A 57,671-nucleotide genomic window follows, 5' to 3' on the forward strand; every position below is an offset into this window, starting at 1 on the left:
CGTCGATCACCTCACGGTGGTCCTGCCAGCGGCCACCCCGCTTCGGCGTCCGGTCCGGGAGCAACGGCTCGATCCGCGCCCACTGCGCATCAGTCAACGGCACACCCGGACCAACGACCTACTGATCCAAACGAAACTGCCTAGTCGACGCCGCCTACGAACGACGCTCGGTCGCCGTCTCCAGCAACCTCCACTCCTCCGGATTCGACGAGATCATGCCCAAGACCCTGGCCACCGCCACCGTCGACCGGCTCATGCATCACGCTCACATCGTCGTCACCCAGGGTGACAGCTACCGGCTCACCCAGGCCACCAGCGGACAGGGAGTGAAGCCCTTCAGCTGACCCGACCGACCCGAGGGCGGGGAATTATCTGGCCGCCACCGGGGACAGCTCGACGGCCGCCAGCGGGGCGAACTCCTGGCCGCCTACGGGGAGAACGAAATGGCCGTTGACACCCGTCTGCGCAGGGCCGAAGCACCGTCTTGCTCCCACACCCGCCGCCAACGCCGCACACTCTCGGCACACACCCCCACCGCCCTCGCGATCTCCGCATTCAAGACGCCGCCCTCGAACAACTCGACTGCCCGAACACGACGCGCCTCCGCCAACTGAGGCCGCGACAGAGGAGGAAGGGAGGAGCCGGCAACCGAAGGGGAAGGTTGATATGCCACCCCGACAGCCTCCCACCCACACAGCCACCACACCCACCGAACTTACGAAAAGATCAGTAGTCATTCGCGTAGGCCTCGCGGCGTTGTGCGCTCGCAGGCGAATGCCCCGCTGTCCCAGGCTTCGGAGAGCAGGACCATGTGGTCGATGTCCACGCCGGAGGCTCCGGTCAAGGTGACGGCGTCGTGGTGGGAGAACCAGCGCGCGCTCTCAAGTCGGCAGTTCGGGCCGACGGCTGGTGCTTCAACAGCTTCTTGACCTCGGTGCGGGTGTGGCAACCTCCAGCGGGACCGTCACCGGCACAGTTGCGGACAAGACAACGAGAGCGGCGGCCAAACCGCGCAGCACGGCTTTGACCATGCACAAGGGATAGCGACACAGAACTGGGCGCTATCCACGCTTTGCTTGGTGCGCCGCCCCGTGTGGGTGCAATGGTCACACCGGTTGATGGCGCTGCCTGTGGGGCGCCTGGGTGGTCAGCTGCCGATGGTACCGAGGCGGCGCGCTTCGTCACCTACCTGTGGGGTGGCGACCAGAGCTTCCGGGGGAAGACCATCGCGTAGAACGGCAGTGTTCGGTCCAGCGCTTAGGTTGCGGCCGAAAGTAATCACCGCATCGTCGCCTCGGTTGTGGGCGCGGATGAACGTAGCGGAGAGCGGTATTCCTCGGTACGCCACGATCCAGCCATCGGGGACGGACGGATCGGCTACCTGACCGTCTTCTGCCAGGCACCAGGCGTGCTCGAAGGCTCCGATGATCGGCTCAGCGGCAAGCGCGTACCCCTCGCAGTAGGTCCATCCCTGACGATTGGCCCACGAGTGCGCGGCAGCGAAGCATTCACCGCCCCGTTGTGGGTGCACACCAGTGGTCCAGGGGGAGGGAGCGTAGTCCCGGCCGTATGTGAGGACCAGGTCGGCGAAGGTCGGGTGGGCGTAGGAAGGATCGAGCACCAAAGTGCGCAAACGCTCCAGCTCGGAGCGAAGGCGGTCGGGCGCAGCGGCCGGTTCGAGCGAGGCCGTCATGCGGCGCCCCGATTGGCCGAGTTGAGGGGGGCGGCCACAGCCGCGCAGAGGCCGACGAGGGGCGCGGTGGAGCGTTGTATCCACCTGGCCGCAGTGGCTTCGGTGTTTCGGAGGTCGGTCCGCATCGCTATCAGCCGCATCCGTCCGCCTTTCTGGTGTCCACGTCAATTTTTCGGCACGATGATCGTCCGGCATCGGCCGTTCGCTCAGGGCGGCAAGTATTAGCAGGGATCCGTCGTCATACGGTTCGGCGCCAGGTTCGGCCTTGGCCTGTGTGATCTCCTGCGTCCTCTTCTCCCCTGCGCTGTCGAGCCGTGGCGATGAAGTGATGCCCTTGCCTGGTACCGGCTGACGGTAGTTGGTTGGCGATCTGGATCACGCTGATACCGGCTAAGTGAAGGGTAACCGGGTTTAAGTCCTAGTTGTACTGCCCAGCCAGGTTGGTCGATTTTGTGCGACGACACAGTCTGAATCTGTGAGATGACGAAGGCCCCCGGTTGTGGAGTGGAGCTGTCGAGGAACCGCTCCGCCAACAGGAGGCCTTCGTGTCTCACGCTAACGCTGCTCTGACGCCCCGTGCCCGTCTTCGCTTGGCGCGTCTGATTGTGGATGAGGGATGGCCGGTCGCCCGTGCGGCTGAGCGCTACGACGTGTCCTGGCCCACTGCCAAGCGATGGGCCGGCCGTTACGCCGAATCCGGGCCGGCCGCGATGGCCGACCGGTCCTCACGGCCCCACCGCAGCCCGGCCCGAACCACAAGGGGCCGATGGCCGCAACGAGCCGGCCGATCACGCACTCGGACGCTCCCGCGGCGGGCTGAGCACCAAGATCCACCTAGCTGCAGACGGCCACGCCCGCCCCCTGGCTGTGGCCGTCACGGCGGACCAGGCCGGTAACGCACCTGCCTTCGAAACGGTCATGGCCCGCATCCGGGTGCCCAGGGACGGCCCTGGCTGGCCCCTGACCCGTCCCACCATGGTCCTGGCCGACCGGGCCTACTCATCCCGCGCGATCCGCCGTCACCTACGCCGCCGGCAGATCCGGGTAGTCATCCCGCAGCCGTCGGACCAGATCGGCCACCGACTGCGAAGAGGCCGCCGAGGCGGACACCCGCCCGGCTTCGACGCGGACGCCTACAAGCAGCGCAACACCGTCGAGCGATGCATCAATCGCCTTCAACGGTGGCACGGCCTGGGCACACGAACCGACAAACTCGCGATCGCCTACCAGGCCGCACTCCACCTCGCCGCCATCCTAATCTGGGCACGACGCTGACCAAAGAGACAGAACCTAGTCGCCTCGGCTCCGGACCAGGGCCTCGGCAAGGGCTTCGAGGTCCTCACATGATCCATTGCACAAGGGCGAAGGTATCGGCCCGGCTTCCCTCCACACGTTGATCAATCTGCCCCAGCAGTCACCCCAATGGCGCCGCGGTTCGCTCTGACGCGTCCTAGGTGTTTTCCCTAGCTATTTCTCAATAGTATTCGTGACAGCCTTGAGACGACGCATGGCCCCTCACGGTCAGGGCCCCAGCATTTAGGAGTCTCCGCAAAGTGGGATTGAGAATTGCTGTGCATGGTTCGACTGGGATTCAGGGCGGTTCCCTGGTGAGTCGAATGATCGACGAGGGGCACCAGGTCTTGGCCCTCACCAGGGACCCCACCCGGTCTGTCGTGCCCAAGGGAGCTGCACCCGTGTTTGTCGACTTGTCAGACATGCAGTCACTGATTTCAGCATACTCAAGTGCCGACATGGTTGCTGTTCACCTGCCACGCTTGTACGACCCGAGACAAGCGATCGCCCAAGCCGAGCGGGTTCTCGAGGCGCTGCAACGGAGCCGCGTGACCAAAGCTGTCTTCAACTCAAGCATCCCCGTACCTCCTACCCCCTCCGACTGCGGCTACATACAGGCACGCTACATCCTGGCGCGGTCCCTCGCGCAAGTGGTCGAGCAGGCATCGATTGTGGGGCCGGCAGGTCCTTACATGGAAAATCTGACCCAAGCGAGCCGAGTGAGGCACCTACTCTCACAAGGAGAACTGGCTTATCCCCTGCCGCCATACCTCCCACTGTGTTGGGTGTCGGCTCAGGACGTCACCGATGTAATGGCTGACTGCCTTCTCGCCGAGCGGCCGCATCAGGTCACATGGGTGAAGGGCCCTGATCTCCTGACAGGAAACGAAATCGCAGCCATGCTTTCGCCTGCTGTGCAGGAAGAGGTGACCTGGCGTACGCAGACGCCTGCAGAGTATGAAGCAATGACCGCGGAAGATTTCGGAGCCGAAGTAGCGGCTGGATCGAGAGAACAGTACGAGCGCATGGCTCGTAGTGAAGTTCCATCACTGATGCCGGGTCACACCTGTATCGGTGTGACCACATTCCACTCCTGGGCTTCTGAACAGCCGTGGCGCTCCTTCGCAGAGGGTTGAAGAATCTCGTCCTGCACAGGAAACTCCATGCAGGCGACGCTCGGATGCTCGACGCCTCTGACGAAGCTGTGCGAGGTGGGCGGGTGTCTCAGACGCCGGCGCGGGCGATCATTTTGTTCTCCGTCTCATAATCGAAGAGGGCAAATGGGTAGCCCGCCAGCACCGGGAGTTCCCTTTGCCATTCGTCTCGATCGATCGATTGGACGAGCCAGTCGACTACGGACCGCACCGCGCGCTCATAAGTCGTGACTGCTCGATAGCCCAGCGCTTCTGCGCGCTGCGTGTCCAGAGCGAGTCGCCCGGGGATGAACCACGGCGAGCGGCAACCTTCCGCAGGTTCTTCATCGGGCACATCCACCTGAGAGACCTGAATGCCCATGGCCGCGGCCACCGCCGCGGCAATTTGCTTTTCGGTGAGAGGCTCCGGGTCAGCACAGTTGTAGATCATGCTCGACCTAAACGCTGCAGCCTGCATCACGAGAGCTGCGATGTTTTCCACAGAGGTGGTGTGGAAGACCGAGGAACCCTTACGGTGATGGGCGAATATCCGTCGACCGTCAAGGAGTCGTTTGACATAGAACCACTCCCGGGCGTGATCACTGTATGGACCGGACACGGCTCCGAGCCTCAGGACGGAGATCGGACAGCGGGAATGGTCCAGCAGATTCTGCTCATATGCCACTTTGCCCTCCGCATAGCCCTCGCCGCCTGCGGAGACGGTTGGCTGGTCTTCGGAGATCAGATCAGGAAAGTCAGGGAATTCCTCAGGCTTTACAGAGCCGTTGAACTGTCGACCCTGAGAATCCACATAGACAGCCGCTGTAGAAATCGCAATGATCGAGCCAATATCGCTGCTGGCTGCGAGGAGATATTCTGCGTCCTCGCGGGAGTACCCGACGACATCGACGACAACGTCAGCACCGCCTCCCACGGCCTTGGCGACTCCTTGCGGATCATGACGGTCGATGATTATCTCCTTCACTCCCCCACCGGTGAATTCGGAACGATTTCCGCGGTGGGCGAGCGCGACATTCCACCCCTCGACCATAAGTCGACGCTTCACGGCCAAACCGATTTGACCAGTGCCGCCAAGGATCACCGCTGTCCGACTCATCAACACTCCCTTGCTCAGCGTCTTAAGCCTTTGAGATTAGCTCCGGTCGCCTTCCTGTTCAACACCCGCAGCGAAGCGTGATCGTCTCCTTCGAGCGTTCACGGGACGGGCGGCTGGGGGCGCTGGATCAGGTCGCGCAATTCTCTTCGACTGGTAAGACCAAGGCGCGTGTAGATGTTGCCCAGGTGATACTCCACCGTCTTGGTGCTGATGAAGAGTTCCGAGGCGATTTCGCGGTTTGTCAGCCCTCGACTGACGCTTTGAGCGATATCGAGTTCCCGGTCGCTCAGGTTGTACAGATTGTACCTGCGCCTGCGTTTGGGTGCACCCGTCTCAATGGCGTCCAGAGCCGCTTCACACCGTTCCAAAAACGGAATCGCCTGCAAGTCGGACAGACGCTCATGAGCTTGGCGCAGCCACCGTACTCCGTCTCTGACCTGCTGGCACGCGATCAGTTTCACACCATAGGCCTGATCAAGCATAGCCCGGTACAACGGCACGTCATCGGCCGATGCCGGCAGGGAGACACCTTGCTCAAAGAGCTCCATAGACCTCGAATCATCGCCCTTTTGCTCAGCGAACCACGCGGACAGTCGCGCCGTGACAGTGCCTAGATGAGGGGTCAGGTCAGTCAACCGACGAAGCTCGTGGAGACCCTCCTCGGCTCGCTCCAAGGCATTAGTACCCAGTAGGCCCTCGACATACAGTGGCAGCCACCAGGGTTGAAAAAGAAGACGGCCGCCTTCTGCAGGCAATTGGAGAAGGGGCTGGAGCGCAGAAACCATCGCTGCGTAGTCCGCACGTGCCTGAGCAACAACTGCCCGGCCGATGGCCGGGTACAGCCTGTAGGCTTGGGCGGCTTCCTCCGCCCAAGCTTCCGCCGTGTCGAGCAGGCGTTCAGCCCGCTCGTACTGACCACGTCCTGCATAGACCCACGACGCCTGCGAATAGACGATGGGATAGGCCCAAACCCTCTCCTCAGTGGTGGCTGAGGCCACTGCACGTTCGGCATTGGCAGTTGCCTCATCCCATGAACCGAGCAAGTAGAGGTCGGCGGCCAGGGTGCTGTACCCGAACTCGTCGGTAACGCGACGGCCGCTGGAAGCAGCCAGTCGCAAGGCGACCTTCGTGTCGAGGGCTCCGGCACTCAGCTGCCCTGCGAAGGAGCGCAGGCCACCACGGTTAAGGAGGAAGTATGCCTGAGGTGCGGACATATGCTCCGCGTCCGGCAGCGGGGCCAAACGGTTCAATTCTTCCACGGCTGCATGAGGACCGTTCAGAAGCCCATGGGCAAAGGCTAGGTTCACCATTGCCCGGCTGGTAAGTCGTTGATTGACGGGCTCCATCTCGAGCGCTCGGTTGGCTGCTGCAATGGTTCGGCGGCCATGGCCTTGGAATAGGTGAACGAAGCTCAACCACGTCGCTGCCATCGTCGTGATCCATGACTCATCGAAATTGTTTTGCGCCGCCTCGAGAGCCAGATTGAGATGGTCTTCCGCCTCGGCGAAGGTCCCGCGGGAGGTGGCATGGGCACCGAGCACGAGACTTCGAAGAGAAGATTGCGCGCACGCACGAGCCTGCCGCATGAGTTCGTCTGCCCGAGATACTTGGTCATCCCACAGCAGTTGCGCCAGAGCAGTGAGAAAATAACGTTCACTTTCTTCCCTGGCTGACGACACTTCTGCAGCCCATAGCAAGAGGGTACTCGCGCGCCCGACCTCACCACTTGTCAGATGCTCGCCTGCCGCCATTTCGAGTTGTGCCGCCAGCCGGTCATCCGGATCCGTTGCGGCCGCGACTCGATGCGACCACGCGGCTGACCGAGGAAGGCATGCGGCAGCAGTCGTGTGCAGACGCCGCAGTCTCTCCGGTGGTGTCGCGGCAAGAACGGCATCCGAAAGGAGTTGATGACTGACGCTTACCGGGATCCCGTGCTCATTCGGCCACCAATTCAAAAGACCTTCCGTCAGGGCCGGTTCGAGCGCTTCGTGAGCGTTCACGACTTCAGCGGTCCGCGCTACGGTCGACAACGGGAAGCGGCCTCCGAGAATCGCGGAGGCCTGGACGAGGATACGGCTTCTCTCGGGCAACTGCGAGAGTTGCTGGCGCACTCTTGAGGCCAAGGTGGGAGGAACGGGAACCGATCCCTTGATCTGTGCTGATTCTTGGTCCGCGAGTTCTGCGAGAACGGCTCGGAGGTAAAGAGGGTTGCCTCCCGTATGACGCCTCAATTTGCCGACGTCCGTCCTGGGAATGTCGTGGCCCAGATTACGCTTGGCCAGTTGCGCGACTTCCTGCTCTTTAAGGCCTTCGAGAGCCACATGCAGGCCGCGGTCATGACCGTCGATCAGCCGACGCACAGGCTCTGGCAGGCCTTGCATGGCAGAGGTCCGAGCCGTCATCACCGGGAGGACCCTGTCGGCCTCCAGCCGGCGGATCACGAAGCCCAGGACCTGGAGGGATGCCGTGTCGGCCCACTGGATGTCATCGACGAACACGACGACCAGCCCCAGTGACTGCAGTGCGTCGAGAAGTTCGAGGAGTTGCGCTCCCACTCGGAAAGGCGCTGTACCGGGGGCGATGTCGCAGGTGGTCCGCAAGGATTCGCTACGTTGGTCCGCTGGGACATCGGCAATGAGCTGGGCGATGACCCCGAAACTCAGGTCGGATTCGGCCGGGTCGCATCGGGCCCGGAGGATGGTGGCTGCCGACAGCGCTGGCTCTTCGAGCCAGCGTCGCACCAAAGCCGTCTTCCCGATACCAGACGGCCCCTCGACCAGAATGAGGGATGACTGACCGGCACGGACCGTTTCGGCAAGTTGGGTCATGCTTCGCAATTGCGCATCGCGTCCGACGAAGTCGGAGGTCGCTGCCGGAGACAAGCTGCTCCCCTTGGGTTCGCTCATGTTGGTCCAACCTACGAAGCCCCGCCTCAGGCTGTACGTGAGCCTGACATCCTGGAACGCCGGCCGAGGATGCAAGTGATGCTATGTCATACGACCACTCGTAGCATCGATGTCGTCGATATCGAAGACATTTCGTGACGTCCCTCAACTGGCGGTTCGGCGAAGAGATCGACAGGACACCGACGGCAGCCGCGGAAGCGCATGATTACCGTGCGACCCGGCCTCCCAGCCTGTGGGACAGCGCGACGGACCTGTACTGTCGTCCCATCGCAGCCAGGAGGCCGTCCTCGACCGTGCCTACCGGCCGCAGCGCGTCGACTACTGCAGAAGTCCCGCGGGCGGGCATCCATGACGCTCCCTTCCCTGCACGGCCGCCCTCACCGTCATGAACTGAGTAGTCGTAGCGTTGATGGAGTAGCGTTCCATTCAGCAACAGAATCACCGGTTCTGATGTCCCTGACCTACGCGCGCTCGTCCGTGCAGTGCGCTCGGACAGAGCTGTGAAGCCTTTTCGCCGCCGATGAGAGGGCCGACACTCAAACCTGTCGTGCCCCAGCATGCCACCGCGTTCGGCGATGCCTGGTGCCCGCGTGTATGCCTGGAGGACCGGCAGGCTGACGGGAGACCGCGGGCTCCAGGCCTGCTGAACCGGACCGACGCCCAAGAGGCCGGGCGCCAGAACCGCCTACGTGACCTTGTTCGAGGGCGTCCCCGCGCGGCCTGGCAGAGGAACAGTGATCTCACGTGTATTGCCGTGCTCCGAGACCGTGCCGCAAGCGCCTCCGCGCCCGTAGCCCAGTCGGCCACCCGCCGATCCGGTACTTGCCCAACCCTCGACACCTCTCTCTGAGGTGCGTCCGCCTCTGCGGCCGGACCAGTCCCATGCCTGAGCACAGCCCTTACCAGTGAAACGGTACTAGGGAGACTCCCTGATATTTCCAACGTCAGGTCGCGAAAGGCTTCTACTAGCTGCTCGCCCCACCCTGCTCCGGTTCTGGCCCCTGCTCCGCTCCCGTCCTCATGATCGCACCGTCGACATCCCATTCCAGGGGAAACTCGCACTTGAAATTCTCAATAGCGAGTTGATCTGGTGGATCCATCGAGATGCGGGATTGCGAGATTCAGTACCAGAATTAGTGCGGAATACCCCTCAGAATCGCTCATCGATTAGCGCAAGGAGTAGAATGTCCGAGAAGATCACGGTCCTGGTGCATGGAGCATCGGGCACGCAGGGTGCTTCTGTGGTACGCCGTCTGCTTGCTGACGGGCACAGTGTCGTTGCCACGATGCGCAATCCCGACGGAGCGTCGCTGCCTGACGGAGTGAAGGCCGTCTCTTCTGATCTGAACGACGTCGACTCGCTGGTGCGTGCCTATAGCGATGTGGGTGCTGTGGTCGTGCAGCTGCCGCTTGAGTTTTCGCCCGAACGTGCCGTGCCGCAGGCTGAATCGGTACTGCAGGCGCTCAAGCGTGCCGGCGTCAAGCGGGCGGTGTTCAACGGCAACGGGCCTCTGGCGCCTGCGCCGGTCGGTGTCCCGTATGTGGACGCCCGGGTTACCCTCGCGCAGTCATTGGGAGACCATGTCCCCCATGCGGCCGTCGTGAACCCGGCAGGCCCCTATATGGAGAACCTCGCCGGCGCCTGGCAGGTGGCGGGTATTCAACGTGACCGCGTCATCAGGTATCCCATTCCGCCGCAGGCACCTGTGCCGTGGGTTGCTCTCGACGACGTGGCGGCAGTCATTGCCGAGTCCCTCGTCGCCGAGGAGGCCGGCGCCGTTTCCGTGACGGGCCCCGAGCCGCTTACAGGGTTGCAGGTTGCGGAACACATCTCCGCGGCAGTGGGGTTCGACGTTCGGTGGGAACCGATCACTCCCCAGGAGCATGCCCGCCTGACTACCCCCTACCTCGGAGAGGAAGCAGCCCTCGGCGTAGCCAGTCTTTACGAAGCCCGGCGAAACGCCCCTCCGGTACAGCCGAGTGGCGAGATCCGTTCCGGCACCACCAGACTGTCGCAGTGGGTCACCGGTCAGAACTGGCAATCCCGGGTCGCATGAGGTAAAGGCCCACAGCAGGCCCTGACCCGACAGGCCCCGGAACTGACTCTGCGCACCACCCCGTCGCTTGTCGAGCGCTTTGCCCCTCGCCTCGTGGGAGGGGACGCACGGCACGGTTGCTCGGCTGAGAGGGGGGTGAAACATCGTGCACGATGTATCACCCCCCTCTCAGTCATCTCGTGTCTTCATCCAGACCGACGACCGGGACCATCGCCGGCGTCGAGACGTCGGTCCCCAGTGTCACCGACGGCTGGCCGTGGCCGGGAGACCACGGCCAGGGACGACAGGCCCTCGAACGCCCGCAGAGTCGCCGGTCCAGCACAGCCACACTGATGGGTGCCGGTTGCGGGCCGGATCAGGCGGTCATCATCCCGCCTTGTCCACGGCGGTGTTCCGGCGACGGAGTAAGGCCATTGCCGCGTTCATCAGCTCCACCGCGCCCAGGACGGCGTGGGCGTCAGCCAGCACCACACGCTCATAGCCCCGAGGCTGGACAGGCGCACGGTCATGCCACCGCGCTGGGGGCCGCACCGTGTTCAGGTCGCTGCCGTCGCCGTCCCCATCTCCGGCGCACGGCATTCAGTGAGAGTGCCTGCCGCAGAAGCTCAGGCTTCGGGCCGGATGACCTGCTGACGGAGCTCGCAGGTTCACTGGCCTGGAGCCAGGACGAGGCCCGTCACTGGACGTCCGGAGCGGGCTGGCCGGTTCTGTCTCGGCCGATCGGGTCGGAGCGACCGGGAACGGGAGCATCCTGGCGGAGCAGTCCCCTTTCTTTCAACTCCTTCCACAACGGAGGAGGTAGTGGACTGGCCAGATGCGCGGCGGCTTCGGCCACCTCTCGGGAGGTGCGGCAGCCGATGGTGACATTGACGACAGCCGGGTGGGCGAGCGGGAATTGCAGGGCGGCGGCGGGCAGGGTGGTGCCATGGCGTTCGCACACATCGGCGATCAGGGTGGCACGGCGGACCACTCCCGGTCGCGCGGGCTGATAGTTGTAGGGGAGGTCGGCGCTGGGCCTTGGGGTCGCGAGAAGGCCGGAGTTGAAGACGCCTGCTGCGATCACCGAGACTCCGCGCTGTTCGCACAACGGCAACAGGTCGTCGAGTGCTCCTTGTTCCAGCAAGGTATAGCGGCCCGCGAGCATGACTGCGTCCATGTCAGTGTTGCGGACGAAGTCGGTCAGCATAGCTGTCTGGTTCATCCCGGCCCCTATGGCCTTGACGACCCCCTGGGCCCTGAGCTCTGCGAGCGCCGGGTAGCCCTGGTCCAGCGCCTGGCGCCAGTGCTCGTCGGGGTCGTGCAGGAAGATTAGGTCCAGCCTGTCGAGGCCGGTGCGATGCAAGCTGTCCTCGACGCTGCGCAGTATGCCGTCCCGGCTGAAGTCCCACACTCGTGTGTGGTCGGCCGGCACGACGAACCCCGCAGGATCCTGCCCCTTGAGGTGTGCGGTGGGCACGAGGATCCGGCCGACCTTGGTCGAAACCGCGTACTGTGAGCGAGGCCGATGGCGCAGGGCCTCTCCCAGTCTTCGTTCGGAAAGCCCCAGTCCGTAGTGCGGTGCGGTATCGAAGTAGCGCACTCCAACATTCCAGGCCAAGTCGACAGCTGCACGTGCTGTCGCCTCATCGACGGCACTGTAGAGATTTCCGATCGGAGCGGCTCCGAAGCCGAGGCGGGACGGCAGCACGCTGGTGGCCATGCTGTCCGAACCGGAGGCCTTCGTGCCTGACGGCGTGGAGGGGTCGTTCATCCGGCGCTCCACTCGGTGCCCAGCGGGTAGGTGAACTCATCGAATGTGGCGGGATGCAGAGTGGCCGAGAACCCTGGCCTTGTGGGGGTGACATAGCGGCCGTTGTCGATGACGACGGGGTCGACGAAGTGTTCGTGTAGGTGATCTACGTACTCGATCACGCGGTTGTCCAGGGCGGCCGAAACTGCGACGAAGTCGAACATCGACAGGTGTTGCACCAGTTCGCACAGACCGACTCCGTCGGCGTGCGGGCACACCGGAACGTCGAACTTGGCCGCCAGCAGCAGGTTCGCCACGTTCTCGTTGACACCGCCGACCCGTGCGGCGTCGATCTGCAGGAAGTCGATGGCACCGGCCTGCAGGAGCTGCTTGACGACGATGCGGTTCTGGACGTGTTCGCCTGTAGCCACCTTCACGGGGGCCACGGCCTGGCGGATCGCGGCGTGGCCCAGTACATCGTCGGGTGACGTGGGTTCTTCGATCCACCACGGATCGTAGGGTGCCAGTTTGCGGATCCATTCGATCGCGGTTCCGACGTCCCAGCGCTGGTTCGCATCAATGGCCATGCGCATGCGAGGGCCGATCGTCTCCCGCGCTACGCGGCAGCGGCGCACGTCGTCGGACAGGTCGGCTCCGACCTTGAGTTTGATTTGTGTGAACCCATCGGCGACAGCTTGCTTGCACAGACGGATCAGCTTCTCGTCTCTGTAGCCCAGCCAGCCGGGGGAGGTGGTGTAGGCGGGATAGCCGTGTGTCAGCAGATGGGCCTGCCGTTCCGCCTTTCCGGGCTCAGCCCTCCTGAGAATGTCGAGCGCCTCGTCTGGCGTCAGCGCGTCAGTGAGGTAACGGAAGTCCACGAGCTCGACGATTTGATGGGGCGTCAGGTCGGCCAGGAGCTTCCACAACGGTTTGTTCTCACGCTTGGCCTTCAGATCCCACAGTGCGTTGACGACCGCGGATATGGCCATGTGTACAGCCCCCTTCTCCGGGCCCAGCCAGCGCAGCTGTGAGTCGTGCACCAGGTGCTTCCACAGCCCACCCATGTCCGCCAGCGTACGGTCGAGGTCCATACCCACGATGTGCTCTGCAACCGCGGCGATGGCGGCGACCTGCACATCATTACCCCGGCCGATGGTGAACGCGAAGCCGTGGCCCGCATGGCCGTCACCCGCACTGGTAGTGATCGCCACGTATGCGGCCGAGTAGTCGGGGTCGGTATTCATGGCATCGGAACCGTCAAGCTCCCGGGGAGTCGGGAAGCGGATGTCATAGGTACTTACATGGGCGATGTGAGGCATCTTCGGCCGTTTTCTGATGAGGGTTGCTTCGCAGCAGCACGCGCGTGTGCGGCAGCGTGACCGCGGAGGAAGATGGTGACCGCGCCAGTGTGCTGGAACGCACGGTGCGTTCGGCACTGAAGTGGTCTGGCGCCCTACCCTTCGTCGCTTCGGCCGGCAGAGGGTCTTGCCACCCACACGGGGCTGGACCACGCGGTCGGGCGACGTCCGCGGTACGAGCAGTGCTGGCGTACCCGCACGTAGTAGTAGCGGTCTCCTTCGGCGTCGGGCCGCTCGTCCCTCCACGATGTTTCGAAGTCCATGCCGTCCGGCTCCCACGACGCGATCAGCCTTGTCGAGCCCGCGTCCCCCGGCCGGCCGCAGAACACCTCGATTGAGCCAAGCATGTCGGTACCGGAGACGCGGATGAGGCATGTGACCGGCGTCGCGGTGCGCAAGGCGCCCCCCATTGGCACAGCATCGACCTGGAAGTCAAGGAGGATGCGCGCGCCAGTGGTGGCGTAGGTGTGGCGGTCGTGCAGGGCGTCGAATACGTCGTCACGCTCGAGGGCTGGGGAGTACACGGCGGCCAGGCCGAGTTCACCACGTCCCGGCTGGGCCCGGTGGTTGTCCGAGGAACCGACCACGCCGAGGGCGTGTCCTCGTTCCCAGGCGTCACGTGCGTAATGAGGGCCGTTGCGCGAGGTGTTGGTGGAGAAGTCGGAGTTCTCGTACGACAGGTCGAAGCCGGGATCGTAGAACTCGGACTGGCCGTGTCCGGAGTAGATCTCCACAGCGCGACGGAACTCGGGGTCGTGGTGGCTCCAGTCCACGGCAGGAGAAGTGCTGCCGGGGATGCTTCCGGCAGTCTTGGGCGAGAAGGCGACCCCGGTGTGGTGCGGTATGGTCAGGGCTCGCCGGCCGCGCAAGGCTCGCCACAGGTCGAGGACCGTGCCGGTGTGGGCCCCGACGATCACCGCGTCCGCTGGGTCGCGGAAGTAGACGTTGTGGTGGCCCCACGGCTCGTGGAATGTGGCCTCGTAGGCCAAGAAGGTCACGAACTTGCCGGGCTGATGAAACTTGGTCGCTTGCTCGCGGAGATGCTGCCAGTCGCCGGCGTCCCACCGTTCGCAGTGTTCAGTGAGCGCGTAAAAGTCCAGGCATGCCACGTCGCGGGCGTATTCATAGGGGAAGTGGCCCACGCCGTCGAAGCTGTGGTCGGCGTGTGAATGCAGGTCACCCCAGTACAGGTTGCGGGCAGGAGCTTGGGTGTAGACCCATGCCGGATTGGCCAGCACCGAGTGGTCCCCGGCAGTGACCCGCATCCTCAGGACGCCCGGTGCGGTGGGAATGATGGGCACTTCGAAGGTACCCACCAGGTCGCCGACCTGAGGTGTGCTGGTGTGGGCCGCGCCGTCTGCGATCTCGACGTGCACGGCGTGGTGGCGTTCTTCGACGCGGTTGCCTTCGGCGTCGACGGCGACCACCCGCAGCGTGGTGGGCTCGCCGATGGTCAACAGTGAGGGGACGTAGGCCAGCAGCTCAGCTGGTGCTCCGGGATGTACGTCGACGACGGGAGAGTCGGCGACGGGCAGCACGTGGGCGGTGCCGCGGCCCTCGGGATCGACTGCTATGACGACTTGTTCCGGTCCTTCGGGGTGCAAGCCGGCGGCGAAGCCTCGGCTGCCGCCCGAGGTGTCTCCATAGGTGATCACGATCCGGTCGCCGGGCTCGAGCCGCCCCGCCTCAAGCGTGACGCAGGTGACATAGACATAACGGCCCTCACGTCCGTCAATGCCGACGCGGTTGCTCTTCACCACGTCATCGGCGGTACCATCCTCGACCTCGCAGCGGATGGCTGCGCTGCCGTGAGCCACCTGTGCAGTGACATAGTTGTCGGCGCTGGGCTCATGGGACTGCACCCCCTTGGCTCCGTTGCGTCTCCAGGCATGCCAGCTGTCGGGGAGCTGGATACGGACGCTTGCTCCAGTCTCGAGCGGGTGGGTGCCGACGTGGTAGGTCACCGAGTAGGTGCCCCAAGCGGCAGCCGTCACCGTCGGTGGGTCGAATACGGCGTGGCCGAATGCACCGCGTGTGCCGTGCTTCTGCTGTGCGTCGTCCATCACGGTTGTTCCTTGTGCTCGGGCGGCACGAGGCCGGTCCGGGACCGGGGTACCGGTGCCGGAGCGACGAGACCACCGGGGAATCGGGTCAGGTGCTGCGGGTCATGGATCGGCAGTACCTGAGCGTCCAGTTGGTTCAGCCAGCGCACGGTGTCGAGGAGTTCATAGACGTTCTCACCGATGCCAAGGACGTTCGGCGGCTGAAGATTCTCGGGAAGGAAAACGGACTCGGGAATCACGAGGTTGCCCTGAGCGGTCGTGATGATCACAGCGAGTGACTCGCGGTGGTGCCCGCCGATTTCACGGACCTGCAGCCCTGGCATGACCTCTGCCTGTCCGGAGAAGCGCCGGATACGGGCGTCCTGGCAGGCGAGGAATGACCGGGCCTCCGGGGGGAGATGCGGGAGCAGTTCGGGGTATGCCGGCTTGCGCAGTTCGGACAGACCGGCGTCGGAGACGTGGACGGTCGCCTGGGGAAAGCGGGTGATGTTGGAGGCGGCGTATGGCCCGAAGGACGTGAGGACGACATGGTCAATGTCGCTCACGGCGACTCCGAGTCCGCTGAGTGCGCCGGTGGGGTCGGCGTCGTCGGTGGCGCGCCAGTAGGCCTGCGGGCCGCGTACCTGCTTGGCCCGTGCGTCCCACCAATCGGCGTCGGCAGTGATCCCCGTGTCAATTAGAGCGGTGCCCTGTGGTCCGCGTACCAGCCAGACATAGAAGGCGATGGGACACCACTCGTCGAAGGCCTGACCGCGCAGGAGTTCCGGGCCGCGCAGAACACCGGAGCCGATGTGGACCAGGTCGACGCGGCAGACTGCGTTCATGCGGACCTGCCGGAGGTGACCAGGACCCGTGGCACGGCAGTATGGCAGGGCCGGCGGCCGGAGAGATGCGGTCCGGGGTCGCTGGCTGCGGGTTCCCCGGCGGGAAGCGTTCGCCCAAGAGAAGTCCATCCGTCGCGCGATCCGGGCGCGGGTCCGACCAGGGCACCGAGGACGCTGACCTCACGCTTGGTGCCGCCCGGGGGTCGCTTGAGCACCAGTATCTCCTTGCCGTGTCGTTCATCGGCGATGTGCGGCTCATGTCCTCGACGCCGATGTGTCCGGGTTACGCCGAAGCGGTCGTCCCCCTGGTTGTTCGATCAGACTCCGTGAGGGCGAGAATCAGCGATCATGCACTGTGCGGGTGGGGCCGTGCGGGGCCCTCCGACAGCCGGACTGGCTTCACCGGGTGTGACGGTGCTTCCGCGGCCGGCTCAGGCGATGTGATCCGACAGGACGCCTGCCGGAACAGAACAGGATGCGGGTCGCTTCCTCGACTCACGGGCACAACGTTGACACCCATTGGATCCAATGTCCAGTATTACGATACGCGCGATGACGATTACGAAAGCGGATGATGTGAGCGACGAAGGGCCTGTAGCCGGCCGGCCGGTGCGTGATGGGACGCGGCCGCGACTCCGGCGCCCCCGGCGCACGGTCCTCGCTGACGAGGTGTACGACTCCCTCAAAGCGATGCTCATGAACAATGCCGTCGAGCCGGGATCCCGCCTGACCACTGACGCGCTCGCCCAGGAGATGGGTGTGTCCAGAACCCCGGTCCGAGAGGGACTGGCCCGGCTGGAGTCCGAAGGGCTGGTCGTCAAACGCCCCCTCGCCGGGTACCTCGTCACCCCGCCCCTGGACCGGAAGGCCCTGGATGAGCTCTACACGGTGCGTCTCCTTCTGGAACCCGCCGCGGCGCGCATGGCTGCCGTCCATGCCACGGACCAGCAGATCCGCGACCTCGTCCCCGATGATCCGGCCCTGCGAGACGCTCCGGCATCGGGGGCCGGTTATGAGGACTACCAGGACTTCGCCACCGAGGACGGACGCTTTCACGATCTTCTGGCCGCGGCATCAGGTGTCAGCCTGCTTCAGGAAAGCATCCGCCGGCTTCATGCACACGTGCACACCTACCGGCTCTGGCCCAGCGCCGGCACCCCGATCGAGGCGCTGCGCGAACACGCCGCCATCGTCGAGGCATTGCGACGTCGCGACCCAGGAGGGGCTGAAGAAGCGATGCGCACCCATCTCACCGGCGCTCATGCCCGTCTGACGCATGCCCTGTAGGGCACTGCCGTTCCCTTGCTCAGCGACTCGGCCTGTTGCCGCACGATGCGGTCGGCGCCGACAGACATACGGCAGCCGACGCGACCGCAGCAGTGGAGAAGAGCTCAGAATCGACGAGCCTCCACAAGGTGCATTGCAACGCGGTCTGTCTCCCCTCACGTGAGCAGATTCCTCGCGCCCGCATCGGTAGAAACGCATCCATGGACGGGACACGGGTGCGTCCCGTCCGTGGATGCGGGTGTACAAACGGGCTCAGCACGGGGCCTGAAAAGTTGGCTGGGGCGGGATCAGTGGATTCGATCCCGCCCCAGGTCACTCCGATACACCTCTACAGAGAGTTTCCCAACCTTCCGCAGTCACGGTCCACCGAGCAGCGGGGGCCCCGTGGCGCTACGGCGTCGTGCGGGCGAAACTGACCGCGTCGACGCGCATCCATTGGTTCGCAGATGCGTTTGAGGTGAAAGCGATAGTCGCTTTGTTATTGGTGACCGAGATGTTTGGAATCTCGATATCCATCCATGTCGATCCCGTTGGTACCGGAACACTTACCTCGCTGCTGCCATGGTTCAGAACTCTCATCCGGACACTCGTCTGCCCACCGGAACTCTGAACCTTCGCCTTCAGCTTGTAAGTGCCGTTCGGGATGTGGGTGAGGTTCTGCTTCGTAGTGACCGTATACGCACTGGAGCTCTTGTGAATGAGAGACCGCGTGCCGTTGCTTACGACGTCGGTGGCGATAGCGCTGGCCGGTGGACTGTAGCTTTCGATCCAACCCGGAACTATCCAGAGGTCTGCGGCGTTGACGGGCACCGCGTCAAAACTGCCATTGCCCAGCAGATTGGCGCCGTCCAGAGGCTTGTTCCAGTACCTGACGTAGTCGAAGTCGCTGGACCCAGCGGACACACTCTGAGCGGCCGGGTAGTACGGCAGGGCGGTGAGCCACAGATTCATCGGGTTGTACTGGTACTTTGTCGCTACGTTGTCGATGGTCGGCCCGATCTGCACTCCGTTGATGTAAAACTTGATGCTCTGCGGAGTGTACTCGTACCCGTAGACATTCCAATCAGCGAAGTTGATCCCCAGATCGGCCGCTGGCTGCTTACCCACTCGCACCTTGGTTGTGCCGACGCTTTGGGGGTAGTTGCCCATGTCGATCACATCCGGATGGGGCCCGGTGTCATGTTCGAACCCATCGATTTCGAATATTTGATTGTTCTCTGGCAGTATCCCGTTGGCGATGTCCTCGTTGATACGTGGATCTCCCCCGGCGCCCTTCATGTCTTTCCTGAGACCCATACTCCAGAACGACGTGTGCAACGGGGCGGTTCCGGCATACAACTTGGCACGGGTCTCGTAATACCCGTACCCGAAATTATGCCGAGAAATCAACCCTCCTGATACATAGTCAGGAACTCCATCACCGCTTACATCGCGCTTGTTGTAGGCAAGATGAAGAGCGTTTCCAGACTCATCCACCTCGTCCTTGTGCATATACGCGTTATTGTACGGGCCGGTGATCCTGTAATACCAGTCATTCTCGTTGACATCGCCGTCATTGAACTCGTCGGCGAACGCAGGCGTCGATCCGTATGCCGCTGCGAGGGCAGGGGGCAAGACAGGAGGGTTCGCCGCCGCAGCGGGGACGGCCTGCGAGACCGTGAGCGCGGCGGACGACGCGAGAAGCGCGCCTGAGAGAAACATGCGGGTCAGAAGGTTGCTGCCCACAGTCACCTCCTTGGTTGAGTAACCCGTATCATGAATGTCTCATCCCTTGATCACAAGAGGCATGCGCATCATTGAACCGAGATGCACGAATCAGCTCTCCTCAGTCGCCCGCCTCAGTCGGGAACCACCTGAAGCGCTCGTAAGGGTCTTGCTGGAGCAGGAGCTGCGGCCTGGTGGAACGCGTGGGCAAGGGTGGGGACCAGCGCAGCCCGCCGGAGACTGGTGAGGTGGCTGTCCGGGATCCTGCCGCAACGGCGGCGTTACCGCAGGCCTCGACTTGTGGCCTGGAATGGGCCTCGCCTCGATGTTTGATCCGGGCGGTTCAAGGGCCACTGCCAGTGGAGGAGGGACGATCGCCGCCGACGCGGTGAAACTCGGTGTCAGCAAAACGCGTGCGGCCTGCTGCTGACGCCCTCAGCGTTCATGCGCATCTGATTCCGCGTCATACCGCCCGCTGCTTGGCCCCGGGGCCTCACCGCCCACCAGCAGCCTGGTCCCTCATCACGGGACCTACTCGAAGCCACCGTCCCCACCGGGCCGGAGACGCGACGCCGCGATGCGCTGCAGATCTACGCCGGCGGTACCGCCCTTGCTCGCTCGCTCATCAAGCGCCCGCTTGAGTGAGGACCGCGGATCGCCCCCAACAGGGTTCAGCACCGGGCGAGCGGGGTCGCGAGGGGAGGGAGCCTAGGGAGAGTCCCTGGGGTGTGGTCTTGATCGGCCGCTCATTCTTGTCACAGCCCGGACCCGCGCTCCTCAATCTAAGGCACCTCGCGCCGCGCCGGCCAGTCTCGAGAGGTCAGACTCGATGCATCATGCCACATCTCTGCGGTACGCAATTGTAGGCGTGTCTACTGCTTTGGCAAGCATGGTCACAGTGATCGCTCCGCCGCCTGCTCAGGCAGCGGCAAGCACCGTTTATCAAACGGCTAAACTGCGGCTTGACCCTGGGACCTACTTCTATAATTGGAAAGCGAGTTGTCCGGCCGGTACCGTGATGGACGCGTCACCGGCTTCTTCGAAAGTAGTAGAGATAAGCAACAATGTCGGCCTGGAGTACTCGGTCAGAACCAGTGAACGCGAACGCGTGTGGGCAGTGAGTAACATCAGCCTTGCCAATGCAGGGGTAATCCGCATGTCTTACACCTGCATCGGAAATCCCATTGAACAGCAGCGTCAGATATTCCCTGACGTCGAGTACGACTGCAACGTCAACACGACGTCTTGTGATGTAAAAATCGAGAGCTCGACAACCGCAGCAGGCGCACAGATAATTGCCTCGGAGTCCGAAAATTGCAATAGGAATCCCGAGGATACCTCGCAGAATGTGCTACTCAACGCGACCCGCAGTACCTCTGTATCGAGTCAGTACTCATTTATGGAGGGCAGCCAGGTTCAGTTCCAGCTGAATGGTGGAACAGGCGGGCTGACCGGAAACATCAGCGCAGCGATTCAGCAGCAGAGCACTTGGACCTGGGCCAAGACTGCCGTTGCTGCCGAAGCTCTCACGGGGTACGTATCCGCTCGCTATTTCGGTGAACTGATCTTCACGCCGAAGGTACGGAAGACCCTGACCAACAACACACTCACCTACAGGGTGGGCGTCTACGACGACCGGCCGAATGGCGACCAGAAGGTCTGGACGAAGAAGGTTGAAGTCACGTCCCCGGTAGTGCGCTCCGACGGTACTGCCGACGGTAGATGGACCTTCCGGCAGCGGCACATGACAGCAGCTGAAGAATCCGGCTGCGATGGCGGGATCGCTCTGTACGGCCCCACTCACAACAAGACCTACATCATCACCGCGCGCAACAATCTGAAGTCTCTCCATGTCTCCGGAGGAGCGCTCTACCCGGCCCTGCCTGTCGTCACTGACGAGGTAGACAGCCCTCGGCAGCAGTGGGTGCTTACGCGGACGGACCTTCCTGACGGGAAGGCGTTCACTTACACCATCAAAAATGCCAGTAGTGGCATGTGCCTGCGGATGGATGAACTGCCTGGGCCGGACAGCAACAGCAGACAGGTGTACCAGGCCAACTGCTCGACCACGGATATATGGCAGCAGTGGAAGTTCCGCAGTATGGACAACGGGTGGAAGCAGATAATTTCAGCAGGCAGCGGCATTTACATGCTCAGCCAGGAGATCTTCAACAAGCCGTGCGGAACTCGCGGTCTGGCTCTTGGAGAGATCTTCGCTGCAAAGTTCTCGGCCGCCCATGCGATCCCTCAGGAATGCATGTTCGGCCTCCGGCAGACCCAGCCGACGATCGCCTAGAGTAGTAGGCCCGACGCTGTGCTGCGCTCAGCTCCCAGCAGCACAGCGTCACAATCCCCCACCACCATCAGACCCGTGAATCGCGAGCGGCCTAGAATTCAACCATCCTTAAGGTGCATCTTATGTTGAAGCGGATTATTACACACGCACTTCCTGTTGCTTCAGTAGCAGTTTTTGTAGCCTCTATATCTCAGCCGGCCGTCGCCGACGAGTTTCGCTCAGGAGTCACATTCATTCAGCCGGTCGAGCCGGTCAGCAGTGGTCCCGTTGTAGTACCTGAAGGCGTCAAGAGCACCTCATTCTCGGCCGATAGGATTCTCCGCGAATTCATCAGCAGAGGAAATGGGCTGCACGCTGCAATGGCGATCATGCAGGCGAGGCAGGCAGCATGGAGCGACATGTTCACAATGACTGTACGGAAGATCAGCTGACCATCTAAGGTTCCTGCACGAGCGGTTCACGGTTCGCACGGGCTTCGCGCACGCTTGGCACGGTGCGCGTTGCTCCGGCGTGCGGTATGTATGTGACCGGACCGGCCTGCATGAGCCGACGCGAGGGGGGACTTGCACCTTCGCGCGCCGGTACACATCTGCCAGCCAATCAATCCACAGCAGTATCACGGGCCGATCGCCCTTTGGGGCATACTTTGCGACCCCATGAACTGCACTCACGGCAGAAAACCCGTTCATGTGCGCAACGATGATGTGTCCCGGCAGTCGAGGCGCTTGCGAGGGACGCTCATGGGACATGTGGAGATTCAGAACCTGTACAACACCTACGGCGTGGAAAAGCTGGGGGTCTTGCTCGCCGACGTGGCGTCGGCAGGCCCTGCGGGAGCCGATGACGTGACGATCGCTGCGCTGCTCGCCGCCTCGCATGCCAACCCGCAGCTCGTTGTGAACCGGGTCGTAGAGAACATCGTTCTCCACTCCCACTTTCGCTGGACCGGTACCAACAAGGGCGAGAGAGGGCTTCTGGCAGACGGCGAGGGCGACTGCAGGAGCCTGGCCAGCGGGGCCGCGCGCGTCCTGCAGGCGCTCGACATCGAGGCGCAAGTGAGCAGCTACTCGCATGAGTTCGTGATCGGCCGGGAGGGCGTGACACTCATCGACGGGCAGACCGGCAACATTGACGGCAAGTGGTGGCGCTTCGAGAACCACCACTGGCTACACACAGCTTCCCAGGATTACGACCTGCTGATGGGTGGTGGTCCCGTGGACGCCAGCGCTTGGCACAATGTCATCCGTACCGAGGTTGCCGACGGCTTGACCTGGCTCTTGGCCGAGGGACTCGCGCACCCCGTCTATGTGGCGGATCCGGCTTCGGGCTACTCCTATACCATGGACCAAGCCAAGGCGCTTGTGTTCCATGTTCCTGGCCCGAGGACCTCTGGCTCCCGAGGCCACTGCGACATTCTGTGAGCAAAAGCATGCGAGTCCGGCAGTCACGGCGACATGCGTGGTGGTACCGACCGACGTACTGGTGCAAGGCGTTGTGCTCCCACTCGGGAAGCTGAACTTCCCTCACGAGCGGAGTCATCATCACAAACCATCCCGTGGCCGAAAACCATCACTGCCACTCGTTGTGGACGCCCTTCGATCGGGTTGATCAATAAGGTGCTGCATGCCGGGGACCGTTGTACGGCATACACCGGAGCGGTCGCCGGAGTATCGTCTCATCAGCATAAGACCTGGTTGTCGTGGCCATCACGACCAGACGAGCCTTCATGGACGCTTCAGCTTTTCTCCCTGGTATTCGAGGTCCGCACGGTGGCTAGCATGACCACATGTTCGATCTGGAGGATGGTCATCCGTCTTCCGCCCTTCCCGCCGATGCTTCAGTCGTCCACATACCTCCTGCTCTTACGGACCGAGGGACCGAGGAATGCCAGTGCCTGCCCGCCCCCGTCAGCGTCGTTCCACCTCCGGGGCACCTTCCTCCCCTGCCGTGATTCCCGCGGTCCTGGTCATCACGGCCCTCGGCGCCGGAGCGGCAGCCGCCCTCGCTCCAGCGGGTGCGCGTTCCTGGGTCCTGGTCGCAGCAACCGTCGCGTGGGGCTGCCTCACCGCCGTCATCATCGGCGCCTCGACCCTGCTGCGCCATGCCCGTCAGCAGGTGGCGGCACAGGCTGAGGAACTGGAGATGACAAGGAACAATTGGGCGCAACAGGGCGTCGAGGCAGCCCAGTTGGTTCATACGACCCTGCCGGCCGTGGTCCAGCAGGTGAAAAATGGGGCCGACGCCGCAGAGACACTGTCCGGTGCCTCTTCTCCCTCCGACCCGTACATGCGTCAGATGCTTCACGTGCTCGTCACCGAGGTGGGCGAGGCGGTACGACGGGTGGGCTCGGTACAGCACGAACTCAACATGGTCAGAGGCCAACTGATCGCGGGAAGCGCGGAGTTGGAGCAGCTGACCCACCACACGCTGCCATCGGCCGTGACCATGCTGCGGGAGGGCAGCTCCGCGGATACCGTCCTCGCCGCGTTCGAGTGGCCGCGCAACCCGCTGCTGCGCGCCACGGCCGAATCGTTCGTGCGCGACCTCGCCCACAGCGAACGCCGCTCCTCGGCGGCCCAGGCCGCCTCCGCGAAGGCACTCAGCCGGGTCCAGGCCAAGACGGTCAGCATGCTCGCCGAGCTGCGGGAGATGCAGGAACGGCACGGTCAGGAAGTTTTCGGTGACCTGCTGCGCCTGGACCACAGCACCTCCCAGCTGGGACTGATGACCGACCGGCTGGCACTGCTGATGGGGGGCCGTCCCAGCCGCGTCTGGAACAAGCCCATCGTGATGGAGAGCATCCTGCGCGGCGCAGTCGGCCGGATCGCCGCCTACCGGCGGGTGCGGCTGCACAACTCCAGCCGGGCCGCGATCGCGGGTTTCGCCGCCGAGGGTGTGATGCACCTGCTGGCCGAACTCATGGACAACGCGGCCAACTTCTCGCCGCCGATCGACGAGGTTCACGTCTATGCGGAGGAGGGCAGTGCCGGTCTCGTCGTGACCATCGAGGACAGTGGCCTGAAGATGTCCGACGCCGCAATGCGGCGGGCGGAGGAGTCCGTGTCGGGCAAGGTCACCGACCTTGCCTCGTTGCAGGGCACCCGACTCGGTCTGAGTGTGGTGGGGCGGCTCTCCGACAAGTACGGCATCAGCGTCAACTACCGGCCGTCCTCCCGGGGCGGCACCGGCGTGGTCGTACTCCTCCCTCCGGAACTCGTCGCCCAGCAGCGCGGCGCGATTTCGCCCGAGAAGACCATCCCTGCCAGACAGGTTCCGGCCACGCATACCTCGGCAGTTGAGGAGTACCCCGTTCCCGTGCGCCCCCAAATGGTCCCGGCCCAAGAAGCGGCGCCCGCCGCCGAGGACGCTCAAAGGCACAGCCAGGCCACCCCGCATGGGCTGCCTGTCCGCGCCCCCGGCCGCACCATGGCCGAGGCGGAGCGGAGCCGGTCGAAGCAAGCGGCCGATTCGCCTCGATCGGCAGGGCACGCGCCCGGCCCGGCCCGTGACGCCGGAAGCCGATTCGGTGCCTTCCACCGCGGCCGGAAGTCCAGCGGTGCGACCGACTCCGCGCCGGGCTCCGAGACCGGGGCCGGGAGCTAGGTCTCGCCAGCCCTTCATTCATCACGGCGGTCCTGGCCGCCTCACCCCCGCACTTCGTTGGATAGGAGGAACGAGCCGGGTGACCTTTCACGGTCACAGCCCGGCTCACCCACCATGGAGACCACTGACAACAGCCTCACCTGGCTCCTGACGAACCTTTTGCAGCGCACGCCGGGAACGCGGCACGCCCTCGTCCTGTCCAGGGACGGCCTGAAGCTGTGCTGGACCGAGCACATGACACTCGACCAGGCTGACCAGCTGGCGGCGATCTGCTCGGGCATCCAGGCGCTCGCCCAGGGCGCTTCCATGGAGTTCGGCGATGGGTCGGGCGGTGTCCGGCACTCCATGACCGAGTTCCACGGCGGACTGCTGTTCATCGTGGAGGCCGGCCAGGGCGCCCACCTCGCGATCCTCGCCGAGGAGAGCGCCGACCCGGGTGTCGTGGGTCACCAGATGACCGAGATGGTAGAGCAGATCGGCGAGCACCTGAGGGCCGAGCCCCGCACTCCCGCCACCCGAGGTGCCATCGCGTGATCCACAGACCCGTGGACGTCGGTGATCCCGACCGGCTGTACACCGTCACGGGCGGGCGCAGCGAAGCGGACGACACGTTCGACCTGGTGACGCTGATCGTCAGTGAGTGCGAGCCCGCAGCCGGGTTGCAGTCGGAGCATGTACGGATCCTGGAGATGTGCCGGCACCCGGCGGCGCTGGTCGAAATCGCCGCCGAGCTGAAGCTGCCCATCACTGTCGTCCGGATCCTCCTCGGCGACCTCCATGCCATGGGCAAGGTGAGCGCTCGTCACCCTCGCGCGGCGGCGTCCGTCGCGGACCTGCCCGAAACCGCCCTGCTCCAGGAGGTGCTCCATGGGCTCCGCAACCTCTGAGCTGCCCTTCCAGCGCACACCACTCGCCGATGCCGCCGAGACCGGCCTGAAGATAGTCATCATTGGCGGTTTCGGCGTCGGCAAGACCACCTTGGTGCGCTCGGTCAGCGAGATACGGCCCCTGAATACCGAAGAGATGATGACGCAGGCCGGGCAGGGCGTCGACGAGACGGCCGGTGTGGAACGCAAGACCACCACCACCGTCGCGTTCGACTTCGGTCGTATCAGCCTCAACCGGCACATGGTGCTCTACCTGTTCGGCGCTCCGGGCCAGGAACGCTTCTGGTTCCTCTGGGACCGGTTGTTCTCCGGCACGCTGGGTGCGGTCGTCCTCGTCGACACCCGCCGCATGGAGGACTCCTGGTACGCGATCGACCGGCTCGAACATCACGGCACACCGTTCGTCGTGGCCATCAACCGGTTCGACGACGACAACAACCGGTTCTCCCTGGGGGAGATCCGTCAGGCCCTTGCCCTCGGTGACCACGTACCCATGATCGACTGCGACGCGCGACTCAGGTCGTCGGGCAAGGAAGTCCTCATCGCTCTCGTGGAGCACCTCCACGCGTTGGCACTGATCCAGGAGAAGACACCGTGAGCGACACCACCGGCTCCCCATCCTCCGACGTGCCTGCGTCCGGCTGCCCCGCACACCCCGGGGCCGTGCGACTGAGCGGACTGGAGTACCAGCGGACGCCCTCACAGCTGTACCGCACAATGCGGCGCGAGCAAGGGCCCGTCGCGCCTGTGCTGCTCGACGGCGACATCCCCGCCTGGCTCGTGCTCGGCTATCCCGAGGTCTGCTACGTCACCAGCCACGACGAGCTGTTCGCGCGCGACTCCCGGCGCTGGAACCAGTGGCCGAACATTCCGGCGGACTGGCCGCTGCTGCCGTTCGTCGGCCACCAGCCTTCGGTGCTCTTCACCGAGGGACAGGAACATCAACGCCGGGCGGGCGTGATCACGCAGGCGCTGGAGGGCGTCGATCAGTTCGAGTTGACGCGTCAATGCCAGCTCATCGCCGATCAGCTGATCGCCTCCTTCTCCGGCAGTGGCCAGGCCGAGCTGATGAGTATGTACGCGCACGCACTGCCGGCGCGTGCCGTGCTGTGGATGTGCGGGATGCCGCAGGGCAGCGTGGACACCGAGCAGCTCGTCGACGACCTGCGCATCTCCCTGGACGCTGGTGAGGGTGATGACCCGGTGGCGGCGTACGGGCGTGTCGGGGAGCGCATCTTGCGGCTGGTGAAGGAGAAGCGGGAGCGTCCCGGCCCCGACGTCACTTCGCGCATGCTGCTCGATCCGGCCGGCCTCAGCGACGAGGAGCTCGTACAGGACCTGATCTCAGTGATCGCTGCGGCGCAGCAGCCCACTGCCAACTGGATCTGCAACACCCTGCGGCTGCTGCTGACCGACGAGCGCTTCGCGGTCAACGTCTCCGGCGGCCGGGTCAGCGTCGGGGAGGCGCTGAACGAGGTGTTGTGGCTGGACACGCCGACGCAGAACTTCATCGGCCGCTGGGCAGTGCGTGACACCCAGCTCGGCGGGCGGCTCATCCGGGAGGGCGACTGCCTGATCCTGGGACTTGCCGCAGCCAACACCGACCCGCAGATCTGGCCTGAGTCGCACGTCGGCGCTGAGAACTCTGCGCACCTGTCCTTCAGCAACGGTGAGCATCGCTGCCCCTATCCCGCGCCGCTGCTGGCCGATGTCATGGCCCGCACGGCCGTGGAGACGCTGATGGAGCAGCTGCCCGATCTCGTCCTGGGCGTGGAGGCGGACGAGCTGACCTGGCGTCCGTCCATCTGGATGCGCGGTCTGACCGCTCTTCCCGTGCGGTTCACCCCCGCGGTGCACTAGAAGGCGACGCCCGGTTCGTCCGGCTCCCCGTATGCACCATGGTGGCATTTTCCCCGCCGAGTCCTGCGTGGACGCGGCGGGGATGCGCTCCCCCCGGCGAGCGGCGGGCCGGTCGCCGCGCCGAAAGCGTGCTCAGCCGGTGACAGGGGTGAAGCGCACCGGCAGCGACTGCGGACCGCGAGTGAACACGCCGTGCTCGACCGGGTCGAAGCCGTCCGCAAGCCTGAGGTCCGGCATGGCGTCGAGCAGCTGGTTCATGCCGGTCTCGACTTCCGCCTTGGCCAACAGCGCGCCGACGCAGAAATGCCGGCCAAGGGCGAAGGCGAGGTGGTCGGCGGCGGCCGTGAACGCCGACGTCGTGCTCAGGTCGTCACGGAAGATGTCGAACCTGTCGGGGGCGCGGAAGCGACGCTCGTCCCGATTGGCGGCACCGATGAGACAGGTTACCGTGGCCCCCGCTGGAATGGTCCCCCCGGTGACCTCCACATCGGTGGCCGACTGCCGCATGATCATATGCACCGGGGGGGTGTAGCGCAGGGTCTCGGCGAACGCGGCCGGGATCAGGTTCCGGTCGGCCCGGACCGCCGCCAACTGGTCGGGGTGCATCAGCAAGTTGGCCAGGATGCTCGCGATCGCCTTGTCCGTCGTCTCCCCGCCGGCGGCCAACAGCAGGCTGCAGAACGCCTTGATGTCCTCGTCACTCATCCGCTCCCCGTCGACCTCAGCGGCGCAGAGCGTCGACAGCAGGTCGTCGCCCGGGTTGTCGCGCCGCTCGCGGATGATCGGGATCATGTACTCGGCGAACTCCACCCGGGTGCGTTCACCCGCGGCGGTCACCTCGGGATCTCCCGAGAGGTTGCCGAGGAAGGCGATGACGGCCGTGTACCAGCCGTGGAAGCGGGCGTGATCTGCCTTGTCCAGACCCAACATGTCCGCGATCACGTTGACCGGGAAGCGCGTCGCGTAGTCGCTGACGATGTCGGCGGAGCCGGAGTGCCGGAAGGTCTCTATCAGATCACGCGAGTTGCGCTCGATGACCGGCAGGAACCGCTCCTGCAGATCCTTGCCCCGGAAAGCCGGCGCCACCAGGGCGCGCCGCACCGCATGCTCACGCCCGCTGAGCTGGAGGATCGTCTTGCCGTGAACCGGCTCCAACTGCCAGTTGTAGTTGTCCGTCGTGAACTGCGACTTCTTATCCTTGAAGACGCGTTCGACGTCGTCGTAGCGGGAGATGATGTAACTCTGTGTGGCCTCGTGCCAGATCAGGGGTTTCCCTTCCCGCATCACCGCGTACGCGGGGTACGGATCCGCGGCGAACTCGGGCGAAAGAATGTCGGGCACCTGCTCGGCAGTGGACACTGAGCTCCCCTGAGTAGACGGATGGTGAATCTGCGGGCAACAGATTAGGGATCTTTGTCTGGCTCAAACAGTGCCTAACTGGCCGAAGTTCGGCGGGTGCACGTGCGGAATCGGACAACGTGGGTCGATTTTCCGGCGTCGGCGCCCGGCCTTGATTGCGGTCGGTGGTACAGACCGTGCGGAGCGTGTAGTGAACGTGGCTCCGCTTCAGGCATCACAACGAGCAAGCCTGGCCCGGCACTCGCTGGCAGAACGCCTGCACCGCCTGCCCAGCCGGGACGATGGGCCCATGGTGTAGAAAACGCACGCAGGGCCGGTCGGGCGCTGTGGGACCTGCATGGCTGTTGGCGCACCTGACACTGAGCGGCGTGGCACATCGGCGACGACTACGGCATGGTCGTCGTCCTGCGTGCCGGTAGCGGCGCTCGGCCGGCCTGCGGCAGCGACACCTGCGGCTGGCCAAGCGAGCCATGCCGCCGACCGGTGCGCCGGAGTCGGTAGCCCTTCGGTACGGTCGCCTTGTCAGGGCCCGGAGTGCGACTCCCGCGCAGGGCCCTCGTCGTAGCGCAGACGGCTTTCCAGCACATAGTCGCGATTGGTCCGCATCCACTCGGTCAGCTGGGCCAATTGGTCCAGGAGCGACCGGCCCACGCTCGTCAGGGCGTACTCCACGGCCGGCGGCGTGCTGTCGATGACCTTCCGTACGACCAGCCCATCCCTTTCCAGGCCACGCAGGGTGTACGTGAGCATGCGCTGTGAGATGCCGTCGATTGAGCGCCGCAACTCACCGTAGCGGCACGGGCCCGCGCTGAGTTGCGCCATGGCGAGCATGCTCCACTTGTCACCGACTCGGTCCAGGAGATCGCGTATCTCGCAACTCTGGTGATCGGCTCCCACACGGTCGGGAACATGGGTGTGCGTTGACCACATGAAAGTGCCTTCTTTCTTCCTGACCTGCGGGTCTTTCACACTACAAAGCAACACAAGTCTTGGCATGCACCGGAGAGCAGCGAATTCTCCGCTGCCATCTGCCGCGTCCGACGCAGCACTTACATCCATGCCTACTGTCATGTTCCAGCGTAGGGAGCCGAAATGCAGGATCTAGGGTCCGATGAATCTCCGGACGAGGTTCCCGTTCTGATCGTCGGGGGCGGCCCGGCCGGCCTCAGTGCTGCGCTCTGTCTCGCGCGTATGGGGGTCCCCTGCGTTCTTGCCGAGTCACACACGGAAGTCGGCAGGTTACCGCGGGCGACTGGTGTACGCACCCGCACCATGGAGCTCCTGCGGGAATGGGGCCTGGAGAGCCAGGTGCGGCAGCACGCTCTGCCGGGGTTCGGTGAGATCGCCTGGTGCCATTCCCTCAGCGGTGAAGAGTTCGGCCGCCTGGCCATCAGCCCAGATGAGGCAGACAGCGCGAACCGGCGCAGCGTCAGCCCAACGTCGGTCGCATGGTGCCCACAAGACGTGGTGGAGCCGGCTCTGCTGGATGCCGTAAGAGAACAGCCGCTCGTGGACCTGCGCATGGGGACGCGCGTCAGTGACGTCGTGCAGGACGCCACAAGGGTGAGCGCAACACTGACCAGCTCTGCCGATGGCACGAGGCGTAAGGTGCACGCCCGGTATCTCCTGGCCTGCGACGGTGCGAGCAGCCCGATCCGTCGTTCTCTGCAGATCGGCATGGCAGGGTTGGACCTGGCGATCAGCTTTGTGAACATCTACTTCGAAGCGGATCTCCGCCCATGGGCAGGTCCCGCCCCCGCAGCGATCTACTGGGTGATCAACAGCGGCTCGAGTGGTGCTCTCGTCACACTGGACGGCCGCGATCGCTGGTACGTCACGGTGCTCCCTCGCACCACTGACGTGCGGCTGGATGATGACTGGTGCACCGAGACCGTCCGCGACATCGTCGGCGTTGCCGACCTTCCGGTGAAGGTGCTCGACGCCCGCCCGTGGACGATGAAGGCCGAGGTCGCCGAGAAGTTCCGGGACGGCAGAATCTTCCTGGTGGGAGACGCGGCTCACCGGTTTCCCCCTACAGGCGGCTTCGGCATGAACTCCAGCATTCAGGACGCACACAATCTCGCTTGGAAGATCGTCGGCGTGTATCACGGCTGGGCTCCGCTGAGCCTGCTGGACAGTTACGAGTCCGAACGTCGACCGATCGCTCTGCTCAACAGCGAGCGCAGCGCCGAAAACATGCTGCTCATGTCCGAGACGGGTCTGGGCTCCGAGGTGTACGCATTCGCTGATCAGTTGGAGAAGGACGGCGAACAGGCCGACACACTTCGGGCCCGCATTCGCGCGGCTATCCCGGGACAGTCCGTCCAGTTCGATGCCCTGCCCCAAGACATAGGGTTCCGCTACCACCGTGGTGCCCTCGTCGCCGAGCCCGCATCGAACACGCAGCCCATAAATGAGACAGCACCCTTCGTCCCGGACGGGGCCGTAGGATCGCGAGCCCCGCACCACGTGCTCACCCGCGACGGATACGACATCTCAACCCTTGACCTCTTCGGCGACGGATTTGTCGTCCTGGCGGCTGAGGAAGGTGACGGCTGGCTGGCGGGGGCCAACGCAGCCGCCGCTGAGCGAAGCATTCCCCTCTCGGCCTTCCGCATAGGTGCGGGCGCCGATCTCCGCGATCCGAGTGGGGCATGGCACAAAACTGCCGGCGTGGGCTTGTCCGGCGCCTGCCTGATACGTCCGGACGGCCATGTCGCCTGGCGCACTTCGCGCAGAGCACCAGCCGATGCCTCGGCGACGATGGGCAGGATATTCGACGCCGTGCTGGCGCCCTTCGAAGTGGCCATCGGAAGCATTGCAGAGGACTGACGCGGCTCCTGCCCTCACGACGTCAGCCAGCCGGATGTCTCGCTCGCTGGGAGGGCCATCGGATCAACAGGTCCGTCGAGCACGGCTCTCCGGTACCAGGAGACAGCGGTCTCTTCTCCCGTTCTCCCAGACCGGCTCCAGGTGCTGCGCCTGCTTTACCCCCACTACCATGGAAGCTGGAGATTCGAATGACCTCCCCTATAAAACTCTCGCATGTCGTGCTCCAAACCAACCAGATACCCGTGTTGCGCGACTGGTACTGTCAATTGCTCGGAGCCCGGGTACAGGCCGAAGTCGGCCCGATGTGCCTCTTGACGTACGACGACGAGCATCACAGGATCGCCTTGCTCCACCTCGAGCAGTACTCGGAGCGTATTCCTAATGCCGCAGGCATGCACCACATGGCATTCTGCTACGCCTCTCTCAGTGAACTCCTCCACCATTACGAGAAGCTGAGGCCCAAGGGGGTGCTGCCGTGGTTCTGCGTGAATCACGGCCCCACCATCTCCCTGTACTACAGAGACCCGGACGGAAATCAATCGGAGCTTCAGGTCGATGTCTTCGAAACATCCGAGGAGGCCAATGATTTCATGCAGTCTCCAGCGTACAGAAGTAACCCGATCGGTATCGAATTCGATCCGGATGACATGCTCAAACGTCTTCGTTCGGGCGTTCCTGAAGCTCAGCTCATGAGACGTCCGGACATCGAATGAAGGTACGCGCGGCGGCTCGACCACGCCCGGGATAACCTGCTACGCAAGGTTGGAAAGCGCAGCTACTCAGCGACGGGCCGTCGGGACTCGATCTGCCTCGGACAAGCATGGTCAGACCAGAACCAGGGCGCCGGTCTGACCATTGCCGCAGGCTGGGACGTTCAGGTGTACGACTGCCCGACTGCCTGTCCGATCATTGGGTGCTCACGTCAGTTTCGGTCAGTTGCGCGATGCCTACGTGCGAAGTAGACCCCGGCGCTGCCCGCCAGCACGATCGCGAGACCGGCACCAGCGAGGGCCGGTGTGGTGTTCGACGCACCGGTCTCGGCAAGGTCCCCGTCCGTTGTCGGGTTGTTCCCCTCAGTTTTCCCGGTGGGCGCGGACGAGGCCGACTCGTTGGAAGGTGTGGACATAGTTGGGTGGGGCGTGTGCCTCTCCGCGAGAACCGCAGAGAACGCCCCGGCAATCACCTTGTGGCCGTCGGCGTTCGGATGAGGATCCTTCTCATCAGTACACGTCCAGGTCAGCTGACAAATCTTGGCCACGTTCTTAGGCGCCACACCCGCGCCGGGCACATTCACCAGGGTGGTTGAGTCTTCTGAGGAGTAGGCACCGGCCACATCAGCCACCTCGAAGCCGGCGGTCCCGTACACCTGGCTGATTGCTCTGTTGGCGGCCCTGATGAGGGGGGCCGATTCCTCGGCGGTCTTCTGCCCTGGGGTCCCCGTCAGCCAGGCTGCCAGGAACGGGTTGTAATAGGTCGATCCTGTGTACTGGGTGTGCTCAGTCCCTGCCTTGCGGAGGGCCGCCGCGATCTGCGTGAGGTGCTCACCCATGGCCTGGCCGGCGGTGTTCAGGCACGCCGCGTCGAGGGTCTCGGCCGGGCCGACGCAGGCCTGGATGTCATTGGCGCCGACACTCAGGGAGACGTATGCCACCTTGCCCTTGTGCTGAGCCAACGCCTTCAAAGCCGCATCCAGTTGCGACTGGGCCTGCGGGTAATCACATCTGCCGCCCTTGATCAGGGACTCCGTGGTTTCCCCTGTGCACCCCAGGCGTATGTGCTGGAGGTTGGGGTCTCGACGCTTGAGCTGTGTATACAGCTGATCGGTGTAGGCGACAGCGGTGTCCTTGTCGACGTCCGGCTGATAGCCGGTGGCCAGGGAGTCGCCAAGCGATATGTAGTACGTGGTTTCCTTCCCGTTGCTCGCCTCGTCGGCAACGGCAAGCCCGGGCGCGCACAATACGGCCGTCATGGCGGAAATGAACAGCCCGGGGCCGGGACGCTTAAGGAATCTCATCACTTACGTGCACTTTCCAGTTGTCGAGGGGCGATGCCGAAAGGCATGGCATTGTGAAGGGCTGCGCTTCGCAGCAACGGTAAACCGCCCTGATCACATCGAAGGCGGATTGGTTGCTACTCTACAAACCATCGACCTGCACCTACCTAGGACATCTCCCTAAAATGCACCTGCCGGCGTCAGCGGGGACTGCGGCAACAGCCTGGACGAAGTGGTGAACAGCGAAATCCAGCCAGGATTGTCTGCCTCAGGCGAGGTGAAGAGTCTGCGGCCGGCGATCTGCGGGAGAGCCGGAGCGATTCACTGGAAACGAGTGCGCATCCGGCTGACCCGGAGCCCTGTGATGCATGAACGCTCCGTCCACAAGGCAGCGACACTGGCGCACTGCGGCCCCACTGCCAGGGGTACGGCCAACAGTCACGCTCGCCGCCCGCCTCGCCGCGCATATCGAAGATCCGGCTAGGGATTGTCCCTGATGTCTGGTGGGTCGGCGGGGGGTGGGATGGAACCAGTGATCGGATCGGCGGGGCGCCTGCGAGACCTCTCAGGTCGGCCGTCTCATCCCTCAGCGCCACACTCGCCGATTCGCGCAGAGCACCCAGGGTTCATCCGCCGCGGCGGACCACATCCCAGTTGGGGCCCTTGCTTCCGTCCCTCGTATCCGAAGGCCTTCGCGTTCAAGGCAGCCGCGGCTCTCAGCAGGGGAAGACCGTAGTCGGCTGCGACGCCGTGCAAGGCACCACAGGCGCATGGACGGGCGGTTCACATGGGGAGGACAACCGCCCCTCCATGCTTCGATGCCTGGACCCGCGGTGTCTCGCAACGGTCCCTGTTCGAGTCTTGGCCGGCCGCCGGCCGGACCTCGGCTCGCCTGCAGTGACCTCAGTCCGTACCCCATGGCTCCCGACTGTGGAGCCGGTGTTGGACCGGAGTTCCGGGAGTTGTGACGGCGCTCCTCGGTGACCTTCAGCCAGGACGGCCTCCCGCCCGGAGATTGTCTTCATGCCCTGGTCCCTGTCGCGCGGCATTGTGCTCGGCGCGACCACTATGATCCTGGTCCTGGCCGGCGTACTCACCTATCCGTGCCTTCGGCGGTTGCCCGGCTGTTCCGACGCAAGGCTCCGATGCCGAGACGCTCCCGCGTCCGTGACAGCCTTCAAGGAGATGTGAGTGACAACGTCCTCTCCCGACGGCACATCCTGAGCCGTCACGGCGCCGCCCTCACGCCTACCACGGCTCTCATCGCAGACGATCAAGTGTGTCAACTCCTATTCCGAACCACAGTTTCGGGTGATATCTTGCCTTGCTCCAAGCCCTATCCACGCACGGGGCTTCTATCGATACGCACGTCCACATCCATATTCCGTTCACGCCTCGGACCCGCTTGCGCAGTTCATGATACGGCGCCTTTTCAGGACGCTTCCACAGTTGTCGCCTCGCATCGCGGGGCCAGGAACCGGTGGGCCGAAGGTATCTTCTCAGGGCTTTCCAGCAGGTAAGAACCCGAAGCGAAACGATGACCGAGACAGGGAGTTGCCATGCGGATCGGAGTATCCGGTGCACACGGAACCGGAAAGACCACCCTAATCGAAGGACTATGCGCACACCTGCCTGACCATGTTCCTGTCGATGAGCCGTATTTACTGCTCGAAGAAGAGGGTTACGAATTCTCCTATCCACCCTCGCCCGAGGATTACAGGGCACAGCTCAAACGATCCGTCCTTCTGCTGCACTCCCCTGCCGACGACATCATCTTCGACCGCACGCCGGTGGACTTCCTCGCCTACCTTGCTGTCCAAGGACATGACATCGCTGAGGAAGCTGCTCCGTACGCGCTGGAGTCAGTCATGACAGGCCTGGACATACTGGTCGTCGCGCCCATCACGGCCGAGACCGAAAAGTCTCTACCAAAGGCAGAAATGCCCCGACTGCGCGAATCCGTAAATGATGAACTCCTGGACATCCTTCACGCCGATCCGCTGCACGCATGGGGCGAGCTTCCTATTCTCGAGTTGACCGTGCCGCTCGACCGGCGGATCGATGTAACGCTGGCGGCGATGAGTAGAGCAGGTCAGTCCTGAATTCGGCTTTGGGGACGGGTGGCACAGCCAACCTCCTCCGCCGGAGCGCGATCCATCCTCGCGGTGACAGGCGCCGCGCCTTCTGTGCTCACACCTCGAATGCGTTGTCCGGAGCTGCGAAGCGACCGGGCGCACCGGCATAGGGACGTATCGCCGGTCGCAGCTCCACGCCGTAGCGCCGGGCGGGCCCCGCCTTCTGCGACGGAAGCTCGTGCGATGGCCGTTTGTAGTGACCTGTCGGCACCGATTCCGGAAGCAGTCGCGGCCGGGGGTCCGGGGCGCTGGTCCTGCCGACGCCACAATGTCGAGCCGCGCCGACCCGGCTCCGCCCGCGCGCTACGGGGCCTTGCAGGGGGGCTCCGCGCTGCGGAGCCCCTCGTGTCATGTGGCGACACGGGGCCGTCCACCGCGACTTCAAGAAGAACTGTGCCGTCTCTACGAGGGCGGCCGACGCGGCAGAGCGCCTACAAGGCGACGGACGGCGACGCCCTTCGGCGGGCGGACCGGCGCAAACAAAACCAGACCGACGCTCTGTTTTTACAAAAACCAAGTGCTACGTTGTTTTTATCACGGGGCCCATGGCTCCACGCCCCTCCGCCGACCGCCCGCTCAGCGGCCGGAGGGAAGCCGTCACCACCTCGTCGCAGTTCCGGCGGAAGGAGGGCATCGTGCCCGACTACGGACACGAGCTGATGTTCGGTTCCTCACTCACGTCTGCTTCTTCGAGTCCTGAACGCCCCGTGGCACTCGCCGTCGCGTCCGAGGCGGCCGGTCTGGAACTGGTGACCTTCCAGGACCACCCCTATCAACCGTCCCTCATCGACGCCTGGACCCTCCTCGCGTTCGTCGCTGCGCGTACGCGACACGTCATCCTGGCCCCCAACGTTCTGTGCCTTCCCCTCAGACCGGCCGCGGTCACCGCCCGGGCCGCGGCATCCCTGGACTTGCTCTCCGAGGGCCGTCTGGCGATGGGTCTCGGTGCGGGCGCCTCGTGGGACGACATCACGTCGCTGGGAGCACCGTTGCTGGCCCCCGCTCAGCGCGTCAATGCGCTCCAGGAGGCCATCACCGTGATGCGAGGGCTGTGGAACACCTCGGACAGCGGCCTGCTGACGACACGCGGACGCCATCACTACGTCGAGGACGCCGCACGCGGTCCACGCCCGGCGCACGACATTCCGCTGTGGATCGCTGCCTACAAGCCGCGCATGCTGCGCCTGACGGGCCAGACCGCTGATGGCTGGCTGCCGTCAGCGGGCTTTCTCAAACAAGCCGACATGGCCTCCTCCCAAAGCATCATCGACGAGGCGGCAGAGACCGCCGGCCGTGACCCACGGCGCATCCGCCGCCTGCTCACCGTCCGCCCGGGGCACTTCCCCGGAGGGCTGCGGGGCACCCCGGCCGACTGGCCCGAGCAGTTGCTGCCCTTGGTCAGGGAGATGGGATTCAGCACCTTCATCCTCCACTGCGACCACTCCGGCATGCTGCACGCCTTCGGACAGGAGGTCGCCCCTGCGCTCAGAGAGGCCGTAGCCGCCGAGCGGACCCCACCCGTGGTGCCCGCGGATACCTCCAGCGGTTCCGGATTCCGGCGTGCTGCCGCACCCGCAGTCGTCAATGCGGACGGCCGTTGTCGCCTTGACGCCCTGCCTGCCCGACTCGCGTCGGTCGCGGTGCGCCCCGGCGATCCGGAGTACCGCGGGCTTCGCCACAGCTATGTGCACCGTGGCGAACCCGCGCTCATTCTGCGCGTACGCGACCGGGACGATGTCGCCGCGGCGCTCGAGTTCGCCCGCACCCGGCAGATGCCGCTATCGGTCCGAAGCGGAGGCCATGGCATCAGCGGTCGTAGCACCAACGACGGTGGCATCGTCATCGACCTCTCCGCCATAAACCGGACGACGGTCATGACACGGCAGGCGCGGCGCGTGCGGATCGAGGCCGGCGCCCGCTGGGGGGACGTCGCCCGCCATCTGGCTCCACGCGGTCTGGCCCTCAGCTCCGGTGACTCCGGCGACGTCGGGGTGGGGGGTCTGGCGACCTCCGGCGGCATCGGCTGGTTCGCCCGTCTGCACGGGCTGACCATCGACCGGGTACGGGCGGTCGACATGGTTCTCGCCGACGGGTCATTCGTACGCGCCGATGCGGAAACTCATCCCGACCTGTTCTGGGCGGTGCGTGGGGCCGGAGCGAACCTGGGGGTAGTAACCGCCTTCGAATTCGAGGCCAGCGAAGTGGGGCGCCTCGCGTTCGGCGTCATCACCTACGACGCCTCGGACGCATCCGCTCTTCTCACCCGCTGGGGTGCTGCGGTGGAGGCGGCACCGCGAGAGATCACCAGTTTCCTCACCCTCGTCCCGACCCGTACCGGTCCCGTAGCTCAAGCGAGGACCGTTTATGCCGGGAGCAGTCTCGACGCTGCACGCGAGGCCCTCAATCCCCTGCTGAAGGCTGGGCCGGTCCTCTCACAACAGATCCATCACCTGGCGTATCCGCACCTGGTGTGCTCGAGCGGCCGGCCGAACCAAGGACGGCAGGATCTCGGCGAGGCCCGCTCCGGACTGCTGGAACACATCACCAGCCCCATCGCCCGTGAAGTGGGCTCCGCCCTGGCTGCCGGGCGGATACCGCTGGTCCAGTTCCGGTCGATCGGCGGCGCGGTCAACGACGCCGCCCCCGATGCGACCGCCTACGCCCACCGCACCCAGAACTTCTCCGTCATGGCCGCCTCCCACCCGCGTCACCACACAGCGCTGGACTGGCACTGGGAGCGTCTGTACCCCCACCTCCATGGTCTCTATCTCAGCTTCGAGACCCGCACGGGCGACCAGCAGTTACGCGACGCCTTCCCGGAGGCGACCCTGCGCCGGCTGAGGCTGATCAAAGCCACCTATGACCCCGAGCATGTCTTCAATCGCAATTTCCCGATCTCGACGCCGTCTTCGTCACCCACACGGGTGGGCTGAAAGAGCCGACGCGACAGACCGCGACGAGGACGAGAGCACGTTCCACCCTCACCACGGGAGCACTCATGACCCTGAACGTTCAGGACGGCACCTGGTCCGTCGACACGACGGCGAGCACCGCATCCTTCACTGTGGCCAACCTGGGGTTCCGCACGGTCACCGGCACCCTGCCCATTCTGAAGGGCACGGTCATGGTCACGCCCGGTGGTGAGCCCAGCGAGGTCACCGCGACAGTGGACGCCAAGGGCTTCGACACGGGCAACAGCAGACGGGACGCTCATGTCCGCAGCTCCGACTTCCTCCACACGGACCGTTACCCGGAGCTGAGCTTCACCTCGTCTTCCCTCAAGGCGGACAGCGAGGGCTGGCAGGTGGCCGGCTTTCTCTCGGTCCGGGACAAGTTGACGCCTATGAGTCTCCTCGTGCGTGTCATACGGATGGGAGACGACCAGGCCGAGATCCGTGCGTCGGGCCGCATCGACCGCCGTTCGGCGGGGATTACGAAGGGAGGGAGGTTGCTGATCGGCGCTTACGTGAATATAGACCTTGAAGTCGTACTACGCCGCAACACCTAGCAGTGGCCAGTGCTCCGTGCCTGTCCGCGGCGACCCCGCCGGTCGACACGCCGGACTAGGGGCGATCCGGCACGCCCTGCGTAACAGTGCTGGTGACGTGGTGGTGGACAAGCGCGGAGAGTTCCAAGGAGCAGGGCGCAATGAGCTGACGCACCCGGAGTTCGGCGAGCGGGGCGAGGGCGTCGTAGAGACGAACGAACACGTTACGAGCCTGTGCTCGCGGCCAGTCGCCGGGCAGGATGCCCACCGGGAGTTCCGGATCCAGGCTGGGCATCGTGCGCCATGTGTCCATGACATGAGTGCGGACCCTGAGGGCCTCGGCCGCGGACACCTGTCCGGATTCCGCTCGGGCCAGGATCGGTGAGAAGCGGCCGATGAATTGCTCATAAGCGGTCCTCAACTCCTCCAGATCCCATGCGTGCAATGGCTGCCCGGCATCAGGTCCTCCGGGCAGGGGCCGCCCACGGAAAACGGTGACCGTATGAACGTCAAGGTTCCTCAGCTCCTCCACCGCCTTCTCCCCACAGTCCCGCGGGGAGACCCACAATCCGTCGTACAACGGTGCGCAGCCGAGCCAGCGCAGGCGGGTCCGCAGGGCGTGACGGGTGTGCCGGTTCTCCTCCGGCACGGAGAACGCCACCATGGTCCACTGGCCGTCCCAGGGCCGGTCGACGGCCACGAAGTTGATGATGTGGTTGCGGCCCTCGATCAAAAGCTCCGTGGCCCGTGGGGTGAGCCGGTATGCCGTGCGACGCCCCGATTTCCTGACTTCGAGGAGGCCTCGGCGAGTCAGGCGGCTGAGAGCGGATCGCGCACCTGCCGATGTGATGCCGAACTCCTGCAGCAGGGACACAAGTGCAGCGGACGGCAAGTGCTCGGTGCGGCCGAACCAGTAGTCGCCCAGCAAAGTGAGCAGGAGGTGCTGAGGTGAGGTCCCGGCCTGCTCCCGTGGCAGGTCCACCTCACTGAGGCTGGTTGCGGGAGAGGGAGAAGTCGCCATGCCCCTGACTCTAAGCGCCGGTGGGCTCGCTACGGCCACAGCCTGTTCAAGAAGCCTGCACCCGCCTCTCATGTGACAGATTTCTTTACGTGCGTCACAGAGACTGCTTACCATAGAGGGGTGGACACTTGTCCACGCGCTAGGCGCTCCGGGCGGGTCTTCCGCACGGTCCTGCCACCAAGATCCGCCCGGAGCGTCCGCTCCGTCGGCAGCCAGAGGTCGCCGGAGACCGGCCCCCCACTCATATGACAGGCGCAGCCCGACTCCACAGTCCTTCATCGAAGGCGGAGGACGGGTACTGCAGCACGCACACCGCAGGAGAGAACGATGGCCAGCGCCAACACCTCGCACACTGACGACTTCTGGGACGGCGAACTCGATCCGCTTCCCTGGGAGGAGGTGCTCGACTGGCAGGCGAGGATCCTGCCTTCCACAGTGGCGGACGTAAGGGCGCGTTCCCCCTTCTACCGGCGCAAGTTCGGGGCCGACGTGCGGTCCCTGGGGGATTTCGGGCAACTGCCCTTCACCACGAAGGAAGAACTGCGCCAGGCCCAGGACGAGGCCGACGCCTCGGCGCCCTACGGCGCCGCCCAGGCGGTGCCTACGGAACGAGTGAGTCAGACCCTCGCCTCATCGGGCACCACTGGCCACCCGACCCTCTACGCTCTCACCGCCACCGATGTCGACCGCTGGTCGGATGCGGTCGCGAACATGCTCTTCACTGCAGGCGTGCGCGAGACCGACACGTTCGCCCTGCTCACGGGTATGCCCATGGTCGCCGGCGGCCAGCCTTACGCGGGAGGCATCCGCCGCGTGGGCGCCAACCTTGTCTGGCTCGGCGGCATGCCGACGGAACGGCAACTCGATATCATGCGGAAGGTCCGGACCACCGGCATCCTGGCCACCACCTCCTTCGCCGCACACCTCGCGGACCGCTGCCAGGACATCATCGGGGTCCCCGCGCCCGCACTCGGAGTACGCCGACTGCTGTGCGGCGGGGAACCAGGGCTCGCACAACCCGAGATCCGCAGGCAGATCGCGGACGGCTGGGGAGCGGACGGAGTGCACGAGGTCATGGGACTTTGTGACGTCATGGCGGGCATGTGGGCGGAGTGCGAGCACGGTGGCGGGATGCACTTCACCGCTGCACGGCACGTGCTGGTCGAACTGATCGATCCGCAGACGCTCGAGCGCGTGGAGTGGAAAGAGGGAGCCACTGGAGAACTGGTGTACACCCCACTCGGCCGGGAAGGCACCCCTGTGATCCGCTTCCGCTCCGCCGACCGCGCGGTGGTCACGGGCACGTCGTGTGCGTGCGGACGCGGGGCTCCCCGCATCCGTTGTGTCGGGCGTACGGACGACATGCTCATCTACAAGGCCATGAATGTCTTCCCCTCCGCGATCCGCGACGTGGTCCTGGACGTGGCGGCCGGCCGTGTGTCATCGCGTATGCGCGTGCTGAAGCACCATCGGGACCAGGTACGATTCGACTCCCCGATCCCGCTTCAAGTGGAAGCGGCGAGCATGGACGAGGCGGAAGCGGCCAAGACACTCATCGAGAGCGCGGTGCGAAGCCGCCTGCAGGTACGCGTCGACGTGGACATCGTGCCGCCGGGCTCGCTGCCACAGGGGCAGTACAAGAACCCACTCGTCCAGGTCTCCGAGGGGACGGGCGCATGAGACTGGTCAGCTTCGGGCCGCGCGGCGCCGAACAGCCAGGCATGCTCACGGACGCCGGATCGATCGTCCCGCTGCGTCCTGTGCTGGCCACCCACGGGCTCGGGGAGGCAAGCATGCCGGAGATCTTGCCTCTGCTGCCGGCTCTGCGCCCGCTTCTTGCGGAAGCCCGGGAGCACGCGCGGGGCGCCCTCGCCAGTGCGGACACCCGCATCGGCGCCCCTGTACCGCGGCCCGGCATGGTGTACGCCGCTGGGGGCAACTACCGTTCCCATCTGGCCGAGATCGAAGGAAAGCGCCATGCGGGGCCTTTTCGTCCCGTGCTGTTCGCCAAGGCCCCGTCGTCCGTCAGCGGACCGTACGATCCCGTCGTGCGGCCGCCGGAAACGAGCGAACTGGACTACGAGTGCGAGCTGGCGGTGGTGATCGGCATCGGCGGCCGACGCATTCCCGCGTCCGAGGCCATGTCCCACGTGGCCGGGTACATGATCGCGAATGATGTGACGGCCCGTGACGTCTTTCTCGGCGAGAGCGGCAAGAACCCGCTGCTCATGCAGTCTCTGTGCGGCAAGGGCTTCGATACGTTCTGTCCCACCGGACCATGGCTGCTCACCTCGGAAGAAGTACCGGATTACCGCAATCTGCAGATGCGCCTGTGGGTCAATGACGAACTGCGGCAGGATGCCAGCCCAGCGCAGATGATCTTCGATCTGCCCACCCTCGTCTCGGCGGTGAGCTCCTGCTTCACTCTCCGGCCCGGCGACATCATCCTTACCGGCACTCCGGCAGGCGTCGGTATGGGCTTCACGCCACCGCGCTTCCTGACGGCCGGAGACGTACTACGGCTGGAGATCACCGGGCTGGGCACAATGACGACATCCGTCGTCGAGGAGTAGGCGGCACGCGCCCCAGTGGGCGCCCGTCGGAGGCAAGAGGCCCATCGGGCGAGTATCGAAGCCGTCCGCGTTCGGCCCGGGGCTTGAATGGCGCAAGATCGCACATGGCCCGGCACGAAGGCCGACCTGACGGTCGGCCCTGGCCGTGACATCTGGCGCCTCATTACATCCGGTGTGCGTGCGTGGGCATGCGGCTGGCACCAGCGTGTTCTCGCCCTCGAAGCCGTTCCGCACAAGGGAGAAGGCTCGGCGAGTCCTCCGTGAGCTGGGACAGTACGAATGTCTCCCCCGACGATGCCCAGCCACGTGCGCTGCGGTCCGGCGTATCTCCGCTCCTTGATCATCCCACCTCAATCGTCTTTGTTAAGAAGGTTGGTGGAGTTGACGCCGGGCGGCCGATCGAGATCGCGACGGGCGCGTCCGAGGCGCGCATGACCTATGCCGCCACGGCATTTACAGAGCATCGTGTCCGACATATTGCTCTTCTCGTGCCGAGCGTCCACCATTGTGCTACCTAAAGCCATGCAAGCCGCCCCTGCCAGTCGTGGACCAGGACACCCCCAGGGCACCACCGACGCGGGACCGCGCCGCCGTGAGCCGCTTGAGCACTGGCGCCCATCCACAGCAGTGCCTTCGCCTTATCGCTCCGGCAGTCATGCCTTCCCACCGGCCTCTCCTTCGGGAGGGTGCCGTCAGCCGTCCTGGAGTATCGAATGCCCGAGAATGCATCCACCCCTCGCGTTGAGCGAGGGTCCGCACCTCGCTGGAGCTGGATGTGGCGCCGCGAAGTCGATCACTATCCCACCGGTTCCCGCCGAGCGACCAACCTGGCGATCGTCATCGTGACGACGATGGTTCTCTATTACCAGCTCTACGTGGCCGGCGCCGTTGCCCCACAACTGCTCGCCGACCTGGACATGTCCTTCAAGTACTTCATCGTCCTCACCGTCATTTCCAACCTCGTAGGTGCCTTCGCCTCTCTCCTTGCAGGCCTTTGTGACCGGTTCGGCCGGGCAAACATCGTGGTCTACGGCCTGCTCTCCACTGTTGTGCTCATCCTGTTCGCCGTACCGAACGCCACGACGAAGACGGAGTTCGCCGCCGCCACCGTGGGCATCGGACTCATCGAAGGCGTCATCCTGGTAGCCACGCCCGCACTGGTCCGGGACTTCACACCTCAGGTCGGCCGCGCTGCGGCCATGGGGCTGTGGTCACTGGGCCCCATCGGCGGCAGCATCGTCGTCACCGCCCTGGCCCAGTCCACCCTGCCCATCTACCACACATGGCAGAGTCAATATGTCATTTGCGGTGTGATCGGGCTTGCCGTGTTCTTCCTGGCCTTCTTCTGTCTGAGAGAACTGTCCGGGCCCCTGCGGAGTCAGATCATGGTGAGCATGCAGGACCGCGCGCTGGTCGAGGCACGGGCCGGCGGAATCGACGTCCAAGCAGCGGTGGCAGCGCCGTGGAAACAGATGCTGCGGTTGAACATCGTGGTTCCCGCGTTCGCCTTCAGTACCTACATGCTCCTGTACTTCGCGGCGGTAAGCTTCTTCACCCTTTACCTCACCATCGTCCACGGATTCGACGCCGCGGAGGCCAACGGCATCCTTCTGTGGTTCTGGCTGGTACAGGCCGCTGCACTGATCCTGACGGGTGTGGTGTCGGACCGGCTCGGGGTTCGCAAGCCCATCGCTCTACTGGGTGGGCTGGGAACCGTGGTGACTACCGCGATTTTCCTGACGGGAACGACCGACGCGAACGCCGGCTACATATGGTTCGTAACGGTGGTGTCCTTCCTGGGGCTGTTCCACGGCATCGCCGACGCCTCGTGGATGGCCGCCTTCACCGAGACCGTGGAGCAGAGAAATCCCGCTCTCACCGCGACGGGCCTCTCGGTGTGGGGATGGACCATGCGCATGGTCGTCGCCGTATCGACGCTCTTCCTGCCCTACGTCATCACCTCCGTGACTCCGCTGGTCGAGGCTCCCAAGCACCTCGCCATGCTCGAAGCCCTCAAGAAGAGCGGTACACCGCCGACCGCCGGTCTGCAGGAGAAGCTAGCCGAGATTCAGCAGGCCGCCGCAGCGGCCCCTGGACAGTGGCAGACCTGGTGGTGGATCTGTCTTGCCGGGCAGGTCATTTTCCTTCCCTCGATCATGTTTCTCACCGGCCACTGGAGCGTCGGACGCGCACGCGCGGCCCGGGAAGAACACCACCGGGAGGCCGAGCGGCAACTCGCCGCGAGCGGGAACCTGTCACTCCCCCGCTCCTGAGCGATCGGATCGGGCCCTGCTGGCGGCTGCGGCGCACTAGCGGAATAGTGGGGCATAGCCGGACCGCGTCGGAGGCAACCGATGCGGAGGAGGTGCGCCGATGCCGCAACGGATCGAGGATTACGCCGCCCTCGGCGATATGCACAGCATGGCGCTGGTCGGACGGAACGGTTCGATCGACTGGCTCTGCTGGCCACGATTTGATTCGGCCGCCTGCTTCGCCGCCCTTCTGGGGGACGAGCGGCACGGCCGATGGCGGCTGTGGCCGACAGAGCCCGTCGGAGCGCTGAGCCGCCGGTATCTGCCTGGGACCATGGTCTTGCGTACCGAGTACACCACGGCCGGTGGCACGGTCGAGGTGCTGGAGTGTATGCCGGTGGCCGGCCCCATACCGAGCGTCGTGCGGGTCGTACGCGGCCTGGCCGGCCGAGTGGAGATGCGCAGCGCACTCCTGGCGCGCTTCGACTACGGTCACTCCATCCCCTGGACGAGCCGTATCGATGGCGACTGCGTCGCGCTCGCGGGTCCGAACGCCATCCGTCTGCGTACCTCGGTCGAGACCGTTCTGCGGGGAGACGAGATGATCGCCCGGTTCGACGTGGCGGCAGGTGACACCATCACCTTCCAGTTGGCTTGGCACCCCTCACACGAGCCGGCGTCCCAACTCGCCGATGCCCGTACCGCCCTGGAGGACACACAGCGCTGGTGGTCGGCTTGGGCCGGCCATGGCGTGCACCGGTCGCCCTGGCGAAGGCAGGTACAAGAATCTTTGACCGTACTCAAGGCCCTCACCTACGCCCCCACCGGCGGCCTGCTCGCCGCCGCAACGACCTCACTTCCCGAGGAGATAGGCGGCTCCCGCAATTGGGACTACCGCTACTGCTGGCTGCGTGACGCCGGCGTGACGCTGCGCGCCCTGACGTCGTGCGGCTATCTGGAGGAGGCGACCGCCTTCCGTGACTGGCTGCTGCGTGCCGTGGCCGGTGATCCGGACCAGATGCAGATCGTCTACGGCGTGGCCGGCGAACGATGCCTGCCGGAGTTCGAAGTGGACTGGCTACCCGGGCACCAGGGGTCCCGGCCCGTCCGTATCGGCAACGCGGCGGCCAAGCAATTCCAGCTCGACGTGTACGGCGGCCTCGTCTGGGCCATGGACCACGCGGAGCGCGCAGGCCTGCCACCGGATCCCGGAGGCCGGACCGCCGGCCTGCTGCGGGCCTGTACCGATTTCATCGTCGACAACTGGCAGAAACCGGACGAGGGCCTGTGGGAAGTGCGAGGGGCGCGCCAGCACTTCACCGTCTCCAAGCTCATGTCGTGGGTAGGAGTTGACCGAGCGATCCGCGCTGTCGAAGCGGGTATGTCGCGTGGACCGCTGGAACGGTGGAGACGCGTGCGGCAGGAAATCCACGACGACATTTGCGCCCACGCGTTCGACCGGGAGCGCGGCACCTTTGTACAGGCTTACGGGAGCACACATCTGGACGCAAGTCTGCTGCTGCTGCCAATTCAGGGCTTCTTGCCACCGGATGACCCCCGCATCACCGCAACCGTGGAGGCAATCCGCCGCGATTTGGCCCTGGACGGCTTCGTGGCCCGTTACTCGACCGCCGACGGCACCGACGGGCTTCAAGGCGGAGAGGCAACGTTCTTGGCCTGCTCATTCTGGATGGTCGATGCTCTTGCACTGGTGGGGCGGGTGGACGAGGCAGGAGAGCTGTTCGAGCGGCTGCTGGCCGTCCGTAATGAGGTAGGTCTGCTCGCCGAGGAGTACGACCCCGTCAGTGGCTGTCAGCTGGGCAACTTCCCGCAGGCATACTCTCACGTGGGGTTGGTGTTCTCCGCGGACTGCCTGGTTCACACCTCTGGCGCCGTAACCGTCTAACCCTCAGAATGTCTTGCACAAGAAGTTCTTGGTGCAACGGAGGAGCTGCGACGTGGCAAACCCTCGACCTGCGATCAGTGGTGTCAACCATGTGAATCTCTACACCAACAACCTGGAGGAGAACGTCTCATTTTACGGAGAGGTTCTCGGTCTGAAGCTCGTGATGGCCATCGTCGACGACTATCTCACCGGTGAGACCGAGATGAAGAACGATGAAGGCGTGGTCATCAATAAGCAGGGCGGCCTGGTCAAGCCGAAGCTCTATGTCTTCGAGGTCAACTCCGCTCAGTACATCGCCTTTTTCGACCAAGGCAAGGATTTTGACGGCCCTCACGGGGGCTTCCACCATCTCGCCTTCTCGTTCGACACCGACGCCGACCTCAAGGCAGCGGTAGCCTCGCTGCACGCGCACGGCGTGCAGACATCGGCAATCCTGGATCACGGCCCCTTCAGGTCCTGCTATTTCCTCGACCCCGAGGGCCGCAATATTGAATTCACCTGCCAGCAGCGCGCCCTCGGGCGAACGGGGGACTTCACGGACCCAACTCCGCTGCCTCTAGCGAAAAAAGCACTGACCACTGCTGAAAGCTGAGGCTCAGCGGACCACATGACTGGGCAACGGCGCCGCCCAACGCGCAAGCCGCTCGATACACGGGCCCCAGGCAGGCGGCGAGGCCTCACCCGGAACCATCCAACTGCCCGGGAGGATCTTCCCACCTCGTCGCCGAAACGGCGTTCAGGCCGTGGCATCGCCCTTGGCGTCGGCATGGGGTTCTGGGCGGGGCGTGACCGTCGGTTGTGGCGAGTGTGGGGCACTGTAGAAGACGGAGGCGCCCTGCTTGGTGCGACGGGCCAAGTCTCTGGCGACAAGGTTTTCGAGGGTGGTGCGTACGACGGTTGTCTTGATCTCGCGGTCGCTGTGGTTCTGATCGAGGGTGGTGGCGATTTCCCTTGCGGAGCGAGCGTCGTTCTGTTCGCTCAAGTGGCGACGGACGAGATCGACCAACGTGGGCTGAACCGTCACCGCCCCCTTGTCGACGGATTGCCCATTCACCCTCGGCTGTGCGGCAGTCGCTTCCTTCGCCCTCCGGCGGCGTCCTGCCAGGGCACTGTCGCGGGGGGAGAAAAGACCAGCACTGGCGGCGCTCACTGGTTTCGGAACCGTGTGGGCCACACCGAGTGCCTGCTGCATGTGCACCAGCACTGTGTGATCGTGCTGCAGCGCAGCCAACTGCTGCTCCAGCGCGGCGATCTCTCCGGCGATGCGTTCCTGCGCCATGAGGTTGCGTTCAAGGTCGCTGGCTACCCGGTCGATGTACTGCAAAGTCAGCTCACTGGCCGTGGCTGTATGTGCAGGCACTTGGTCTCCTCGGTGTAGTACTGCGTCGAAAGCCCACGGCCGGCCGTCAGCGTGTCAGCGGCCGGATTCTCAATCAAGTAATGGTACCGGTGAGTAAGGATGTTCCTGCCTTACGACTCATGCGCTCGCGTACGGGGACCTCAGAACCATGAAGTTCCATGCCCATACGCCTGTCATCCCATGCGCGTCGGCACTGCCCCGGCCATCTCGACGTGTGCGTGTGGCGTGTGGCCTGTGACCAGGCGCGTCGGCTGGCGCGCCATCGATGCCCGGTGACAGCGCGGGCTGGGATGTGACTCTCGATGGATTCCGTGTTGCCGGAATCAGTTGATGAGGTCTCGCGCGGCCGACCACGCTCAGGGCGGGACGTCATCGCTTCCATGGCGTCTTCTTCGCCGAGCAGAATGCCGAGTTTCTTGATGAGTACGCCCAGAGCATCCTGGCGATCCATCCTGGACAGGCACCACTGTGCCTACACTGTCCACGAACACGCGCCCGCATACAGCATCGCTGAGCGTCAGGCCCTCCCCTTCCCCTGGTCACAGGCCGTCAAAACGCTCGCTCTTACCGCCCCGGAGACGCCACTCTTGTTGGTTGCACTATGGGCGACTGACCGGGTGGACTTCACTCGCCTCGCGACCGTCGTCGGCGTCAGTCGTGCGAAGTTGCGGCGGGCGGATGCCGACCTGCTCTTCGCGGAAGGGCTGACGCCCGGCGGCATACCGCCGGTGAGTCACCGGCCCGGGGTGCTGTGTCTGATCGACACGGCAGTCGTCGAACGGACACAGCCCGTCTACTGCGGCGCCGGATCCGCAGAGTTCACCCTTCAGGTCGGCTCCTCCGACCTGGCCAGGCTCCCGGGCGCCCAGGTGACACGTCTGCGTCGCTGAGGTGTTCCCGTGGCAGGCCGCGCACGGCTCCCTTGATGCTCGCCGCGGGAGCCACCTCCACAGCGCGAGGGCTGGGAGCCTCCATACGCGGGCCGCCGGCTGATCCCGTCCCGATCAGTGGATCACGGACTCATGCCCGGGGGTCTCCATCCTGCTCGCTGAGCAGCCCGATGCCGGGATAGTGCTTGCGCTGGTTGGAAAGGATCATTTCCTTGGGCGAGGCCAGCCCGACGAGCTCCCGAGTCCGCGAGGCGAATGCGCGTGAGGACATGACGGGCGCGCCTTCATTCTGACACCAGGTCTTGTAGGCGGCGTAGAGCGCCGTCTGCTCAGCCCGCAAATCGGCCCCCATGACACAGCATTCCTCATAGAAGCGGCCGGTGTGGTCCTCGGTATCGGCGTAGGCGGTGGTGGCGATACGGACACGTTCAGGCCCAGTGAGGTCACGGTCGCCTGCGAGATAACGGCGGGCGCCGTCAATGAGCCAACCCAGGATTCCGGGGCCTTCCTCGGTCACGAGGATGTCCGCCAGGTTGTCGATCTTGCGGTGATCGGGGACCACTCGTTCGAAGGGGATCAGGCGCATGCGGCGCCAGAAGGCGAAGCCGCCGGTGCCGACTTCGGGCCGGTGGTTGCCCAGGAGCCACAGCTTGTGGGTTGGTTCGAAGCTGAAGAAGTCCTGCCGCATACGGCGTGCCTTGATGCGGTCGCCACCAGTCAGCAGCTTGACACGAGCCTCGTCGAACTTGTCACCGGGCTTGACCTCCGAACAGACGATGACGCGCCGGCCGTGCAATTCGGCCAAGTCGGTGGGATGGCCTTCGTAAGGGCGGGCCATGAGAAAGCCGGGTGGAGCGGCGTCGGCGTAGTCGCCGAGAAGTTTCATCAGTACATCGAGCAAGACGGACTTGCCGTTCTTGCCGGAACCGAAGAGGAAAGGGAGGATCTGGGCGCCGACATCGCCGGTGAGGGAGTATCCGAGCAGGAGTTGCAAGTAATCGATCATCTCCCGGCCTTCGGCATCATCGCCGAAAGTGTCGGTCAGGAACCTTGCCCAGCGTGGCGTGGGGACATGCTGAGGGCCGACAGTCGTGGAGTGGGAATGGAAGTCCTTGTTCGGGTCAGGGCTCTTCACCAGGCCAGTACGCAGATCGACGATGCCGTCCGGCGTGCACAAGGCATACGGATCGGCGTCCAGCCGGGCGGCATTCAGCACGATACCGGGGGCCGATTTGGCCTGGGTGAGCATGGCGTTGATGCCAGTGGTCGACAACGAACGGCGTCGGTGCTGGTGCAGGGCGTTGGTGGTGAACACGCCGCGAGGGTCGTGGGTGGCGATGCTCTCCGCGAGGTCACCGGCGGCCCACAGCACGGTGTCATCCTCATCGATCTGCCACCGAGTGGTATCCCACCGATACCAGCCGATGCCAGGCACGTGTCGGTAATCGTTGGCGTACAGCTTGACGAACAGCTTGGCGTTGCCTCGGTCGGAGAGTGTGTCGGGCAGCAGTCCGTCGGGAGTCGCCTCGCCGATCGAGAGACGGTCGGTGCCGGCCTGAGCGGGAGGCGGAATGGCTGCTGAACCCTGGGCCCGGATCTGGGCGGCGACGGCTTCGGGATCAAATTCGAAGAGTGTTTCAGGCTTGGGCGACGTCATGGATGCCTCCCGCCGCTGTGCAAGGGGCGCTTGAGGCCTGCGTCGAGTCCGCTTCGAATGATCTGTTCGATGCGACGGTCCTGCCCGGGACGGGCTGCGGACGCGGTCTCCCTCAGGGCTCGTTCGCTCTCGTCTCGGGGTAGGCGACCGGCAGCGATGAAACCACCGAGTGTGTAGGCGGCACGATTGAGGGCCTCGGAGAATCCAGCGCCCTCGGCGATCTCGCCGCAGGCCTCGACCGGCGCCAGGACCGAGGCCAGGAGGCGTTGGGCGTGGGCGCGTCCACCACCGGCAGCGAAGACGGCCTGTCGGGCACGAGGTGGAACCGGCCGGGGCGTGGGGATGGTCGGTGCGGGCAAGTGGCCCGTACGGTCGAGTTCCTGTGCGAGCCAGGCGGGCAAGGCGGCTGGTTCTCGGGCATCACCGACAGGGGTGTAGGTGCCGTATTGCGTGATGGTTCCGGGAGCGATGATGTAGCTGCCGTTCGCACGAATGTCGACCTGCCAGGCCAGGGCGCGTCTCGGGCTGGAGCCCACCGACGATTGCCAACGCAGGCGTCCCTCGGCCCTGTACCAGACGTGCATGCCGCCGGAAGGAGTGCGCACGCGCAGGGTGCTCTGGTCATCGGCAGGGCTGGGCAGGCCCCGCAGAGCGGCGAGGACAGCGATGGTGTGAAAGCCGTTCGCCAGACCGGTGAGGTCGACGTGATCGGCGATGGGAATCCCGGGCAGAAGTCGTTCCCGCGCGGGCGGTTCGGCTGCATGGGCGTCGATATCGAGGACGACGAGGCCGGCGGGCCCGCACGAGACGCCAACACCGAAGCCCGGGTGCCGTCCCCACCACTGGCTGATGCGGTTCTGATCGAGGGTCGCGGCGTGGAAGCCGTGACACCAGCGGCCTGCCGCGATGCAGGGGCATGCAGCAGCCGGGTGAGGCGTCGTGCGGCAAGCGCTGCAGTTCGGGGCTGGGGTCTTCCGCCCAGCAGTAAGGGGATGCACGGGCCAGCCTTGGCGCGCACACCACCGCGCGATGGCCACTGACCGCTCAGCGACTGACGGCTCGGGAACGGGTGGCCGTGAGTCGCTGCAAGGAAACCGCAGCTCAGCAGGCATCCACACTCCTCATCAGCGACCGAAGCGACTCAACGACGGACACAGACTAGCGAACGTGGCAGGCTGGGTCGTGGAGCACAGGCGAAAAGGACTGAGCCTGGTGTCAACGAGCACCTGCCCGTACTGCCGCGGCTCAACCAAGTCGTCGACTGCCTAGAGCCTTCCGGTCGTGGCCGGTTGAGGACGAACCGCAGGTCGGGGCGTGGGAGAAGCCCCGGCCGGCGACTGAAGCGACGCGAGCTCCGGCGCAGGGCGCATCCACCCGAGCACGGATGCTCGTGTATGGCGAAACTTGAGTCGCTTCAGTCGCTGATCTTAGGTTAGCACCTTACTGACCTGCAGTTTTGTCCAGCTTATGGACAGCGACCGAGCAGACGCCGAGTAACCGCCGACTGCCCGGCGGGCGACATCGCCCTCAGCCCTTGACGCCGACCGAATGCACCAACTGCTTCCGAACGCCCACCACGATCGACAGCGCGAATCGGTTCAGCACCTCGCCCAGCGGCGCGGGCCGGGCAGGCCGGTCGCCGCGCGATGGATACTCGGCGAAGAGGGCGGTCGTGACCGATAGTTGTTCATCGGATTCCGTGTGCCAGAGAGTCCGGGTTTCCGTGCCTGTGGCCGCGCCGCCCGTAAAGGTTGAGACGGTGGACGGTTCGGCGTAGGCGCCATTCGCGGCTTCGGCAGCATATGCGGACGCAAGCCGCAGGGGGACGCCGTAGCCGCGCGGCCCAGGGAGGTCAACAGGCCATCGCTCATCAGATACCCAGTCGGCTTCAGAGCCGTGCCGACCTCCACGCGCCTGATATGGCGACATTGAAAGGTCCTTGCGTAGTCCGCACCCCCATACATGACGCGCACGGCCTCATCCCCGGGCGCTATCGCCACCGCCGCCGTGTGCAGCTGCGTCCCAGAACCAGCCTCAGGCGCTCGGCGCACGAACTGTGCCGTCGCGCCCTGTGCCGCCAAGTCGAAAGTTGCATGAACCGTGTAACCACCGCGGGCCAGTTCGTCCTGAGTGATGCCCAGAGGCCGGCGGCCTCTATTCGCCGTAGATGGAAGTCGGCGTCATCCCGCGGGACTCTCTCCGCCGACAGGCGTACGCCTCGGTCAGCGTCGCACGGACAGGCTGCTCACCGCACGTGTGCTCCCGGCGAGGACGCGGGCGGTCAGTATCAGACGCGGCCAGGCATGCGCGGCGTACGCCGCGAAATCAGTGCGCGGACACGGACGTCGCGGCCCAGGGTCTCGGCGTCTCATGCCCGCCCTCACCCAGGCCGGCCGGCGGTAGCGCTCAGGACGTGGTCCAGGAGGCCTTCGTCCGCTCCTGGGACCGGCGTCAGGAGCTTCTGGCTGACGGCGCACCCGAGGCGTAGATCCGCATGGTGGCCATGCGGCTCGCGGTCAGCAGCCGCTGACTGCGGGCCAAGCGCTGGCTGGAACAGTGGCACGCGTTCCCGGACGATCTTAGGGAATGTCCCTGATGCCGAGACCGTCTACCACCAGGACACTTTCAGTGCTGCGGCGACCAACCCGCGGTAGGGCTGTCTGGGGCGACCCATACCTCAGACATCGGATCCCCGGCAGAACCTCCCCCCGTCGTCCGGGGATCCGTACGCCCCTACTTTGACGGCCCGCTGGCACCGACGTCCGGCCCTCGCCAGGTGCCGGCTCAACCACACCACTTCGCCGCCGCTCAGCTGCTAGGCGCGGCTCCCAAAGGCGTTGCTTCCACACTGTTGACTCCGGCCCGGGCCCGGCTCATGACTGGTGACACCCTTACCACCTGGGTGTGGCACATTCCGTCGTGCCCCGTGCAACGTTCCCATGCCGTCGGCGGATGGCCGAGATGCTAGCCGTACGGGCACCTCGGCCCGCTCCGAATGGACCGCTCAGCCACGTACGTCACGGCCAGCTCATCCAAAGGCCGAGCTGAGGCGGTCCCCCTGCCCACTGCGTCCGAGGCAGGCAGCGACCCAGCGCAATCTGACACCTCATCACTCACTAGGTGTTTTCCCTGGGGTGCTCGAGAGACGACTCCGGCAGATTTCTGAAGGTTGCACACCCACGGTGTCCTAGCCAGCACCGCGGGTTTGAGCACCTTGACCACGTACAGCCGGCAGTCCCGGGGACATGAAGGATTCGGACTTGACCTTGGTAAGCAGAACGACCCTACTCACTGCCCCTGATTGCGCACGCATAACAGAGGAGGTATTCGGCCTGCGAGATCACTGGGATGCACTGTCGACCGACCAGGGGCGATTCAAGCTGGGTGCAGCAGCGTACGCCGAGGGAAAGACTGGCACCTCCACGTACATTGCATTATCTGCGAAAAAGAACGAAATTCTCAGGAAACACTTCGACGACCTTTACACGCGCGTGGCAACTTCACTGTCTGACGTGCTCCAAGCGTCCGTGCATTATTCGGACCGTTTCGCACTTCCCGGATTTCACGTCCTCTTGGCCGAGGCGAATACTGAGCCGCTCAAGGGCCAACGTCACTGCGATGAGCAGCATCACCTCCTGCCCTGGGGCGAGCCTCTGAGTGCCCTCCACCCCACCATCAGCTTCACTCTCCCGGTGGCTCTCCCGAGCTGTGGAGCCGGCATCTTGATGTGGCGAGACGAGAATGGCCCCGGAGAGTATCACCCCTATACCTTGGGTGAGTTGGTCGTGCACTCCGGCGACATATTGCACCAGGCAGTATCGAGTCCCCCCAACACAAAGCAACTGCAGGCCTCTGACAGGCGCGTCACCATGCAAGGGCACGGGGTGCAATTCAGTGACACCTGGATCCTTTACTTCTGACGGAGAGCTTCCCCATGAGAATTGTCATATCCGGTCGCGAGGGCGCCAGGCATGCTGCTCATGTGCTTGACCGTGTCTACAAGGAAGAGCTTGGCTGGCTGCAGTCCGCCGAGGAGGGCCTCAAGGACCGATATCACGGCAACTCACAGTACATCTGCGCTTTTGACGGCTTTACTCCGGTGGGAGCCCTCAGAGTTGTCCATGACTCCGCGGCAGGCTTGCCGATCGAGCAGTTCACCGATCTGCGGTCCCTGATTCTCGGAAAAGCTGTCGAGTTGCAGCGCTTCGCAGTCGTACCGGAGTGGCGAGTTCGTCGGGTGGATGACGCGCCGTTCGGTGTGGGAACTGCTCTCTATCGCGCGGCGCTTCGTCTCTGTGCTGCCGAGAACGTCGAGACCATGGTGGCCGATGTATTCCTCAACACAGCCACCACTCCTATTCCGTTTCTTCGCAGTATGGGATTCGAGCAGCAGCCCATACTCTTTCAGGATACCGAGTTGGCGCACGAGGGTGAGAGTTCTGTGATGCTGGCAAGAGTGCGGGACATCCTGAAACTTCGTCAGGCCGGAAGTCGGCCACTCGACAGATATCTCACCGAAGCATGAACAGGAATTTCTACACCGAAAAGGTATCATGACCATTAATTGTGACGTCGCTGTTGTCGGTGGTGGAGCATTGGCGCTTGCCATAGCGCGAGAGCTCCGCGACGCAGACGCCACTATCACACTCATTCGTCCTGCCCGGAGTTCACGCTCGGCCACGCTGGCTGCCGGCGCGATGCAGGGGGCTTTCGGTGAGGTGACAGCAGACAACGCGTCATCTCCTGTGACTGATTTTTGCATTGCCACCCAGACGGGTTTCGAAAACTGGGTCGGGCTTGTCGCACAAGAGGCCGGCGCGCCTGTTCACATAACAAAGGGCACGTTCATAGTATCGAGCGCTGGGAGTGCAGAGGACAATGCGAACCTCAAAGCCATCGAAGCCAAGCTGAGTGAGAAGAAGGAACCATATCAGCGCGTCAGCCCTGGGGACGTGCCGGGGTACTCACCGCACTCCTCCGTAGCACCAGGACCCGCGTTGTTCATCGAGCGCGAGGGAACAGTCGAGCCTCGGCAGCTCATTACAGCGTTGACTGCCGTTCTGATGGCATCCGGCAATGTAAGCATCCTGGACGACACTGCAGAGCAGGTCCAGGAGACGGCGGATGGCAAGTATCGAGTGATCACGTCCCATTCCTCCGACGTGATCGCTGAAAAGCTGATCGTGGCTGCCGGTGTCCACACCATGTCATTGGTCGCCCATTTGCTTCCGAGCGACTACTCCGCATTGCGGACATTCGCCGGCCAGGGGTCGGCATTGGAAATGGACAACGTCACCGGCGCTGTTCACACCGTGCGTACACCCAACCGAGGAACAGCTTGTGGCCTCCACGTCGTACCACTGTCCGGTGGACGCGTATATGTCGGCGCTACAAACCGTGCCCGACACGTTCTTGCCACCGGGACGGGTGCTCCTGCCGAGGACGTTCACCAGCTACTGGAGGGGCTGATTCACGAAATCGGCACATATTACAGTAAGGCGCCACTCCGAGAAGTTCATTTTGGACTTCGTCCGGTTACCGCTGACAACCAACCCATCATAGGAGAAACAGGAAGGGAAGGCCTGCTCCTTGCGACCGGCACACATCGCACGGGGATTCTCATGAGTCCCCGAATCGCAGAGCTGGTCGCAGCGGATGCATTGGGGAAGACCCCCGCAGCGCACCCATTTCGTATTACATCTCAGCGCCTGAGAAACATTCGCGAGCGGGATAATACAGATCTCGTCCGCACCGCCATACCCAGTGCGCTCGATGAGTATCTCAAGCCCGACGGCCATCTACCGTATGACCGCCGAGAAGGCCTGATCCACCTTTTCACCACCATGTACGACCTCGCGGTCGGCAAAAACAAGGCGGAATCTGAAAGAATCCTCAACACCATCCAGCACTACCCGGCTTTCGCGGCCCTCTCTCTGTATAACTCTTCGGAGAAGGCCGATAGGCCGACGCATCCGTAGTGCAAAGTCTTTGACGATGGAAGCTGCAGAACCGAAAGGTGCACAGTGCTTGAGATACTCGCTCGCCACGCCCTCACCCAACCATTGGCACCGGCGTTGCGCAGTGCGGCTGTCGACGGCCCAAAGTATTCATATGGACAATTTGCATTGGCGGTGGACCGCGTAGCCGGCTGGCTTCGCGACCATCAACTGAGAACCGACGAGCCAGTTCTCTTCGTGGCTGAAAGTTCCTGTCACTGGCCAATTATTGATTTTGCGGTCATGCTGGCCGGCGGCCTCCCGATGGCGGTGCCCCCAGGCACTCCCGATGAAACGGTCGCGCCTTTGATTCGGTCCTCACGTGTACGCCAGGGTGTCGTAGTCGACACTTCTCAGATTCCGCGGATGCAGCGTCTGGGTTGCATTGACATATTTGACC

At 64.4% G+C, this 57,671-nt stretch carries 42 protein-coding genes and 4 pseudogenes (1 of these 46 running past the window's edge); 28 read left to right on the top strand and 18 right to left on the bottom strand.

Translation table 11 applies throughout. The annotated features are described in order from the left end of the window. The coding region (locus tag ACIGAQ_RS37410; protein ID WP_399791334.1) for a transposase at positions 1 to 103 on the bottom strand (103 nt) is incomplete at its 3' end. A 37-nt stretch (positions 104 to 140) separates the two neighbouring features. Here ACIGAQ_RS37410 and ACIGAQ_RS37415 point away from each other — a divergent pair. Further along, positions 141 to 344: pseudogene (locus ACIGAQ_RS37415) on the top strand (ATP-binding protein); the annotation flags it as partial. Positions 345 to 427: 83 nt separating this feature from the next. On the opposite strand, the gene ACIGAQ_RS37420 reads toward ACIGAQ_RS37415, so the two are convergent. Then, positions 428 to 706: a helix-turn-helix domain-containing protein gene (locus ACIGAQ_RS37420; RefSeq protein WP_399791218.1), complete on the bottom strand. Its 279-nt coding sequence runs from the start codon at positions 704 to 706 to the stop codon at positions 428 to 430. Positions 707 to 1,147: 441 nt separating this feature from the next. After that, complete coding sequence (locus tag ACIGAQ_RS37425) at positions 1,148 to 1,693, bottom strand: hypothetical protein (RefSeq protein WP_399791221.1); 546 nt, start codon at positions 1,691 to 1,693, stop codon at positions 1,148 to 1,150. Positions 1,694 to 2,238: 545 nt separating this feature from the next. Between ACIGAQ_RS37425 and ACIGAQ_RS37430 the strand changes: the two are divergent. The 3 genes and pseudogenes from ACIGAQ_RS37430 to ACIGAQ_RS37440 form a co-directional block, all read left to right on the top strand. Then, positions 2,239 to 2,448, top strand: a pseudogene (locus tag ACIGAQ_RS37430) (helix-turn-helix domain-containing protein); the annotation flags it as partial. A 13-nt stretch (positions 2,449 to 2,461) separates the two neighbouring features. Then, positions 2,462 to 2,968 (top strand): annotated as a pseudogene (locus ACIGAQ_RS37435) (IS5 family transposase); the annotation flags it as partial. A 296-nt stretch (positions 2,969 to 3,264) separates the two neighbouring features. Further along, positions 3,265 to 4,122, top strand: a complete 858-nt coding sequence (locus ACIGAQ_RS37440) for an SDR family oxidoreductase (protein ID WP_399791337.1) — start codon at positions 3,265 to 3,267, stop codon at positions 4,120 to 4,122. 88 nt (positions 4,123 to 4,210) lie between these two features. Here the strand turns inward: ACIGAQ_RS37440 and ACIGAQ_RS37445 are convergent, their stop codons facing one another. After that, entirely contained in the window at positions 4,211 to 5,236 is a 1,026-nt protein-coding gene (locus ACIGAQ_RS37445) for an NAD-dependent epimerase/dehydratase family protein (RefSeq protein WP_399791224.1), read from the bottom strand. A 98-nt stretch (positions 5,237 to 5,334) separates the two neighbouring features. Beyond that, positions 5,335 to 8,142, bottom strand: a complete 2,808-nt coding sequence (locus ACIGAQ_RS37450; protein WP_399791226.1) for an ATP-binding protein — start codon at positions 8,140 to 8,142, stop codon at positions 5,335 to 5,337. 1,184 nt (positions 8,143 to 9,326) lie between these two features. On the opposite strand from ACIGAQ_RS37450, the gene ACIGAQ_RS37455 reads away from it, so the two are divergent. Then, a complete protein-coding gene (locus tag ACIGAQ_RS37455) occupies positions 9,327 to 10,199 on the top strand; it encodes an SDR family oxidoreductase (RefSeq protein ID WP_399791229.1) in 873 nt (290 codons plus the stop codon). 676 nt (positions 10,200 to 10,875) lie between these two features. On the opposite strand, the gene ACIGAQ_RS37460 is transcribed toward ACIGAQ_RS37455, so the two are convergent. From ACIGAQ_RS37460 to ACIGAQ_RS37475, 4 genes are all read right to left on the bottom strand, one after another. Further along, complete coding sequence (locus ACIGAQ_RS37460) at positions 10,876 to 11,949, bottom strand: aldo/keto reductase (RefSeq protein ID WP_399791232.1); 1,074 nt, start codon at positions 11,947 to 11,949, stop codon at positions 10,876 to 10,878. Next, on the bottom strand, positions 11,946 to 13,247 hold the full coding sequence (locus tag ACIGAQ_RS37465; RefSeq protein WP_399791235.1) for an L-fuconate dehydratase: 1,302 nt from the start codon (positions 13,245 to 13,247) through the stop codon (positions 11,946 to 11,948). Before ACIGAQ_RS37465 ends, ACIGAQ_RS37460 begins: the two co-directional genes overlap by 4 nt. 134 nt (positions 13,248 to 13,381) lie before the next feature. Continuing rightward, the gene (locus ACIGAQ_RS37470) at positions 13,382 to 15,349 is read right to left on the bottom strand and encodes a DUF3604 domain-containing protein (protein WP_399791238.1); all 1,968 of its coding nucleotides are present in this window, start codon (positions 15,347 to 15,349) and stop codon (positions 13,382 to 13,384) included. Then, positions 15,349 to 16,173, bottom strand: coding sequence for a hypothetical protein (locus tag ACIGAQ_RS37475; RefSeq protein WP_399791241.1), 825 nt, complete (start codon positions 16,171 to 16,173; stop codon positions 15,349 to 15,351). Before ACIGAQ_RS37475 ends, ACIGAQ_RS37470 begins: the two co-directional genes overlap by 1 nt. A gap of 552 nt (positions 16,174 to 16,725) precedes the next feature. On the opposite strand from ACIGAQ_RS37475, the gene ACIGAQ_RS37480 reads away from it, so the two are divergent. Then, positions 16,726 to 17,460: a GntR family transcriptional regulator gene (locus tag ACIGAQ_RS37480; RefSeq protein ID WP_399791244.1), complete on the top strand. Its 735-nt coding sequence runs from the start codon at positions 16,726 to 16,728 to the stop codon at positions 17,458 to 17,460. 390 nt (positions 17,461 to 17,850) lie between these two features. On the opposite strand, the gene ACIGAQ_RS37485 is transcribed toward ACIGAQ_RS37480, so the two are convergent. Continuing rightward, positions 17,851 to 19,185, bottom strand: coding sequence for a hypothetical protein (locus ACIGAQ_RS37485; protein WP_399791247.1), 1,335 nt, complete (start codon positions 19,183 to 19,185; stop codon positions 17,851 to 17,853). An 868-nt stretch (positions 19,186 to 20,053) separates the two neighbouring features. On the opposite strand from ACIGAQ_RS37485, the gene ACIGAQ_RS37490 reads away from it, so the two are divergent. From ACIGAQ_RS37490 to ACIGAQ_RS37520, 7 genes are all read left to right on the top strand, one after another. Beyond that, complete coding sequence (locus tag ACIGAQ_RS37490) at positions 20,054 to 21,460, top strand: RICIN domain-containing protein (protein WP_399791250.1); 1,407 nt, start codon at positions 20,054 to 20,056, stop codon at positions 21,458 to 21,460. A gap of 740 nt (positions 21,461 to 22,200) precedes the next feature. Next, positions 22,201 to 22,881 (top strand): hypothetical protein, encoded by a 681-nt coding sequence (locus ACIGAQ_RS37495; protein WP_399791253.1) that lies wholly within the window; start codon positions 22,201 to 22,203, stop codon positions 22,879 to 22,881. Between the two features lie 463 nt (positions 22,882 to 23,344). Then, positions 23,345 to 25,063 carry an ATP-binding protein gene (locus ACIGAQ_RS37500; protein ID WP_399791256.1) on the top strand — a complete coding sequence of 573 codons (1,719 nt, stop codon included), beginning with the start codon at positions 23,345 to 23,347 and terminating at the stop codon, positions 25,061 to 25,063. Between the two features lie 114 nt (positions 25,064 to 25,177). Continuing rightward, positions 25,178 to 25,597 carry a roadblock/LC7 domain-containing protein gene (locus ACIGAQ_RS37505; protein ID WP_399791259.1) on the top strand — a complete coding sequence of 140 codons (420 nt, stop codon included), beginning with the start codon at positions 25,178 to 25,180 and terminating at the stop codon, positions 25,595 to 25,597. After that, a complete protein-coding gene (locus ACIGAQ_RS37510) occupies positions 25,594 to 25,950 on the top strand; it encodes a DUF742 domain-containing protein (protein WP_399791262.1) in 357 nt (118 codons plus the stop codon). Before ACIGAQ_RS37505 ends, ACIGAQ_RS37510 begins: the two co-directional genes overlap by 4 nt. Continuing rightward, on the top strand, positions 25,931 to 26,548 hold the full coding sequence (locus ACIGAQ_RS37515; protein ID WP_399791265.1) for a GTP-binding protein: 618 nt from the start codon (positions 25,931 to 25,933) through the stop codon (positions 26,546 to 26,548). The genes ACIGAQ_RS37510 and ACIGAQ_RS37515 overlap by 20 nt, the downstream gene beginning before the upstream one ends. Continuing rightward, positions 26,545 to 27,810 (top strand): cytochrome P450, encoded by a 1,266-nt coding sequence (locus ACIGAQ_RS37520; RefSeq protein ID WP_399791268.1) that lies wholly within the window; start codon positions 26,545 to 26,547, stop codon positions 27,808 to 27,810. Before ACIGAQ_RS37515 ends, ACIGAQ_RS37520 begins: the two co-directional genes overlap by 4 nt. Positions 27,811 to 27,942: 132 nt before the next feature. Here the strand turns inward: ACIGAQ_RS37520 and ACIGAQ_RS37525 are convergent, their stop codons facing one another. Together ACIGAQ_RS37525 and ACIGAQ_RS37530 are read right to left on the bottom strand one after the other, a co-directional pair. Beyond that, positions 27,943 to 29,169 carry a cytochrome P450 gene (locus ACIGAQ_RS37525; RefSeq protein ID WP_399791271.1) on the bottom strand — a complete coding sequence of 409 codons (1,227 nt, stop codon included), beginning with the start codon at positions 29,167 to 29,169 and terminating at the stop codon, positions 27,943 to 27,945. Positions 29,170 to 29,691: 522 nt separating this feature from the next. Continuing rightward, positions 29,692 to 30,240: a winged helix-turn-helix transcriptional regulator gene (locus ACIGAQ_RS37530; protein ID WP_399791274.1), complete on the bottom strand. Its 549-nt coding sequence runs from the start codon at positions 30,238 to 30,240 to the stop codon at positions 29,692 to 29,694. 21 nt (positions 30,241 to 30,261) lie between these two features. On the opposite strand from ACIGAQ_RS37530, the gene ACIGAQ_RS37535 reads away from it, so the two are divergent. Then, positions 30,262 to 32,001: an FAD-dependent monooxygenase gene (locus ACIGAQ_RS37535; protein WP_399791277.1), complete on the top strand. Its 1,740-nt coding sequence runs from the start codon at positions 30,262 to 30,264 to the stop codon at positions 31,999 to 32,001. Between the two features lie 188 nt (positions 32,002 to 32,189). Then, on the top strand, positions 32,190 to 32,714 hold the full coding sequence (locus ACIGAQ_RS37540) for a VOC family protein (protein WP_399791280.1): 525 nt from the start codon (positions 32,190 to 32,192) through the stop codon (positions 32,712 to 32,714). 209 nt (positions 32,715 to 32,923) lie between these two features. Here the strand turns inward: ACIGAQ_RS37540 and ACIGAQ_RS37545 are convergent, their stop codons facing one another. Continuing rightward, complete coding sequence (locus ACIGAQ_RS37545; protein ID WP_399791284.1) at positions 32,924 to 33,970, bottom strand: GDSL-type esterase/lipase family protein; 1,047 nt, start codon at positions 33,968 to 33,970, stop codon at positions 32,924 to 32,926. A gap of 1,583 nt (positions 33,971 to 35,553) precedes the next feature. Here ACIGAQ_RS37545 and ACIGAQ_RS37550 point away from each other — a divergent pair. From ACIGAQ_RS37550 to ACIGAQ_RS37560, 3 genes are all read left to right on the top strand, one after another. Continuing rightward, complete coding sequence (locus tag ACIGAQ_RS37550) at positions 35,554 to 36,096, top strand: AAA family ATPase (protein WP_399791286.1); 543 nt, start codon at positions 35,554 to 35,556, stop codon at positions 36,094 to 36,096. A gap of 668 nt (positions 36,097 to 36,764) precedes the next feature. Further along, positions 36,765 to 39,062, top strand: coding sequence for an LLM class flavin-dependent oxidoreductase (locus tag ACIGAQ_RS37555; RefSeq protein WP_399791289.1), 2,298 nt, complete (start codon positions 36,765 to 36,767; stop codon positions 39,060 to 39,062). Between the two features lie 65 nt (positions 39,063 to 39,127). Next, a complete protein-coding gene (locus tag ACIGAQ_RS37560) occupies positions 39,128 to 39,637 on the top strand; it encodes a YceI family protein (RefSeq protein WP_399791292.1) in 510 nt (169 codons plus the stop codon). Between the two features lie 55 nt (positions 39,638 to 39,692). On the opposite strand, the gene ACIGAQ_RS37565 is transcribed toward ACIGAQ_RS37560, so the two are convergent. After that, positions 39,693 to 40,637: a PaaX family transcriptional regulator C-terminal domain-containing protein gene (locus tag ACIGAQ_RS37565; RefSeq protein ID WP_399791295.1), complete on the bottom strand. Its 945-nt coding sequence runs from the start codon at positions 40,635 to 40,637 to the stop codon at positions 39,693 to 39,695. Positions 40,638 to 40,964: 327 nt separating this feature from the next. Between ACIGAQ_RS37565 and ACIGAQ_RS37570 the strand changes: the two genes are divergently transcribed. From ACIGAQ_RS37570 to ACIGAQ_RS37590, 5 genes are all read left to right on the top strand, one after another. Continuing rightward, entirely contained in the window at positions 40,965 to 42,317 is a 1,353-nt protein-coding gene (locus ACIGAQ_RS37570) for a phenylacetate--CoA ligase family protein (RefSeq protein ID WP_399791298.1), read from the top strand. Beyond that, positions 42,314 to 43,210 carry a fumarylacetoacetate hydrolase family protein gene (locus ACIGAQ_RS37575; RefSeq protein ID WP_399791301.1) on the top strand — a complete coding sequence of 299 codons (897 nt, stop codon included), beginning with the start codon at positions 42,314 to 42,316 and terminating at the stop codon, positions 43,208 to 43,210. The genes ACIGAQ_RS37570 and ACIGAQ_RS37575 overlap by 4 nt, the downstream gene beginning before the upstream one ends. A 773-nt stretch (positions 43,211 to 43,983) precedes the next feature. After that, the gene (locus ACIGAQ_RS37580) at positions 43,984 to 45,483 is read left to right on the top strand and encodes an MFS transporter (protein ID WP_399791304.1); all 1,500 of its coding nucleotides are present in this window, start codon (positions 43,984 to 43,986) and stop codon (positions 45,481 to 45,483) included. 100 nt (positions 45,484 to 45,583) lie between these two features. Then, complete coding sequence (locus ACIGAQ_RS37585) at positions 45,584 to 47,368, top strand: glycoside hydrolase family 15 protein (RefSeq protein WP_399791307.1); 1,785 nt, start codon at positions 45,584 to 45,586, stop codon at positions 47,366 to 47,368. Positions 47,369 to 47,420: 52 nt separating this feature from the next. Next, positions 47,421 to 47,960 carry a VOC family protein gene (locus tag ACIGAQ_RS37590; protein WP_399791310.1) on the top strand — a complete coding sequence of 180 codons (540 nt, stop codon included), beginning with the start codon at positions 47,421 to 47,423 and terminating at the stop codon, positions 47,958 to 47,960. Positions 47,961 to 48,104: 144 nt separating this feature from the next. Here ACIGAQ_RS37590 and ACIGAQ_RS37595 read toward each other — a convergent pair whose 3' ends face one another. After that, on the bottom strand, positions 48,105 to 48,692 hold the full coding sequence (locus ACIGAQ_RS37595; protein WP_399791313.1) for a hypothetical protein: 588 nt from the start codon (positions 48,690 to 48,692) through the stop codon (positions 48,105 to 48,107). 455 nt (positions 48,693 to 49,147) lie between these two features. On the opposite strand from ACIGAQ_RS37595, the gene ACIGAQ_RS37600 reads away from it, so the two are divergent. Then, complete coding sequence (locus ACIGAQ_RS37600; RefSeq protein ID WP_399791316.1) at positions 49,148 to 49,618, top strand: aminoacyl-tRNA deacylase; 471 nt, start codon at positions 49,148 to 49,150, stop codon at positions 49,616 to 49,618. A gap of 130 nt (positions 49,619 to 49,748) precedes the next feature. On the opposite strand, the gene ACIGAQ_RS37605 is transcribed toward ACIGAQ_RS37600, so the two are convergent. The 3 genes from ACIGAQ_RS37605 to ACIGAQ_RS37615 form a co-directional block, all read right to left on the bottom strand. Continuing rightward, positions 49,749 to 51,275 (bottom strand): phage/plasmid primase, P4 family, encoded by a 1,527-nt coding sequence (locus tag ACIGAQ_RS37605; RefSeq protein WP_399791319.1) that lies wholly within the window; start codon positions 51,273 to 51,275, stop codon positions 49,749 to 49,751. Continuing rightward, positions 51,272 to 52,306, bottom strand: coding sequence for a bifunctional DNA primase/polymerase (locus ACIGAQ_RS37610; protein ID WP_399791340.1), 1,035 nt, complete (start codon positions 52,304 to 52,306; stop codon positions 51,272 to 51,274). Before ACIGAQ_RS37610 ends, ACIGAQ_RS37605 begins: the two co-directional genes overlap by 4 nt. A 496-nt stretch (positions 52,307 to 52,802) precedes the next feature. Next, positions 52,803 to 53,204, bottom strand: a complete 402-nt coding sequence (locus tag ACIGAQ_RS37615; RefSeq protein ID WP_399791322.1) for a hypothetical protein — start codon at positions 53,202 to 53,204, stop codon at positions 52,803 to 52,805. A gap of 469 nt (positions 53,205 to 53,673) precedes the next feature. On the opposite strand from ACIGAQ_RS37615, the pseudogene ACIGAQ_RS37620 reads away from it, so the two are divergent. From ACIGAQ_RS37620 to ACIGAQ_RS37635, 4 genes and pseudogenes are all read left to right on the top strand, one after another. Next, positions 53,674 to 53,802, top strand: a pseudogene (locus tag ACIGAQ_RS37620) (SigE family RNA polymerase sigma factor); the annotation flags it as partial. A gap of 1,455 nt (positions 53,803 to 55,257) precedes the next feature. Further along, positions 55,258 to 55,800: an N-acyl amino acid synthase FeeM domain-containing protein gene (locus ACIGAQ_RS37625; RefSeq protein WP_399791325.1), complete on the top strand. Its 543-nt coding sequence runs from the start codon at positions 55,258 to 55,260 to the stop codon at positions 55,798 to 55,800. Positions 55,801 to 55,828: 28 nt separating this feature from the next. Then, on the top strand, positions 55,829 to 57,253 hold the full coding sequence (locus ACIGAQ_RS37630) for an NAD(P)/FAD-dependent oxidoreductase (protein ID WP_399791328.1): 1,425 nt from the start codon (positions 55,829 to 55,831) through the stop codon (positions 57,251 to 57,253). Positions 57,254 to 57,298: 45 nt separating this feature from the next. After that, on the top strand, positions 57,299 to 57,671 hold the beginning of the coding sequence (locus tag ACIGAQ_RS37635) for an AMP-binding protein (RefSeq protein ID WP_399791331.1). The gene runs 1,166 nt beyond the window's last position; 373 of the gene's 1,539 nt are visible here — the first part of the coding sequence; its start codon is at positions 57,299 to 57,301; its stop codon lies off the right edge, out of view.

The organism is Streptomyces sp. NPDC085932 (genome assembly GCF_044540525.1).
In the GTDB taxonomy this organism is placed as follows: domain Bacteria; phylum Actinomycetota; class Actinomycetes; order Streptomycetales; family Streptomycetaceae; genus Streptomyces; species Streptomyces levis.

Excerpts from the sequence above, each read along its gene's own strand:
- ACIGAQ_RS37540 (WP_399791280.1), top strand. The coding sequence starts at position 32,190 with ATGACCTCCCCTATAAAACTCTCGCATGTCGTGCTCCAAACCAACCAG.
- ACIGAQ_RS37550 (WP_399791286.1), top strand. The coding sequence starts at position 35,554 with ATGCGGATCGGAGTATCCGGTGCACACGGAACCGGAAAGACCACCCTA.
- ACIGAQ_RS37615 (WP_399791322.1), bottom strand. The coding sequence starts at position 53,204 with ATGTCGCCATATCAGGCGCGTGGAGGTCGGCACGGCTCTGAAGCCGAC.
- ACIGAQ_RS37600 (WP_399791316.1), top strand. The coding sequence starts at position 49,148 with ATGAGTACGCCCAGAGCATCCTGGCGATCCATCCTGGACAGGCACCAC.
- ACIGAQ_RS37575 (WP_399791301.1), top strand. The coding sequence starts at position 42,314 with ATGAGACTGGTCAGCTTCGGGCCGCGCGGCGCCGAACAGCCAGGCATG.
- ACIGAQ_RS37560 (WP_399791292.1), top strand. The coding sequence starts at position 39,128 with ATGACCCTGAACGTTCAGGACGGCACCTGGTCCGTCGACACGACGGCG.
- ACIGAQ_RS37505 (WP_399791259.1), top strand. The coding sequence starts at position 25,178 with ATGGAGACCACTGACAACAGCCTCACCTGGCTCCTGACGAACCTTTTG.
- ACIGAQ_RS37500 (WP_399791256.1), top strand. The coding sequence starts at position 23,345 with ATGCCAGTGCCTGCCCGCCCCCGTCAGCGTCGTTCCACCTCCGGGGCA.
- ACIGAQ_RS37475 (WP_399791241.1), bottom strand. The coding sequence starts at position 16,173 with ATGAACGCAGTCTGCCGCGTCGACCTGGTCCACATCGGCTCCGGTGTT.
- ACIGAQ_RS37455 (WP_399791229.1), top strand. The coding sequence starts at position 9,327 with ATGTCCGAGAAGATCACGGTCCTGGTGCATGGAGCATCGGGCACGCAG.
- ACIGAQ_RS37565 (WP_399791295.1), bottom strand. The coding sequence starts at position 40,637 with ATGGCGACTTCTCCCTCTCCCGCAACCAGCCTCAGTGAGGTGGACCTG.
- ACIGAQ_RS37495 (WP_399791253.1), top strand. The coding sequence starts at position 22,201 with ATGGGACATGTGGAGATTCAGAACCTGTACAACACCTACGGCGTGGAA.
- ACIGAQ_RS37460 (WP_399791232.1), bottom strand. The coding sequence starts at position 11,949 with ATGAACGACCCCTCCACGCCGTCAGGCACGAAGGCCTCCGGTTCGGAC.
- ACIGAQ_RS37480 (WP_399791244.1), top strand. The coding sequence starts at position 16,726 with ATGACGATTACGAAAGCGGATGATGTGAGCGACGAAGGGCCTGTAGCC.
- ACIGAQ_RS37585 (WP_399791307.1), top strand. The coding sequence starts at position 45,584 with ATGCCGCAACGGATCGAGGATTACGCCGCCCTCGGCGATATGCACAGC.
- ACIGAQ_RS37450 (WP_399791226.1), bottom strand. The coding sequence starts at position 8,142 with ATGAGCGAACCCAAGGGGAGCAGCTTGTCTCCGGCAGCGACCTCCGAC.
- ACIGAQ_RS37515 (WP_399791265.1), top strand. The coding sequence starts at position 25,931 with ATGGGCTCCGCAACCTCTGAGCTGCCCTTCCAGCGCACACCACTCGCC.
- ACIGAQ_RS37570 (WP_399791298.1), top strand. The coding sequence starts at position 40,965 with ATGGCCAGCGCCAACACCTCGCACACTGACGACTTCTGGGACGGCGAA.
- ACIGAQ_RS37530 (WP_399791274.1), bottom strand. The coding sequence starts at position 30,240 with ATGACAGTAGGCATGGATGTAAGTGCTGCGTCGGACGCGGCAGATGGC.
- ACIGAQ_RS37465 (WP_399791235.1), bottom strand. The coding sequence starts at position 13,247 with ATGCCTCACATCGCCCATGTAAGTACCTATGACATCCGCTTCCCGACT.
- ACIGAQ_RS37470 (WP_399791238.1), bottom strand. The coding sequence starts at position 15,349 with ATGGACGACGCACAGCAGAAGCACGGCACACGCGGTGCATTCGGCCAC.
- ACIGAQ_RS37605 (WP_399791319.1), bottom strand. The coding sequence starts at position 51,275 with ATGACGTCGCCCAAGCCTGAAACACTCTTCGAATTTGATCCCGAAGCC.
- ACIGAQ_RS37445 (WP_399791224.1), bottom strand. The coding sequence starts at position 5,236 with ATGAGTCGGACAGCGGTGATCCTTGGCGGCACTGGTCAAATCGGTTTG.
- ACIGAQ_RS37630 (WP_399791328.1), top strand. The coding sequence starts at position 55,829 with ATGACCATTAATTGTGACGTCGCTGTTGTCGGTGGTGGAGCATTGGCG.
- ACIGAQ_RS37580 (WP_399791304.1), top strand. The coding sequence starts at position 43,984 with ATGTGGCGCCGCGAAGTCGATCACTATCCCACCGGTTCCCGCCGAGCG.
- ACIGAQ_RS37545 (WP_399791284.1), bottom strand. The coding sequence starts at position 33,970 with ATGACGGCCGTATTGTGCGCGCCCGGGCTTGCCGTTGCCGACGAGGCG.
- ACIGAQ_RS37490 (WP_399791250.1), top strand. The coding sequence starts at position 20,054 with ATGGTCACAGTGATCGCTCCGCCGCCTGCTCAGGCAGCGGCAAGCACC.
- ACIGAQ_RS37535 (WP_399791277.1), top strand. The coding sequence starts at position 30,262 with ATGCAGGATCTAGGGTCCGATGAATCTCCGGACGAGGTTCCCGTTCTG.
- ACIGAQ_RS37425 (WP_399791221.1), bottom strand. The coding sequence starts at position 1,693 with ATGACGGCCTCGCTCGAACCGGCCGCTGCGCCCGACCGCCTTCGCTCC.